At 52.2% G+C, this 56,804-nt stretch carries 54 protein-coding genes, 5 tRNA genes, 5 pseudogenes and 1 riboswitch (1 of these 65 running past the window's edge); of the genes and pseudogenes, 32 read left to right on the forward strand and 32 right to left on the reverse strand.

Annotated elements, in window-relative coordinates; all coding sequences use genetic code 11:
* A pseudogene (locus tag E6072_RS01745) lies at nucleotides 1-200 on the reverse strand (IS3 family transposase); the annotation flags it as partial.
* 61 nt (nucleotides 201-261) lie between these two features.
* On the opposite strand from E6072_RS01745, the pseudogene E6072_RS01750 reads away from it, so the two are divergent.
* The 3 genes and pseudogenes from E6072_RS01750 to E6072_RS01760 all read left to right on the forward strand — a co-directional run.
* Nucleotides 262-1,615, forward strand: a pseudogene (locus E6072_RS01750) (IS256 family transposase).
* 23 nt (nucleotides 1,616-1,638) lie between these two features.
* On the forward strand, nucleotides 1,639-2,622 hold the full coding sequence (locus tag E6072_RS01755; RefSeq protein ID WP_316693343.1) for an IS1249 family transposase: 984 nt from the start codon (nucleotides 1,639-1,641) through the stop codon (nucleotides 2,620-2,622).
* A gap of 109 nt (nucleotides 2,623-2,731) precedes the next feature.
* Nucleotides 2,732-2,842 (forward strand): annotated as a pseudogene (locus E6072_RS01760) (terminase); the annotation flags it as partial.
* Between the two features lie 40 nt (nucleotides 2,843-2,882).
* Here E6072_RS01760 and E6072_RS01765 read toward each other — a convergent pair.
* Together E6072_RS01765 and E6072_RS08840 are read right to left on the reverse strand one after the other, a co-directional pair.
* A complete protein-coding gene (locus E6072_RS01765; RefSeq protein WP_278609484.1) occupies nucleotides 2,883-3,485 on the reverse strand; it encodes a hypothetical protein in 603 nt (200 codons plus the stop codon).
* A gap of 15 nt (nucleotides 3,486-3,500) precedes the next feature.
* Nucleotides 3,501-3,569, reverse strand: a pseudogene (locus E6072_RS08840) (zinc-ribbon domain-containing protein); the annotation flags it as partial.
* Between the two features lie 93 nt (nucleotides 3,570-3,662).
* Between E6072_RS08840 and E6072_RS01770 the strand changes: the two are divergent.
* A pseudogene (locus E6072_RS01770) lies at nucleotides 3,663-4,292 on the forward strand (phage portal protein); the annotation flags it as partial.
* Nucleotides 4,293-4,686: 394 nt separating this feature from the next.
* On the opposite strand, the gene E6072_RS01775 reads toward E6072_RS01770, so the two are convergent.
* Genes E6072_RS01775 through E6072_RS01785 form a run of 3 tightly spaced genes read right to left on the reverse strand, consistent with a single transcriptional unit; the run spans nucleotide 4,687 to nucleotide 6,528 of the window.
* Nucleotides 4,687-5,316 (reverse strand): ABC-2 transporter permease, encoded by a 630-nt coding sequence (locus tag E6072_RS01775; protein WP_278609486.1) that lies wholly within the window; start codon nucleotides 5,314-5,316, stop codon nucleotides 4,687-4,689.
* Nucleotides 5,313-6,158, reverse strand: a complete 846-nt coding sequence (locus E6072_RS01780; RefSeq protein ID WP_278609487.1) for an ABC transporter ATP-binding protein — start codon at nucleotides 6,156-6,158, stop codon at nucleotides 5,313-5,315. Before E6072_RS01780 ends, E6072_RS01775 begins: the two co-directional genes overlap by 4 nt.
* Nucleotides 6,145-6,528, reverse strand: a complete 384-nt coding sequence (locus E6072_RS01785; protein ID WP_026420983.1) for a GntR family transcriptional regulator — start codon at nucleotides 6,526-6,528, stop codon at nucleotides 6,145-6,147. Before E6072_RS01785 ends, E6072_RS01780 begins: the two co-directional genes overlap by 14 nt.
* Nucleotides 6,529-6,798: 270 nt before the next feature.
* Here E6072_RS01785 and E6072_RS01790 point away from each other — a divergent pair, with 270 nt between their 5' ends.
* From E6072_RS01790 to E6072_RS01805, 4 genes are read left to right on the forward strand one after another with little or no spacing between them, the layout of a single operon-like run.
* Nucleotides 6,799-7,146, forward strand: coding sequence for a PadR family transcriptional regulator (locus E6072_RS01790; RefSeq protein ID WP_316693345.1), 348 nt, complete (start codon nucleotides 6,799-6,801; stop codon nucleotides 7,144-7,146).
* On the forward strand, nucleotides 7,146-7,841 hold the full coding sequence (locus tag E6072_RS01795; protein ID WP_316693346.1) for a DUF5808 domain-containing protein: 696 nt from the start codon (nucleotides 7,146-7,148) through the stop codon (nucleotides 7,839-7,841). The genes E6072_RS01790 and E6072_RS01795 overlap by 1 nt, the downstream gene beginning before the upstream one ends.
* Complete coding sequence (locus tag E6072_RS01800; RefSeq protein ID WP_316693347.1) at nucleotides 7,838-8,164, forward strand: PLD nuclease N-terminal domain-containing protein; 327 nt, start codon at nucleotides 7,838-7,840, stop codon at nucleotides 8,162-8,164. The genes E6072_RS01795 and E6072_RS01800 overlap by 4 nt, the downstream gene beginning before the upstream one ends.
* Nucleotides 8,165-8,166: 2 nt before the next feature.
* Nucleotides 8,167-9,000, forward strand: a complete 834-nt coding sequence (locus E6072_RS01805) for an ABC transporter ATP-binding protein (protein WP_316693348.1) — start codon at nucleotides 8,167-8,169, stop codon at nucleotides 8,998-9,000.
* Nucleotides 9,001-10,019: 1,019 nt separating this feature from the next.
* Here the strand turns inward: E6072_RS01805 and E6072_RS01810 are convergent.
* A tRNA-Gly gene (locus E6072_RS01810) sits at nucleotides 10,020-10,093 on the reverse strand.
* A 75-nt stretch (nucleotides 10,094-10,168) separates the two neighbouring features.
* Between E6072_RS01810 and E6072_RS01815 the strand changes: the two genes are divergently transcribed.
* The 4 genes from E6072_RS01815 to E6072_RS01830 all read left to right on the forward strand — a co-directional run bounded on the left by E6072_RS01815 (nucleotide 10,169) and on the right by E6072_RS01830 (nucleotide 12,653).
* Nucleotides 10,169-10,245: transfer RNA gene (locus E6072_RS01815), tRNA-Pro, on the forward strand.
* Between the two features lie 398 nt (nucleotides 10,246-10,643).
* Complete coding sequence (locus tag E6072_RS01820) at nucleotides 10,644-11,015, forward strand: GntR family transcriptional regulator (RefSeq protein WP_316693350.1); 372 nt, start codon at nucleotides 10,644-10,646, stop codon at nucleotides 11,013-11,015.
* Entirely contained in the window at nucleotides 11,008-11,817 is an 810-nt protein-coding gene (locus E6072_RS01825; RefSeq protein WP_316693351.1) for an ABC transporter ATP-binding protein, read from the forward strand. Before E6072_RS01820 ends, E6072_RS01825 begins: the two co-directional genes overlap by 8 nt.
* Nucleotides 11,814-12,653: a hypothetical protein gene (locus tag E6072_RS01830; protein WP_316693352.1), complete on the forward strand. Its 840-nt coding sequence runs from the start codon at nucleotides 11,814-11,816 to the stop codon at nucleotides 12,651-12,653. Before E6072_RS01825 ends, E6072_RS01830 begins: the two co-directional genes overlap by 4 nt.
* Nucleotides 12,654-12,783: 130 nt before the next feature.
* Here E6072_RS01830 and rpmF read toward each other — a convergent pair whose 3' ends face one another.
* Nucleotides 12,784-12,966, reverse strand: a complete 183-nt coding sequence (gene rpmF, locus E6072_RS01835; protein ID WP_022863893.1) for a 50S ribosomal protein L32 — start codon at nucleotides 12,964-12,966, stop codon at nucleotides 12,784-12,786.
* Nucleotides 12,967-13,184: 218 nt separating this feature from the next.
* Between rpmF and E6072_RS01840 the strand changes: the two genes are divergently transcribed.
* From E6072_RS01840 to E6072_RS01860, 5 genes are all read left to right on the forward strand, one after another.
* Nucleotides 13,185-13,814: a YigZ family protein gene (locus tag E6072_RS01840; RefSeq protein ID WP_316693354.1), complete on the forward strand. Its 630-nt coding sequence runs from the start codon at nucleotides 13,185-13,187 to the stop codon at nucleotides 13,812-13,814.
* A 394-nt stretch (nucleotides 13,815-14,208) separates the two neighbouring features.
* Nucleotides 14,209-15,144 carry a cysteine synthase A gene (gene cysK / locus E6072_RS01845; RefSeq protein ID WP_316693355.1) on the forward strand — a complete coding sequence of 312 codons (936 nt, stop codon included), beginning with the start codon at nucleotides 14,209-14,211 and terminating at the stop codon, nucleotides 15,142-15,144.
* 8 nt (nucleotides 15,145-15,152) lie between these two features.
* A complete protein-coding gene (cysE, locus tag E6072_RS01850; RefSeq protein ID WP_316693356.1) occupies nucleotides 15,153-15,737 on the forward strand; it encodes a serine O-acetyltransferase in 585 nt (194 codons plus the stop codon).
* Nucleotides 15,738-15,990: 253 nt separating this feature from the next.
* Nucleotides 15,991-17,055, forward strand: coding sequence for a DUF6308 family protein (locus tag E6072_RS01855; RefSeq protein ID WP_316693357.1), 1,065 nt, complete (start codon nucleotides 15,991-15,993; stop codon nucleotides 17,053-17,055).
* A gap of 87 nt (nucleotides 17,056-17,142) precedes the next feature.
* A complete protein-coding gene (locus E6072_RS01860; protein ID WP_316693359.1) occupies nucleotides 17,143-18,420 on the forward strand; it encodes a M18 family aminopeptidase in 1,278 nt (425 codons plus the stop codon).
* Nucleotides 18,421-18,427: 7 nt separating this feature from the next.
* Here E6072_RS01860 and E6072_RS01865 read toward each other — a convergent pair.
* Nucleotides 18,428-18,502, reverse strand: a tRNA-Val gene (locus E6072_RS01865).
* A 65-nt stretch (nucleotides 18,503-18,567) separates the two neighbouring features.
* Nucleotides 18,568-18,669: riboswitch (TPP riboswitch) on the forward strand.
* 18 nt (nucleotides 18,670-18,687) lie between these two features.
* Here E6072_RS01865 and E6072_RS01870 point away from each other — a divergent pair.
* Genes E6072_RS01870 through E6072_RS01890 form a run of 5 tightly spaced genes read left to right on the forward strand, consistent with a single transcriptional unit; the run spans nucleotide 18,688 to nucleotide 23,294 of the window.
* A complete protein-coding gene (locus E6072_RS01870; RefSeq protein ID WP_316693361.1) occupies nucleotides 18,688-19,821 on the forward strand; it encodes a phosphotransferase in 1,134 nt (377 codons plus the stop codon).
* Nucleotides 19,809-20,840, forward strand: coding sequence for an ABC transporter substrate-binding protein (locus E6072_RS01875; RefSeq protein WP_316693363.1), 1,032 nt, complete (start codon nucleotides 19,809-19,811; stop codon nucleotides 20,838-20,840). Before E6072_RS01870 ends, E6072_RS01875 begins: the two co-directional genes overlap by 13 nt.
* Entirely contained in the window at nucleotides 20,837-21,586 is a 750-nt protein-coding gene (locus E6072_RS01880) for an ABC transporter permease (RefSeq protein ID WP_316693364.1), read from the forward strand. The genes E6072_RS01875 and E6072_RS01880 overlap by 4 nt, the downstream gene beginning before the upstream one ends.
* On the forward strand, nucleotides 21,583-22,389 hold the full coding sequence (locus tag E6072_RS01885) for an ABC transporter ATP-binding protein (protein ID WP_316693365.1): 807 nt from the start codon (nucleotides 21,583-21,585) through the stop codon (nucleotides 22,387-22,389). Before E6072_RS01880 ends, E6072_RS01885 begins: the two co-directional genes overlap by 4 nt.
* Nucleotides 22,380-23,294, forward strand: coding sequence for an ABC transporter substrate-binding protein (locus tag E6072_RS01890; RefSeq protein ID WP_316693366.1), 915 nt, complete (start codon nucleotides 22,380-22,382; stop codon nucleotides 23,292-23,294). The genes E6072_RS01885 and E6072_RS01890 overlap by 10 nt, the downstream gene beginning before the upstream one ends.
* 79 nt (nucleotides 23,295-23,373) lie before the next feature.
* Here the strand turns inward: E6072_RS01890 and E6072_RS01895 are convergent, their stop codons facing one another.
* From E6072_RS01895 to uvrB, 3 genes are all read right to left on the reverse strand, one after another.
* Nucleotides 23,374-24,417, reverse strand: coding sequence for a TerC/Alx family metal homeostasis membrane protein (locus E6072_RS01895; protein ID WP_399334926.1), 1,044 nt, complete (start codon nucleotides 24,415-24,417; stop codon nucleotides 23,374-23,376).
* Nucleotides 24,418-24,544: 127 nt separating this feature from the next.
* Nucleotides 24,545-27,151, reverse strand: coding sequence for an HAD-IC family P-type ATPase (locus E6072_RS01900; protein WP_316693367.1), 2,607 nt, complete (start codon nucleotides 27,149-27,151; stop codon nucleotides 24,545-24,547).
* Nucleotides 27,148-29,241 (reverse strand): excinuclease ABC subunit UvrB, encoded by a 2,094-nt coding sequence (uvrB, locus tag E6072_RS01905; RefSeq protein ID WP_316693368.1) that lies wholly within the window; start codon nucleotides 29,239-29,241, stop codon nucleotides 27,148-27,150. Before uvrB ends, E6072_RS01900 begins: the two co-directional genes overlap by 4 nt.
* 134 nt (nucleotides 29,242-29,375) lie before the next feature.
* Here uvrB and E6072_RS01910 point away from each other — a divergent pair.
* Both E6072_RS01910 and E6072_RS01915 read left to right on the forward strand, forming a co-directional pair.
* Nucleotides 29,376-29,452, forward strand: a tRNA-Pro gene (locus E6072_RS01910).
* Between the two features lie 51 nt (nucleotides 29,453-29,503).
* Nucleotides 29,504-30,025, forward strand: coding sequence for a nitroreductase family protein (locus tag E6072_RS01915; protein WP_316693370.1), 522 nt, complete (start codon nucleotides 29,504-29,506; stop codon nucleotides 30,023-30,025).
* Nucleotides 30,026-30,029: 4 nt separating this feature from the next.
* Here the strand turns inward: E6072_RS01915 and E6072_RS01920 are convergent, their stop codons facing one another.
* The 14 genes from E6072_RS01920 to E6072_RS01985 form a co-directional block, all read right to left on the reverse strand.
* Nucleotides 30,030-30,176 (reverse strand): hypothetical protein, encoded by a 147-nt coding sequence (locus E6072_RS01920; protein ID WP_316693372.1) that lies wholly within the window; start codon nucleotides 30,174-30,176, stop codon nucleotides 30,030-30,032.
* Nucleotides 30,177-30,329: 153 nt separating this feature from the next.
* Nucleotides 30,330-32,204 (reverse strand): Rib/alpha-like domain-containing protein, encoded by a 1,875-nt coding sequence (locus E6072_RS01925; RefSeq protein WP_316693373.1) that lies wholly within the window; start codon nucleotides 32,202-32,204, stop codon nucleotides 30,330-30,332.
* A gap of 307 nt (nucleotides 32,205-32,511) precedes the next feature.
* A complete protein-coding gene (locus E6072_RS01930) occupies nucleotides 32,512-32,718 on the reverse strand; it encodes a hypothetical protein (protein ID WP_022863918.1) in 207 nt (68 codons plus the stop codon).
* A gap of 292 nt (nucleotides 32,719-33,010) precedes the next feature.
* Nucleotides 33,011-34,435: a pyruvate kinase gene (gene pyk / locus E6072_RS01935; RefSeq protein WP_316693374.1), complete on the reverse strand. Its 1,425-nt coding sequence runs from the start codon at nucleotides 34,433-34,435 to the stop codon at nucleotides 33,011-33,013.
* A 75-nt stretch (nucleotides 34,436-34,510) separates the two neighbouring features.
* Nucleotides 34,511-35,383, reverse strand: coding sequence for a prolipoprotein diacylglyceryl transferase (gene lgt / locus E6072_RS01940; protein WP_316693375.1), 873 nt, complete (start codon nucleotides 35,381-35,383; stop codon nucleotides 34,511-34,513).
* Nucleotides 35,384-35,394: 11 nt separating this feature from the next.
* Nucleotides 35,395-36,237, reverse strand: a complete 843-nt coding sequence (trpC, locus tag E6072_RS01945) for an indole-3-glycerol phosphate synthase TrpC (protein WP_316693377.1) — start codon at nucleotides 36,235-36,237, stop codon at nucleotides 35,395-35,397.
* Between the two features lie 53 nt (nucleotides 36,238-36,290).
* Nucleotides 36,291-36,668 (reverse strand): phosphoribosyl-AMP cyclohydrolase, encoded by a 378-nt coding sequence (gene hisI / locus E6072_RS01950; RefSeq protein ID WP_316693379.1) that lies wholly within the window; start codon nucleotides 36,666-36,668, stop codon nucleotides 36,291-36,293.
* The gene (gene hisF, locus E6072_RS01955) at nucleotides 36,665-37,435 is read right to left on the reverse strand and encodes an imidazole glycerol phosphate synthase subunit HisF (protein ID WP_316693381.1); all 771 of its coding nucleotides are present in this window, start codon (nucleotides 37,433-37,435) and stop codon (nucleotides 36,665-36,667) included. The genes hisI and hisF overlap by 4 nt, the downstream gene beginning before the upstream one ends.
* Before the next feature lie 122 nt (nucleotides 37,436-37,557).
* On the reverse strand, nucleotides 37,558-38,601 hold the full coding sequence (locus E6072_RS01960; RefSeq protein ID WP_316693382.1) for a hypothetical protein: 1,044 nt from the start codon (nucleotides 38,599-38,601) through the stop codon (nucleotides 37,558-37,560).
* Between the two features lie 5 nt (nucleotides 38,602-38,606).
* Nucleotides 38,607-39,989: a Pup--protein ligase gene (pafA, locus tag E6072_RS01965; protein ID WP_316693384.1), complete on the reverse strand. Its 1,383-nt coding sequence runs from the start codon at nucleotides 39,987-39,989 to the stop codon at nucleotides 38,607-38,609.
* 3 nt (nucleotides 39,990-39,992) lie between these two features.
* Complete coding sequence (locus E6072_RS01970; protein ID WP_316693386.1) at nucleotides 39,993-40,175, reverse strand: ubiquitin-like protein Pup; 183 nt, start codon at nucleotides 40,173-40,175, stop codon at nucleotides 39,993-39,995.
* 27 nt (nucleotides 40,176-40,202) lie between these two features.
* The gene (gene dop / locus E6072_RS01975; protein ID WP_316693388.1) at nucleotides 40,203-41,804 is read right to left on the reverse strand and encodes a depupylase/deamidase Dop; all 1,602 of its coding nucleotides are present in this window, start codon (nucleotides 41,802-41,804) and stop codon (nucleotides 40,203-40,205) included.
* Between the two features lie 8 nt (nucleotides 41,805-41,812).
* Nucleotides 41,813-43,354: a proteasome ATPase gene (arc, locus tag E6072_RS01980; protein WP_316693390.1), complete on the reverse strand. Its 1,542-nt coding sequence runs from the start codon at nucleotides 43,352-43,354 to the stop codon at nucleotides 41,813-41,815.
* Nucleotides 43,355-43,432: 78 nt separating this feature from the next.
* Nucleotides 43,433-44,539 (reverse strand): tRNA (adenine-N1)-methyltransferase, encoded by a 1,107-nt coding sequence (locus E6072_RS01985; RefSeq protein ID WP_316693391.1) that lies wholly within the window; start codon nucleotides 44,537-44,539, stop codon nucleotides 43,433-43,435.
* Between the two features lie 63 nt (nucleotides 44,540-44,602).
* Here E6072_RS01985 and E6072_RS01990 point away from each other — a divergent pair, with 63 nt between their 5' ends.
* The gene (locus E6072_RS01990) at nucleotides 44,603-45,469 is read left to right on the forward strand and encodes a PD-(D/E)XK nuclease family protein (RefSeq protein ID WP_316693392.1); all 867 of its coding nucleotides are present in this window, start codon (nucleotides 44,603-44,605) and stop codon (nucleotides 45,467-45,469) included.
* On the opposite strand, the gene E6072_RS01995 is transcribed toward E6072_RS01990, so the two are convergent.
* Nucleotides 45,461-46,102, reverse strand: a complete 642-nt coding sequence (locus E6072_RS01995) for an HAD family phosphatase (protein WP_316693393.1) — start codon at nucleotides 46,100-46,102, stop codon at nucleotides 45,461-45,463. The genes E6072_RS01990 and E6072_RS01995 overlap by 9 nt on opposite strands.
* Nucleotides 46,103-46,115: 13 nt before the next feature.
* Nucleotides 46,116-46,946: an undecaprenyl-diphosphate phosphatase gene (locus E6072_RS02000; RefSeq protein WP_316693394.1), complete on the reverse strand. Its 831-nt coding sequence runs from the start codon at nucleotides 46,944-46,946 to the stop codon at nucleotides 46,116-46,118.
* A gap of 244 nt (nucleotides 46,947-47,190) precedes the next feature.
* Between E6072_RS02000 and E6072_RS02005 the strand changes: the two genes are divergently transcribed.
* Nucleotides 47,191-48,126, forward strand: coding sequence for an aldo/keto reductase (locus tag E6072_RS02005; RefSeq protein ID WP_316693395.1), 936 nt, complete (start codon nucleotides 47,191-47,193; stop codon nucleotides 48,124-48,126).
* A 16-nt stretch (nucleotides 48,127-48,142) separates the two neighbouring features.
* On the opposite strand, the gene E6072_RS02010 is transcribed toward E6072_RS02005, so the two are convergent.
* The 4 genes from E6072_RS02010 to E6072_RS02025 form a co-directional block, all read right to left on the reverse strand.
* On the reverse strand, nucleotides 48,143-48,556 hold the full coding sequence (locus E6072_RS02010; RefSeq protein WP_316693396.1) for a DNA primase: 414 nt from the start codon (nucleotides 48,554-48,556) through the stop codon (nucleotides 48,143-48,145).
* 38 nt (nucleotides 48,557-48,594) lie between these two features.
* Entirely contained in the window at nucleotides 48,595-49,689 is a 1,095-nt protein-coding gene (locus E6072_RS02015) for an FAD-dependent oxidoreductase (RefSeq protein ID WP_024059052.1), read from the reverse strand.
* A 179-nt stretch (nucleotides 49,690-49,868) separates the two neighbouring features.
* Complete coding sequence (locus tag E6072_RS02020; protein ID WP_278605945.1) at nucleotides 49,869-50,378, reverse strand: nucleoside triphosphate pyrophosphohydrolase family protein; 510 nt, start codon at nucleotides 50,376-50,378, stop codon at nucleotides 49,869-49,871.
* 16 nt (nucleotides 50,379-50,394) lie between these two features.
* The gene (locus E6072_RS02025; RefSeq protein ID WP_278605944.1) at nucleotides 50,395-51,096 is read right to left on the reverse strand and encodes an HAD family hydrolase; all 702 of its coding nucleotides are present in this window, start codon (nucleotides 51,094-51,096) and stop codon (nucleotides 50,395-50,397) included.
* A 163-nt stretch (nucleotides 51,097-51,259) separates the two neighbouring features.
* Between E6072_RS02025 and E6072_RS02030 the strand changes: the two genes are divergently transcribed.
* The 6 genes from E6072_RS02030 to E6072_RS02055 form a co-directional block, all read left to right on the forward strand.
* Nucleotides 51,260-51,350, forward strand: a tRNA-Leu gene (locus E6072_RS02030).
* Nucleotides 51,351-51,518: 168 nt separating this feature from the next.
* Entirely contained in the window at nucleotides 51,519-52,214 is a 696-nt protein-coding gene (locus tag E6072_RS02035) for an FCD domain-containing protein (protein WP_316693397.1), read from the forward strand.
* A gap of 107 nt (nucleotides 52,215-52,321) precedes the next feature.
* On the forward strand, nucleotides 52,322-53,758 hold the full coding sequence (locus E6072_RS02040; RefSeq protein ID WP_278605942.1) for a four-carbon acid sugar kinase family protein: 1,437 nt from the start codon (nucleotides 52,322-52,324) through the stop codon (nucleotides 53,756-53,758).
* 48 nt (nucleotides 53,759-53,806) lie between these two features.
* Nucleotides 53,807-54,688 (forward strand): NAD(P)-dependent oxidoreductase, encoded by an 882-nt coding sequence (locus E6072_RS02045; RefSeq protein WP_278605941.1) that lies wholly within the window; start codon nucleotides 53,807-53,809, stop codon nucleotides 54,686-54,688.
* A gap of 2 nt (nucleotides 54,689-54,690) precedes the next feature.
* Nucleotides 54,691-56,097 (forward strand): GntP family transporter, encoded by a 1,407-nt coding sequence (locus E6072_RS02050; RefSeq protein ID WP_278605940.1) that lies wholly within the window; start codon nucleotides 54,691-54,693, stop codon nucleotides 56,095-56,097.
* Between the two features lie 410 nt (nucleotides 56,098-56,507).
* Nucleotides 56,508-56,804: the start of a DMSO/selenate family reductase complex A subunit gene (locus E6072_RS02055; protein WP_278605939.1), read on the forward strand. Its footprint extends 2,274 nt past the window's final position; the window shows 297 of its 2,571 coding nt (coding positions 1-297); its start codon is at nucleotides 56,508-56,510; its stop codon lies off the right edge, out of view.

Consider the following 56,804-nt stretch of genomic DNA (forward strand, 5'->3'; position numbering starts at 1 on the left):
GCCTTGTATAGGCCGTTGATAGCCTCGGCTAGCGCGTTATCGTAGGAATCACCCACCCTCCCCGTGGAGGACCTGATCCCGTAATCAGCCAGTTTCTCGTTATAGGCAATACTCGTGTACTGCGAGCCATGATCGCAGTGATGCGTAAGATTCACGAGAGTTTCTTTCGCTGCCTGGATGACTTGCCCGAGTGCCTCCAGCGGTGAGGGTGTCAAATAGTTTGTGTAAATGGTCGGTTCAGTAATGAAATGAGGATTTACTATGACTATGTCTATGATTGATGTTCCTGCTGAGGATTCTGCTGCTGGCGCGTTGCGCCGTGAGTTTATTGATGATGATTTACTTGATCGCTTGGTGGCGTGTTCTGGTGAGCGTGGCGTGGAGTTGACTGGTGAAGGCGGGTTTTTGCCGGAGTTGATTAAAGCTGTTCTTGAACGCGGTATGAAGGCTGAGCTGAGGGATCATCTGGGTTACGACAAGTATGATCGGGTCGGGTATGGTAGCGGTAATTCGCGTAATGGCACCATGGCTAAAACGGTTCATACCGAGGTTGGTCCGGTTAAGATTGATCAGCCAAGGGATCGGGCTGGCAGCTTCAAATCGTGTCTGTTGCCGCCGGGTCAGCGGCGCTTGGCGGGTCTTGATGACATGATTATTTCTTTGTATGCCGGTGGCATGACGGTCCGGGAAATTGGTCATCACCTGGAGGCCACTTTCGGCACCCAGATTTCTCACGAGACGATCTCGAATATCACCGAAGCTGTCCAAGACGAGGTGGCTGCTTGGCAGACCCGCCCGTTAGAGGCGTTTTATCCGGTCATGTTTCTAGATGCGATCCAAGTTAAAATTAAAGATCAAAACAGGGTCACTTCCCGGGCCTCATATCGCTATCGGCGTGGATCTTGATGGCATAAAGCACGTGCTTGGCATTTGGGTGCAAGCAGCCGAGGGCGCTAAATTTTGGGCTGGTGTGTGCGCTGAACTGGCCAACCGTGGCGTCAAAGATGTGTTAATAGTCGCCTGCGACGGGCTAAGTGGTTTCCCCGAGGCTATCGCGGCGACTTGGCCAGGGGCGATCGTGCAAACCTGTGTGGTTCACCTAATACGGTCCCCAATGCGATTCGTGGCCTACCAAGACCGCAAAGCCGTCGCGGCGGCTCTAAGGCCTATCTACACAACGGTTAACGAAGACAGCGCACTGGAGGCGCTGGATGCCTTCGAGAAAAGCCAGTGGGGCCAAAAATATCCGGCCACACTAGCGGCTTGGCAGCGAGCCTGGGACAGGTTCATCCCGTTCCTTGCTTTCGGCCCGGCTACCCGTAATGCAATCTACACCACCAACAGTATCGAGTCACTGAATTACCAGCTACGTAAAATCATCAAAACCAAAGGCCATTTCCCCTCCGATGCAGCCGCTGTCAAACTCATGTGGCTAGCGATAACAAATATCGAAGACAAACGAGCCAGGCAACGAGCTAAAGAAACCGGCCTACCCAAAGGCAACCCCCGAAAAGCACCAGGCAAACTAATCGAAGGACTACCAATCCAAGGATGGCAGAAAGTACTTGGCGAACTAGCCCTACACTACCCAGACCGATTCCCAACCACTATTTAATAAAAACCGTTTACACAAAAAACTTGACAAGCCCGCTAGAAGGCTATTCGGTTAGCCAACTCGGGGTAGGCAAAACCTCTTTTGCCAATAAAACGGCTTGGTGTTGGAAGGCTCGAGTACCTAAGCCACAAGTTACCGGCGAGATATATGACCAGATCCTTCTTGACGGGATCTACCTTCCCTATAACTGGTGCCTAATCACCGCTACCAACGGCAAACAGGTCATTGACTGGCAATGGTGTCAAAGAGAAAACGCGCCCGCCTACCAGGCATTAATGAACCGGCTACCGGCCCCGACGGTAGTGGTAACCGATGGCGGGGCGGGAATCGCCAAAGCCTTAAAAATCTGCTGGCCACAAAGCCGCATCCAGCGCTGTCTTTTCCACATTCGGGCTAACACCATCACTGATCTAACCCGCAACCCACAAAGCGAGGCTGGCAAGACGCTACTAGCCCTTACCAACCAGTTAACGAGGGTCAAAACACCCGAAGACGCCGGAAAGTGGCTTAGCCTGTTACAAGACTGGCATCAGGTATATCGCGATTACATTAACGAGAAAACCTATAGTCTTGAACCAGGAACAAGGAAATGGTGGTGGACACACCAGCGAGTCCGAAAAGCCTATAAACGCTTAGAACGCCTAGCCCGATCCGGTTACCTATTTACCTGGCTCAACCCAAAATTCACCGGGCTTGACATTCAGCGCACTACCAGCAGCCTTGAAGGCGGCGTCAACGCCGCGATCCGTCGCCTACTTAACGCACATCGCGGCCTATCCGAACCCCACATGAAAACAGCGATCGAATGGGGGTCAAACCAAAAATCCATAGATCCCATCAACCCTATAAAATATCTCACCAACCAGCGCAAACACCTAGATAAAGAAAAGCCGGGCCGAACGCAACCAAACCCGACCGGCCCACCCCAATACGACAACGCCATCGACTACAACCCCGCCTATCAAGACGGATCCCTACACATCCGCAAAGGTCGGGCAGGACACTAAACCACCCCAACACGCCCAGAAAAAACACACAAAATGTTACCTAGCCCGGAACAGACGATAAAACAAGCCACGACACGCCGAGACCATACACACATCTGGGTATTAACCCAAGATCGACGGGGTCGTCGCAACCATCATGGCACTCGACCGCGCCATCCGAAACGGCACCGACCACGTGAACGGCAGCGTTTATGACGAGCGCGGACTACTCGTGCTGTGATCTAACTTTCGTACTAACAAGTGGAAAACTGAGTAGACTTCTACACCTGTTCCTCCGCTGGGTCTACTTTCCACCAATGTTCGGAGTTGCGCCTACATTCCAGTACGGGAGTCCGCTCGGTGACTTCCTTTCTGGTACCGCCACCCGATATTGGGATGTTTCTCCATTTGGTTGCCTTATTGTAGTACCTCAATTTTCCGTTGCATTTGGGGCAATTATTGCCCTTGATGCGTTCGAGAGTGATCCGATGACCGCGACCATTTAATGCCCAGCCTGGGATTAGGGGCACCCTTAATTGTTGCTTGGTTATTCTTCGCAATCCGAATGCGGCACTCGCTACAACAAGGAGAACACTGAACGCCGCTATTGCGATGATGCTCTTTGTCGTATTAGGAGCATCGGAGGAGCCAGAGCGTAGAAGATGGATGACCGGAGAGAGAATCGTGCTGAGGGGTAACAGGCTCGCGATGCCGGTGAAGAATCCGATCCAGGTCAGGATTGCCTGCGTAAATGGGCTGCGCCATTTGGGGACAGCATCGTAAGTTGCAACCTCCTTGGCTGGAGTATCACTGGATGATACATAGATATCCCGACCTGCTTGATATTGGCTCCCGTAATTGTGTCCGCCAATGCTGCTTGTCATGTTTGCCTGGGGCTCTAAGGCAGACCCGCACTTTGGACAAAAACTATCGCCAGGTTGAACTGGCCTCCCGCAATCACACCGCATTCAACTTCTTCCTGGCAAGAGCGACCCCTGAAGTTCTTGGTCAAAGTAACGAACTGAATTTTACCTTATAAGGAGCTGAACAGAGATATGAAAATGAGATTCTTCGACTGGCTGCGTAGCCATGCCACTCGCACCGCTACTGATCACGCCATCGGCTCTGTTTATAGCTTCTTTTTCGGGGCTACGTCGTCTGGGCGGTCAGTGACGGAACGCTCTGCGATGCAGATGACTGCCGTTTACAGTTGCGTGCGCATTCTGGCCGAGGCGATCGCGGGTTTGCCTTTGCACGTCTACCAGCAGAGTCCTGATGAGGCGAAGGTGAAGGCGCTGGATCATCCGTTGTATCGGCTTCTTCATGATGAGCCGAACCCGGAGATGACGAGCTTCTTTTTCCGAGAAACCCTCATGACGCACCTGTTGTTGTGGGGGAACGCGTTTGCTCAGGTAGTGCGTAACGGGCTCGGCGAAGTGATCGGGCTGTATCCGCTGCAACCGAATCGGATGAGCGTAGGCAGGGATCTGGACAGCAAGGCTTTGTATTACGAGTACCAAACTAGCTGGGACGAACCCGCAGGAGAGTACAAGACGATCCGGCTTACCCCTAACGATGTGCTTCATGTTCCAGGTCTTGGTTTTGATGGGTTGGTTGGTTATTCCCCGATCGCGATGGCAAAAAATGCTATCGGGCTCGCGCAGGCCACGGAAGATTACGGTGCTTCATTTTTGGGTTAATACCCAAAATTTACACTAATCAATAGTCGCGGCTGGTTTCACCTGCTTGGTCAATACGCCTACCCTTAAGCAGCATTAGAAAGAGATCCAGCCCACTCCCGACCGGAGTCGAGGCGGGCTGAACGATTAAAATCAGGATATCAAAAGCAATCTACGGGCATCTAGGCGCGAATGTTAAAACGTTGGATTACCCGCCAATCAATCCCAGCTGGCTGGCACTCCCATCGAATATTTCCAGACCGGCAGATGGAAGGCCTCGATAGACCATGCCATCATTGGCGCAAACCAGATCCGGTTCATCTTTAGAACCGGGAAAGAAATAACGGTGGGGCTTTGAAAAGAACGCAGGGCGCTAACATTGGATGCAAAATCGGGCTCTAATAACTTAGAATTCTTTACCTGCCATGATCTTTCGACTTATCCATAGGGATGCTGCGGTCAGTACGATCGTCACGGTCAGCAGTATTCCTGCGTTTGTGAGTGGGGGTAGGGTTAAGGCTTTTGCTACCCATTCGAAGATTGCTTGTTTGTTGGAACCAACAAAGGATGATCCGGCGAATACCACGATGAATACGGCGACCAGAAAAAGCTTGGCTTTTTCTGGACCAAATTTGTAAAACAGCGGTAGCTGAATAATGGTCAACAGCACAGTGACCGCAAAGGCGAAACTGGCCACCAAAACAGTATTTTTCCAAGACATATCAACCATTAAATAGGCAAGAACACCTGTAACCGCGAAAGCCACTACCCCAAGAGCGAGTGTAATCAGAAAATTTAAATTAACGAGCTCGTTTCTACTGATAGGTCCGGCAAGAATCGTTCGGTGCACCTTGGATTCAGCATCACGAGCAAAGGTGGCCGTAAAATAAAGCATCCCAATCATGCCAAAAATAAACGGAAAGATAATCAACTGGTTTGCATAAATCCCCACAGCGCTGATCGAAACGAGCACCAAACCTAAAACAGCTATATATGTACGATTGGCAATAAGGTCTTTATAAAATGCAGCTCTCACCGATCTTCTCCTTTAATCGTGTAGACCATGATGTCCTCAATCGTCGGTCTACCAGCTTGCACACCAGCAGGAACTGCCCCGGTGCGGACGATTACTTCTTGACCAAAATCATGACGGCGACGCCCCAACACTTGCGTGGAATCAAGCTGGTTTGCCTGCTCATTGCTCAACGCTACGATTCGCCAAGAATCTAAGAGCTCATCTTTTTGTTTCATGGACTTCAACTTGCCCTCACGGATGAAAGCCACGTAGTCAGCGGCTTTTTCAATATCGGAAACGATATGAGACGAAAACAGAATCGAATGAGTCGGATCCTCGATGAATTCGAGCATAATATCAAGCACCTCATCACGAATCACCGGATCCAAACCACTGGTAGCCTCATCAAAAATCAGCAAATCCGCTGCATGGGAAAGAGCCATCGCTAACCCCAGCTTCATCCGCATACCTCTAGAGAGTTCACCAACTCGCTTAGACGAAGCAAGACGAAAACGCTGCTGATAACTAACGTATGTTTGCGCATCCCAACTCTTGTACAGGCGCTTGCCGAACTCGCCAGCATTCTTAACAGTAAAACTATCTGGCAGGCTAATATCGTCAAATACTACCCCCACTCGCTCATGCGCTCGTGGGTGATCTGCACCTGCAGGCTGCCCCAAAAGGTTTATTATCCCAGCATCGGGGTGAGCAAGACCTAAAATCAAACGCAGCGTAGTGGATTTACCGGCACCGTTCTCGCCCACGAAACCCACAATCGCCCCCTGGGGAACTTCAAGGTTAAGCGGGCCGAGCGTGAATCCCGGATACTTTTTCACTAGTCCGTTGATTTCAATCACATTCATCGGATCCTCCTAATAAATCAATCAGCTCTTTCAGATCAGAAACAGACAAGCCAGCAACCCGAGCCGAGGCGAGGGCGGATTTCAAATAGTCTTCGACTTTTTTACGCTGCTCTTCCTTAAGCAATTCAGTGTTTTTAGAAGCAACAAAGCTACCTCGCCCCTGTACGGAATCAATGAAACCCTCTAGCTCTAGCTCGTCATAGGCGCGCTTGGTAGTAATCACCGACACGCGAAGCTGTGATGCCAAACGCCGGATCGACGGCAGCTTGTCGCCGGGCGCTACCTGATCGTTGATTATTGCCGCCTTGAGTTGATTCTTAATCTGAGCGTAAATCGGATCAGAACTTGCATTACTAACAATGATATCCACGAACACCTCCTAGTGTTCATAGTGTACATGAACACTAGGATTAATTAGGTAGAACAGCCCACATTCAGAGAAACATTTCGAAAGCTATAACGCTCAACAGGCCAAATAGAAGAAAAATAAGTAAGCCATAACACTCGCTAGCGCAAGCGATTTTTCACACCCCCCTAAGCGATACTCGCTAACGCAAAAGGGTACTTATCCGACCTGACGTCCTAGCGAAAAAGTAGTTGCTAGACTTTTAGACACGCGGTAGTATGTTATGCAAGGAACATGGTTAAGCAAGGAGGGGTTGTGTCTGAGTCCCAGTTACGCAAGGGCGCGGTTGAACTGGTTGTCCTTGGATTGCTTTCGTCTCGTCCTTCTTACGGGGGGCAGCTTGTAGAGCGTTTTCGCGAAGAAGCGGGATTGGAGATTTCGACAGGTACGTTATATCCACTGCTCGCGCGGCTACGTAAATCAGGGTTGGTAGTTACAGCTTGGCAGGAGTCTCCGGTAGGACCACCGAGGAAGATTTATAAGCTCGCAAAATCTGGGAAGAATCGCTTATTGCAGATGCGCGGCGAGTGGGAGGCGCTTGATTGTGCTGTGAAGCGAACAACGCAGAAAGGAATACGGTAATGAAGTGGTTCGGTAAGGACGCAGAAGGGCAGGCGCGAGTTTTGGGGATGCCTGTCTCCGGGCTGTGGTTAGGGCGCTCCGATGCTGCGTTGGATGGTTTTGAACCAGAGAATCCGCGCTTGTTCATTCCTCGAAAATACGGACTGGGTTGGGACATTAATCTGGGTGCTGTTGGTGTGCGTTTAGGGCTAATTCGACCCGATGATTCTCTACCGGACTTGGCCAGCTATGTCCCCACACATCTAAAGCGAGGCATTAAGCTCACCACTATTGCCGGTGGGATTGGGGTTGCGTTCTTGGCGGTACTCGTTAGTCGCAAGGGGCAGGTTCTCCTCCAGCGCTCAATACGCGGAGGGTCCCAAAGATTTATTACCGGCAAGCAGGCTGCGCTAGCTCCAGTGGTTTTAACGACCGTTGCAGCACTAGCGCCACAGGTCTTCCGACGCGATGACCCAGAATCCGAAGATGCCGTGCATTTGGCTAATCAGGCTGATCTGCTGGGCATTGAAGCCATGTCCATAGCCTGGCTTGCAGCAATGCTCCGGGCTGGCGACAAGCGGAAAATGACCCGCCGGTCGATGGTGCCCATTGTTGCTTTATGGCCCCTCGTTGCTGGAGCTTGCCAACTCGCTTATGTAAAAACCGCGTTAGCCAGGGTAAAAACCCGGCTACATAATTCAGGAGACAAGCAATGAACCCTATAGATAAACTGTTGGATCTGCCGACCCCAGCATTAATAGGAGTTTGCATCCTTATAGGAGTGCAACTGATAGCGGTGGTCTGGTCTTTGATTTGCTTGCTGCGCGATAAGCGAACTCACATTGCCGGTTTAAATCGCCTAGTGTGGCTCTTGGTTATCCTCTTTGGCCAACTGATTGGGCCAATCGTCTTTTTGGTTATGTACTTTCACGAACAAAGACAGCTTAAGGTGCAGCGTGGATATGAACAGAAGGCTACAGCCAAGCATCACCAGGTTGATGCGAATTCAGTGGTAAGCAAGCTGTATCCGAAGGAATGAACATGGATTTAGCAGTCTGTACTAAAGATTTGTCCAAAACCTTCGGTAAGCACCAAGTACTAAACAACATAAACATTCGAGTTCCTACCGGCTCCTGTTATGGGTTTGTGGGAGCTAACGGGGCTGGCAAAACCACTACCATGAGGATCCTTGCAGGACTGGCCGGAGCCAGTAGTGGCAGCGCCACCGTGCTGGGAGTTAGTCGAGGCAAACTTCCGGTCAAACCGATCCCTGGCGTGTCTTACCTGACTGATGTCCCCCAGATTAGCCCCTGGCTTAGAGCCAAGGATGCGCTCATCACTCTCGCCCGCCTTGGTGGAATCTCTCCAGACCTTGCAGCCGAAAGAAGCGACGAACTACTCAATCTGGTTAACCTCGACAAAGCCCCCGGAAGAATCGGCTCCTTTTCTAGAGGCATGAAGCAACGGATGGGAATAGCAGCAGCACTCGTTACTGCCCCGAAACTACTACTGATAGACGAACCAACCAGCGCTCTTGACCCGATCGGGCGAGCAGATGTTCTGGGGCTACTACGCGAGTTAACCGGGCAGGTAACGATAGTATTTTCCTCCCACATCCTCAGCGATGTTGCTAAAGTCTCTACCCACGTGGGGATCTTGCATCGCGGTAGCCTGCTAGCTCAAGGACAGTTAGGCGAGCTAGTCAATCAGCAAACTAAACACGTTACCCTTGATGTCACGGTGCGTTCAGACGTTGCCAGCGCCGTGGCGGAGGCTATCTATAGCCTCGATTCTGCCGCAAAGATTCACCCCACCTTTACCGGCTTAGATGAACTTTTCACCAAACTAACTAAGGACGGCGGTAAAAAATCGTGAATACCTCGAGTTTCAGATTGATCTGGCACTATCAAGCTGTCTGGCTCCTACGCTCCTATGGGACATGGATTATAGGTGGGCTATTCGTTATCCTTGCTCTCACCCAAGGATTGTTTACCCAATACACGCCGCGAATCATCAGATTTCTTGCCGGATCAGAAGTAACCACGCTAATAGAGTCGCTACCTGAACCTTCCTGGCAGCAAGCCTACGCGGGATGGATAAAGAACCTTACCCAAATTCTTACCGTAATCCTCGTTGCAATGAACTCTTTTCGTTGCAGTGTGCTTACCGGCAATGGTGACATTCCTTTTATCTTCCCTGGTAGCGTGCAGCGATCACACTACCTCATCAGCTTTGCTATCTGCAGCTGGCTATCTACCCTATTCCTTGCCGTCTTCAGCGCTACCCTAGCCTGGGCAGGAACATCACTGTTATTCCCAGGCGCCAATCCCGCCCCGATCATATTGGCTAGTTTGGTATGGGCGCTACAAATCATTCTCATTCACGTAATACAGACTGCCGCAGCCACTGTTAAACCAGGCATCGGCATACCCCTTGCAGCCGGATTCGGAGCCTACCTACTAATAACGATGTCAGCGATATTTATCCAGGAGGGCGACAAAACTCCCCTTGGCCTCGCCCCCATAATAAACAACCTCGCTCAAGACACACTCGAGGCACCTTGGATCTGGCCAATCACCAGCAGCCTACTGCTAATCATTGCGCTACTTTTCACTGCCACTTACATATACAACAGAGTAGAACTTGACTAAGAGCCAAGCATGGGCGACGCAAATAGCTCCAATTAAAAATAGAAATAGAACCACCATCGCAAGCACTACAGCGAACGCCACCTGCCATCCGTTAGCGAGTTAAACCCCAAAACCCTATTCGAACAGGGAAAACACGATACTGGGTAACGCAAAACCCAAACCCGCTAACGCAAGCGATTTTTCACACCCCCCTAAGCGATACTCGCTAACGCAAAAGGGTACTTATCAAATCCGACGTCTAAGTGGAGCGAGTGACGGGAATCGAACCCGCATGACCAGCTTGGAAGGCTGGGGCTCTACCATTGAGCTACACTCGCAACTGACTTTCGCTTCGAGTTAACGGAAGCCGCGAAAAACAGTGTAACCTATTAGAGGTTGAAACAAAAAACCAACGGGGCGTGGCGCAGCTTGGTAGCGCACCTGCTTTGGGAGCAGGGAGTCGCAGGTTCAAATCCTGTCGCCCCGACCATGTGATGTCCCGCGACATATGTCCGCATAGGCCGCGGATTTTTCTCTTTCTATCCTGAACTTTAGCTACCTGATCTGCCAGGACGCACGGGAAAGAGGTTTTTCCTCCCATTTTAGATTCCACTACCGCAACACAGACAGGCGAGTAGCTACCCAACAGCGGGGGCATTGGTTTTATCCGAGTAGGCGCGGTGGGCATAAAGTTCGGGAAATACGTAAGTATTTGTCGAGCTTTGGGCAGGAGGAAAAACCAATACCCCCGCTTGCACTCCAGGTAGAGTGACTATGCTGCCCGCCACCTCAAAACCACGAAAGAAATCTGTATTAAGCGTTTGACACAGCCTCCCCAACAGAGTTACTGTATTACTACACTAATACAGCAATCGAAAGGAGGAACCCATGGAGCTAAACTCAGCGATTCCTATATGGAGTCAGCTGCGCGACGAGTTTTCTCGCCGCATCACTTCTGGAAGCTGGCCGCCGGGAAGCAAAATCCCTAGCGTGCGCGACCTCGCGCAAATGGTTGGCGCCAACCCGAATACGGTGCAACGCGCCCTATCGGAGTTAGAACGCGAAGGACTGGCAGTATCAGAGCGCACCGCCGGACGGTTCGTAACCCAAGACCAGGACAAGATCTGGCTGACTCGCCAAAAAATATTCCTAGAGCACACCGACCAGTATGCCGCCACCATGAAAAAAGCTGGCGCTACCCTACCCCAGACACTTGACTTAGTAGAAAAACAATGGAAGAAGGGAAAATCTCATGACTGAAAATCAGTTTAACCAGTTCCCAACGCCTCCGGCTTCTAGCCCCGGCGCAAACCCCGAACAATTCACTAGGACACCCCCTACAAGCGAGCCTACTCAAGCGCAGACGTCTGCTCCCGCTATTGAAATAAAAGGAGTATCGAAGTTCTACGGCTCTCAGATCGGACTAGTTAACGCCAACCTAACTTTACCTAGCGGGGGCATAGTCGGCCTGATGGGGCCAAACGGGTGCGGAAAAACCACCCTGATGAAAATCTTGGCTGGGGTAATGCAGGATTACGAGGGCGAGGTTCGGCTTTTCGGGAAAACCCCGGGAGCGGAAACCAAAGCTTTTACCTCCTACTTACCCGATAGTTCACTGCTGGCAGATAATCTCACTCCGCGTTCAGCAATCGGCCAATACCGGGACTTCTTCACCGATTTCGATTCGGCGAAAGCCTACGAAATGATAGATTTTTTCCGCCTCCCAGCTGACAGAAAACTATCTGCCATGTCCAAGGGGATGCGTGAAAAACTACAAGTAGCCTTGATAATGTCGCGGAATGCGCGAGTTTATTTGCTTGATGAGCCCATTAGCGGGGTGGATCCGGCGGCGCGGGACGTAATCTTGCGAGCCGTTATTTCCCGTTTCAATCCCCAGGCAGTAATGCTGCTATCGACCCACTTGATTAACGATGTGGAACCCGTGGTTTCTACCGCCGTATTCATGTCGGCGGGACAAGTATTTTTAACCGGAGATGCTGACCAGCTCCGCAGCACCTATCAAACCAGTCTGGACGGACTCTTTAGGGGGATGTACCGATGATTACTAAAATAATGAAACACGATTTCCTGGCGCTACGTAAACCACTAGGAATCACCATTGGTTTGACCTTGCTGACCGCAATCTTGAGCGCGATAGCCGTCTCAATTTTACGTGGCTCCGTAGCCGTAGGGTCTACCATATTCTTATTGGCATTCTTAGGAATGCTAGCCGCTTACCTGGTTTATTCGATAATCCTTTTAGTTCACTATTACCGTTCCATGTACGGCAAAACTGGGTATTTCACCATGTCGATCCCGGCAAGGCCTACCGAGCTATTTTGGGCAAAAAGCCTTTTTAACCTCTTAGCTCTCTGCCTTTGCACGCTAGTGGTTTTTTGCGGAGGGTTTTTATTGGTCACAGCCTTGTTTTTTCAAGATGCCTCTGGCAATACTCTGACATACTTCTTTACAACCGTTCAGACCTGGCAAGTAGCTTTTCTGATTATGATGGCCATGCTACTATCTTCGATTTCCAGTGTTTTCTTCTGCCAGTTCATAGTTACCGCCGGAAACCGGCGACCTTTCCTGGATCGTTTCGGAAAAGTTGGCGGCCCGATATTAGTAGCAGTGCTGGTCTATGTGGGAATGCAAATTATTAGCTTCCTGCTGATGCTTCTCCCTGGGCAGCTGGTATTTTTCGCCCCCGACGCCCCCTTTATTTCTCTGGATTGGGATGGAATTCTCTTCACTATATTTGGACCGATTGACCCCAGTGAGTCTAATCCTGTGAAACCCCCGTCGATTTCAATCTGGTGGCTGCTCGGCACCGGCGTGCTCACGGTGGTCGCAGGTTATCTCACAAGTGTCTTCCTAAAGAAAGGTACTTCCCTGCGCTAAGGAAAGTGAATGACACAGGAACCCTCGGTATCCTCCGACGGATCCTTCATTCGGGAAGCATAAAAAGAAAAAACCCTAAACGAAAGCCCCTAGCAGGAAACTGCTAGGGGCTTTTTCTTAACTTCGAGCTTTACTCGAAATCGTCTGCCGGGCTGTACAGCCCCAGCTTTACCGCTTTGGCCAGGTGACGAGGTGCCACATAGGAACGTCCATCATTGCCCTTGACCGAAGTAAGCTGGGGTGCCTTGGCTTTCCAAGCAGACCGCCGAGTGCGGGTATTCGCACGAGACATTTTGCGCTTTGGTACTGCCATCACGGACTCCTCTAACTATTGCAAATAGAAAAATAACCTCTACAACTGTGCCATTTATAGCGCTAAGTTTCCAGTTTCAACCATGTGATTTGCACCGCGAGCACTCTTTGTATCGCGCGGGAAAAACAGAAAACTACCCTTTTTCATTTCTGAGGACGCCCTCGCCCTAAACCTAAATGATCCCCCTCCCCCAGCTAACTAATAGATAGGATCAAGCTATGCGCACTATCTATGCCCCTGCCCGCAGCGAAATCGAGATTAAGCGCTCCCGTTTTATCGCTTCCTGCGCGCGCACCGACTGCGAGGAGGCTGCCCGCGAGTTTATCGCCCAGATTCGCCGCGAATTTCCCGATGCCCGCCACCACTGCACCGCTTTTATCATTCACCAAGATACTGGACCCGATACTGCCCGCAGTAGCGATGATGGGGAGCCGGCCGGAACTGCTGGCAACCCGATGCTAAAGGTATTAACCGAATCGAACTTAACCAATGTAACCTGCGTAGTTACCCGTTATTTTGGGGGTACCAAACTTGGTACGGGCGGGTTAGTGCGCGCCTATTCCGGGGCGGTACAGCAAGTGCTGGAGGACGCCCAAACCGTGCGATTAGTTACCCAACCTTCCTACCAGCTGCAGCTACCGATCAGCGAAGCCGGAAAAGTCGAGGCAAAACTTACCCAAAGCGGTTACCAGATCCTGGCGCGCGACTTTGCCCAGGATGCCACCTTGCGTTTTTCTGCCCCGCTAGAAACTACCCAATCGCAGATCGAAAGCTACTTATCCAGCATCAGCGGGCGGGAAATCAGCATAGAGACCGCGTCCGATATTACTCGCGAAGTGCGAGAATAATCCTCGCCCTGCCGAGCGGGGTTATTAGATATTGACGCCACCTCGGTTAGACCGGATATTACCGCCAGTAGCGGGCATATGCCTGCGACTGTTTGCACCCTGTAGGAGCGCCCTGGCGGCCAGCAGTTATCCCCAAATTTTACTGAGCGCATAAAAGTTGCACCCCTAAAAGTTAAGATGTTAGAACTTGAAGTAACCAAGTTTTCACGACAGATTGGAGAGGCAAATGTTGTTCCTTGCCCCCTCTCGCTGTCGTCTATGTATCTAGGGGCATCTCGCCGACCGCTAAGGCGCGGGCTGTCCCTCGGGGCAACAAAGTATTTTTCTGCCCCGATTTCTAACTTTTATAACTGGATATCTCCAGTTTGTCACCGCAAATTTTTTAAGGAAAAGCATGAATATCGCAAAAGACGTAACTGAATTAGTAGGCCGCACTCCCCTAGTAAAAATCAATCATCTACTGCCAACCGATTTTGACGGCGAAGTGGTAGCTAAAGTTGAATCTTTCAACCCTGCATCTTCGGTTAAAGACCGGGTAGCTCTGGCGATGATAAACGCCGCGGAAGCCTCCGGAAAACTAAAGCCTGGCGGCACTATTGTGGAATCTACCTCTGGAAATACCGGGGTGGCGCTAGCGATGGTAGGAGCTGCCCGCGGCTACAAAGTGGTAATCACTATGCCCGAATCTATGTCCAAAGAGCGCCGCGCCCTCATGCGTGCTTTTGGAGCCGAGTTAGTACTAACCCCGGCGGCGAAGGGAATGCAAGGCACCGTAGATGCCGCACAAAAAGTGGTAGCTGAACGCGAAGGCGCCATTTTGGCTTCCCAATTCACTAACCCTGCAAACCCCCAGACTCACTATGAAAACACCGCCGAAGAAATCTGGGCAGATACCGACGGTCAGGTTGACGTTTTCGTTGCCGGGATCGGAACTGGCGGCACCGTCACCGGAGTAGGCAGACGCCTGAAGGAGCTAAATCCTGATATCAAAGTCTTCGGGATTGAACCGGAAGAGTCCGCCCTGCTAACTACCGGTAAGGCTGGGGCACACGGGATTCAAGGTATCGGGGCAAACTTTGTGCCGGATATTTTGGATTCTAAAGTGCTGACTAAAGTACTTACGGTTGAAACTGAGGACGCCATCGCCATGGCACGCAAAGCTGCCGCTAAAGAAGGGCTGCTGGTAGGAATTTCTGCTGGTTCCGCTTTGGCAGGAGCATTGCGTTTAGCGCAAAGCCCTGATATGAAAGGTAAACGTATCGTAGCTTTGCTGCCCGATACTGGCGAGCGTTACCTAACTACCCCGCTGTTTAAAGATTTCATGGACTAGGAGCGAAAATGGCGAAGCCGGAACCGACTTTAATCCAACTGTGCAAAGAAGACCTAGCAGCAGCTATTAACTCGGATCCGGCTGCCCGCAACGCCCTAGAGGTGGCACTAACCTATCCGGGAGTACATGCGGTTTGGGCATATCGCCTGGCTCATATGTTGTTTAAGAAAAATTTCAAACTTTTGGCCAGGATAGTTTCTTCAATTTCCCGCAGCTATACCGGGGTGGATATTCACCCGGGAGCCCGCCTAGGTCGCCGCCTCTTTATTGACCACGCCAACGGGGTAGTAATCGGGGAAACCACCAAGATCGGTACCGATTGTGTACTGTTTCACCAAGTCACCTTGGGTGGGGTCTCAATGTCGAAAGGCAAGCGGCACCCCACCCTCGGAGATCGGGTGATGGTGGGTGCCGGTGCCAAAGTACTCGGCCCCATCCACGTGGGCTCGGATGCGCGTATCGCCGCCAATGCGGTAGTGGTACGCGACGTACCTGCCGGATGCTCCGCCATTGGAGTCCCCGCGCGGGTATCTCCCGGCTGCAAACAGCAAAAGACCGCGGAACTGATTATTGACCCCACCTTGTTTATCTAAGGGCTAACGGTGACTAAAACCGGGAAACTGCCCGTTGTTTGCGGAGCCGTCCCCGAAAACTTGAGTCTGCATGTGAGAGCGCAGCCAGGTAATCCGGTGGCACGCACTTCGTTTTCCCCTAGAGCATAAGGATAGGCACACCGGGTGTAACCAGTTTAACAGTGGATTAGAAAGTTCTTCTTGGTGAACGTATCGCCCCGCCTCCCTAAGTCTTCGACTACAATTTAGGAAACTAGCTACTTGCGGAGGAAAAATGATTAACAAAGTTCCGGAAATAGTCGCCGGAATAACTCGCGGAGACGCCGATACCTGGGAACAGGCACGCGTTTTACTTACTGACTACTACTGTCAAAGAGACAATCCCCGGATTACTTTATTTTCTTTAACCTCCAAGTTTCCTCCCAGTTTCCCCCTGCAACCACAATTAGAGGCCGACTCTTGGGAAGGCGCCTGCAACCTGCGAGATTGCGATCTGCTAGCGCTGGCAAATCTAGATCTGGAGGTGGACAGTAAAGGCTTAGATCAGCTTTTTGCTTCCGAGCCTTTACCGGAATTAATGGCTCAGCTCCCAACCGACACCCAATTAGTAGATCTTGCCGATCAGGTTTTAGAAACTGAGACCGGGCCGCTTGCACAGATTTGGACGGCACTAACGAAAGATCCGCTGGTGTTAAAACCCAAGGCGGCAGCGGCGCTCCTTGCTCGGCTACGCCCGGCGGCGCTCCCCCTCTTTACTAAGGATGACCGCCGCCCCTGGGGAGAAGTTACAGATTATGTGCAGTTTTGCCAAGATCTTCATGGTTTGCTGCTAACCGAACGTGGCCGCCTGGCTCACCAGCTTTATTATCTGCGAGAATCTTTGGAACTGCCCGAATGGGTCTCCCAGGTACAGCTATTACAGGCGTTAGTGTTCGCAGATTCTCAGGCGCATCGGGCAGCCGAAAAAGAACGGCTCCGCCAAGAGAAAGCTACTCGCCGCCAAGAAAAAGCGGAAGAAAAACTGCGTAAAAAACTGGCTAAGCGCACCAAGAAGCAGCGCAAGAAAATCGCGAAACAGCAGGATGCCCGCAGCAAAGCCCAAAAGCTGGCTGAAGAAAAAGCCCAGCAGGCGTGGAGCGAAGAGGATGAAAAAAACGAGAAGAAACGCCAAGGTCTGCAGTCTGGCTCAGATCCTAGACACTTGGGTTCGGAAGAACCTGCAGATCTGGGGAATTCCCGCGCGGCTCGGAGCCGACGGGGACGCCATGTGCGCGGCGAGGACGGCGAGGACGGAGAGGACGGTTTCATCTCCACTGACCCGGTCTCCTTACCGCGTTAAACAATCTAGCTAGTTTTTCCTGCCCCTTAGCTAACAGCTGCAGCTAAGGGGCAGGAACTTTTTTACCCTCCCCTCTAAAATGAAACTATGACGAGTTTTGATCTGGAAACCTACTCCCAAGGTTTAACTGACTTTATTACTGCTTCTCCTTGCGCCAGTTTTACCGCGCAGACCCTGGCCGATATATACCGCTCCCAGGGATTTCAACCAGTAGATGCCACTAAACCCTGGCCACGCGGCGTCGGACGCTACTTTTTACGCCGCAAAGGCGCCCTCATTGCCTGGATTGTACCTACCGGTTCCCCCAAAGGATTCCGCATTATTGGTAGCCACACCGACTCCCCCGCCTTCAAACTAAAACCCACCCCCGATAGTTTTAGCGGCGATGGTTGCGGACAGCTCAACGTAGAGGTTTATGGGGGAATGCTCCCTAACTCTTGGTTAAACCGGGAACTCGGGATCGCCGGAATCGTCTATGACCGAACCGGAAACTCCCACCAAGTGCGTACCAATCCAATCGCTACTATTCCCCAACTAGCTCCCCACCTGGATCGAGAATCCGCGAATAAACTGGAATTAGACCGCCAGCAACACTTGCGTCCCCTCTGGCAGGTAGACGGATCCTCGCGCAAAATTTTGGAGGTACTAGCTGAGCAAGCGGGACTGGGCAGCGCCGAGGAAATCTCTAGTCACGAGCTCTATACTTTCGACACTCATGCCCCGCAGCGGCTGGGAACTGCTGGAGAGTTCTTGGCATCGGCGCGTCAAGACAATCTGCTCTCGGTCTATAGCGCCACGAAGGCACTATTAAGCCTGGCTGACGCGGATTATCCGGGAGAGAATATTCTAGTTAGCGCCGCCTTTGACCATGAGGAAGTCGGTTCTCACACCGAGACTGGGGCCGCCGGACCGCTACTGGAACAGGTGCTGCGACGCTGTGCCCGCGCCAGCGGTGAAGAGGAGGCTTTTGAACGGATGCTGGCCGCGTCCTCGTGCCTATCGGCTGATGTTGCCCACTCGGTAAACCCCAACTACCCCGAAAAACACGACCCCGATACCCGACCAGTGATGGGAGCTGGCCCGGTACTAAAACTCAACGCCTCCCAGCGTTATGCCACTGATGCTGCCGGCTGGCATATTTGGGAGGACGCAGCTGGGCGCAGCGGGGTTAACACTCAACGCTTTGTGTCGAAAAATACAGTCACCTGCGGGTCAACTATCGCGCCGATGACCGCTACTCGATTAGGAATCACCACTATTGATGTGGGAGTCCCGATTTTGTCGATGCATGCTGCCCGGGAACTGTGTGCCCTTAGTGATCAGGTAGAGATGACGAAAATAATGCGCGCTTACCTGCAGAAATAACTGCTAATGGTGGGCCATACTGGTTTCGAACCAGTGACCTCTTCCGTGTGAAGGAAGCGCGCTACCCCTGCGCCAATGGCCCTTGAACTCAAACCACGTTACCGGATTTTGAGGGCGCAATCCAAATTCTCCGCCCCTCTGGTACGCTACTTGTAGCACGGGAGCTTTCGAGCTGAGAGGAAGCAAAACGCTTCGACCGTTACACCTGATCCAGGTAATGCTGGCGCAGGAAGCTGGTTCACCTGTGCACGAATCTAGGAGGCACAGATGGATCGAGAACAGCAGCTGGAAGTGGTAAACAACCAGTGGCCACCCCTTACCAGTGCTCAGGTAAGCGCGGTACTGGCTGAACTTCCGGAGTTTCGCGAGGAACGAATCGCAGAACTTACCCCTTCTTCCCGTCCTATGGCAGCGGCTTGCCTAGTGACTACCGTTAGCGGCAAGCAAGTATTTTTAAAGCGCTACCACAAAGATCTGGTGAGCGCGTCCGAGCTGGAAGCTAAGCACTCCTTTGCCAATCAACTGGCAGATGAGGGTTTTCCCACCCCGCGTTTTTTCTGCTTTAATCAGGGAGCCAGCGCCCTGGCCGCTGGAGAATGGATTATTGAGGCCTCCGCAGGTGCGGCTGGCCAAGATCGCTATCGCGATCTGCGCTCCTGGTTACCTCCAAAAACCAGGGAAGAAGCTGTGGAACTGGGCAGAGTTGCCGCCCGACTCCGTATCGCTAGCCAAAAAATTCAGGCGCCGTCCCTGGAACCTGGCCCCTATCAAAACCGGATAGAGCTCCTGCTGGGAGATCCATTACCAAAGCTAGCAGGATTTTTAGATGCCCATCCGGTGCTTGCTAACTATCTGCAAGACAGTGACCACGATCTAGTGGCAGCGCTAGAGCCTTTGCGTGCTTTTGCCCGCTCTCTTGCCCCCTTAGCCGATGCTCCCCGCTATTTCACTCACGGAGACCTACATGTTTCTAACACATTTTGGGAAGGAAACAGCATATCTTCCCTAATTGATTTCGGTCTCACCTGCCCGAATCCCCCGCTTTTTGACCTGGCAGTACTGCTGGAGAGACACAGTATCGACTGGATCAGTATTACCGAAGGGAAAACCGATAGTTACTGGCCGCAAGTCGCTTCCGACTTGCTAACCGGATACGGGCAGATACTCTCCCTCTCCCCGGAGGAAATCGAGATGCTCGGCGCTATGATCGCCCTTTGTAACGTGGAGTTTTCCCTTTCGACAATCGAATACGATCTGCTGGCACCGATTGATCCAAAGATTAAAGACTGGGCCTGGGATATCGGATTCCAAGGTCATAGCCAGTGGTTCCTGACCGCACCTGGCCAAAAATATTTATCCCTTATCAACCAACTAGCGAAAGAAAAAGCATGCGAAGAATAGCTACCGCTTTAGCCTGCACCCTGGCCCTAACTTTGGCGGGGTGTGCCACGGGATCTAGTTCAGCATCTAAAGACTCCGAGGTGAAGAACACTTCGGTAATTTTGGACTGGACCCCTAACACTAACCACACCGGAATCTATGTTGCCCAAGAAAAAGGGTTTTACCGCGAAGTCGGACTAAACGTAAAGGTAATGGGTTTTTCTAAGAGTGGCGTGGAATCGGTAATGGCCGCCAAAGGCGCGGATTTTGGCTTCTCCGGCACCGACTCGATTGCCTCGGCGAAGGCCTCCGACTTGGGGATCAAGATGGTGTTCAACCTGCAACCAAAATCTTCCTATATGGTGGGATTTTTGGATAAGGCGGATATTCAGCGTCCTCGAGATTTAGATGGCAAGACCCTCGCTGATTTTGGCGGCGGGTTTCAACACATTGCCACCAAAATGCTGATCCAAAAGGACGGTGGCAAAGGTGATTTCAAAAAAGTGGTCGCCGGTGCTGGGACCCTGCAAGCAGTAGAACAAGAACGCGCCGACTTTGCGGAACTCCTGTCTACCTGGGAAGGCATCGAGGCCGAACAGAGCGGTTATAAACTACGCTACTTTGACTACGAAAAATACGGAGTACCTACTACCCCGGCACTGTTAGGGATTTCTACCCGCGCGGACCTAATAAAAGAAGATCCGCAGCTGGTGCGCTCCTTTGTGCAAGCCACTCAGAAAGGCTACCAGTGGGCCATTGATCATCCCCAAGAAGCCGCTAAGATCCTAGTAGCGGCGAACCCGCAGGCTAAGCTAGATTCCAAGCTGGTAGCGGCCTCACAGGCCTTACTGTCTAAAAAGTATTGGCCCGATGCTACTGGCGGGGTGGGGCATGCCGATATGGATAAGTGGCAAAGCTATTTAGACTTCATTATTGAACAAAAGTTGGTTACTGACGGTGATGGAAAACCCTATACGCAAAAAATTTCCGCGCCCGAGGTAGTCACCAACGAATTCCTCGCTAAGGCCACCAGTAAATGAAATCTAGCTCGCGACTAGTGGCCGCCGGACTGGTTCTGTTAACCCTGGTTCTATGGGAGGGAGTTTGCCGCCTGGGGGAAGTTAACCCCAAGTTGCTGCCTGCCCCCAGTGTGATCATTAAAGCCGGGTTTGCGGACTGGCCGGCGGCCTGGCTAGCCACCCAAGTAACCCTCATAGAGGTACTGTTAGGTACCTTGCTGGCAATTATTTGCGGAGTAGCAATTTCCTTTGCGCTGTGGAGAGCCAAAACTTTCGGTAAAGCAGTAATGCCCCTCCTGGTGATCTCCCAAACCATTCCGGTAGTAGCTATTGCTCCCCTGCTAATAATATGGTTCGGCTTTGGAATGACCTCAAAAATCCTGCTGGTGGCATTATTTGGAGTTTTCCCGATCATTGTCGCTTTTACTAAAGGTCTGGCGGCTCCCTCACGCGACCAGATTGATGTAGCGCGCTCTTTAGGCGCCTCCCCCGCCTGGATTTTCGCCCACTTGCGAATGCCGGCCGCTCTGGGAGATTTCATGACTGGACTGCGTATCGCAGTCACCTACGGACCGGCCACTGCTGCTACCGCCGAATTCGTGGGGGCGGAAAACGGTTTAGGGATTTACCTACTGACTGCCCAAGGATCTTTTCGGACGGAACTGGTGTTTTTTGGAGCCGGGATTCTAACCCTCATGACTTTGGCAGCCTATCTGCTAGTAGTACTGGCAGAGCGGGTCTTGATTCCCTGGAAGAAGGCAAAATGAACCTACTGCAACTATCAGGGGTAAGAAAAAGCTTTAATGACCCACCCCTGACCGCTTTAGACAACGTGAAGATGACTATAGCTAAGGGGACGGTGACTGCTCTGGTGGGACCTTCAGGTTGCGGAAAATCTACCCTCCTGCGAATAATAGCTGGTCTTAGTGCTCCCTCACGAGGTAGCTTGGCTTGGTCAGTGGATAGTCCCCTAGTCGCCCTCATGCCCCAACGCGATGGACTATTTTCTTGGAACACTATTGAAGACAATGTGGCACTGCCCTTACGGATCCGGGGAGTCTCCCGCCAAAAAGCGCGCGAGCGGGCTCGCGCCCTCCTCGGCCAGTTCGACCTGCAACAGTTTTCTGGAGCCTATCCCGCGCAGCTTTCGGGAGGAATGCGTTCGCGAGTAGCCTTTTTGCGCACCATGTTGGCCAAACCGACTTTAATCGCCCTAGATGAGCCTTTCGGGGCTCTTGACCAGATAACCCGTAGCCACATGCAACGTTGGCTCTGGCAAGCCGCGCGCAGCCGCGATTTAACTCTTTTGTTGGTCACCCACGATATTGCCGAAGCGGTAACCCTGGCTGACCGAGTGTTGATGATGTCGCAGCGACCAGGGAGTATTATTACTGAAATTCCGATTGATATTCCAGAACGGGAGCAGTTTTTATCAGCAAATTCAGTGGGAGCTACCGGCAGTTTTAGTCACGGAACAGGGCTGCGCACCACCCCAAATTTTGTGAAAGCCTATCAAGAAATCGAAAACGCCCTCTGGGGCATTGAAAATAGGGAGGAAAAATGGATTTAACCCGAATCCGCTTGGAATATGTAGTTACTTGGCCTAATCACGCTGGCTTATTCGTCGCTCGTAAAAAAGGCTGGTATGAACAGGCGGGATTAGATGTTGATATTTCCTGGGACGGTTTCGACCGTGGGACTCCGGCAGCGCTAGCCGCCAAAGGCGAGTTTCAATTTGCCTCTATTCGGCTCGGAGAGCTGTTGGAAACCCGCCACAGCGACCACCCCTTCGTAGCGGTAGCTACCTTTAATCAAAACCAGTTAGGTGGGGTGATTACCCTCAAAGAGAAAGGGATTAGCCGTTTTCGAGATTTAGAAGGAAAAACCGTCTCGATTCCGCCGGTTCAGCGGCTTATCCAGATGGTAATTGAAGCCGTCGAGAAAGATGGCGGCGATTTCTCTAAGGTAAAAGTCATGGATCCGGGAGTATTCGAACCCGATATCCGCGCAGTTGAAAAAGGCAAATATGACGCGATTTTCAATGTCTTAGGCTGGGAAGCCTATCAGGGCAGTAAACCGTTCTCCGAGGTAGTGCAGCTATCCTTCGACGAGGTAGCGGTCACTCCCCACCACGCCTATTTCCTGTGCGTAGAGGAAAACTATCTGCGTAGCCACGAAGATCAAGTGCGGGCGTTCCTGGCGGCTACCAGTCGCGGCTATGATTTTGCCCGCGATAACCAGGCAGAAACTGTAGATATTCTAGCCTCCACTATGTGCGCTAGTGAAGAGGACGTATTAGCGGCCTCTCTTAAGTTCATGGCGCCCTCTTGGCATGCGCCTTCGGGACGCTGGGGTGAAATGGATGCAGAATTAGTAAGTTCCTACACCACATGGATGAGCGAACATGGCTTTACCACCGCGAGCTTAGCGGACGTGGAGGGTGCCTACACTAACGATTACCTACCCGAAAGGTAGAATCCCTACAGATAGATTTCGGCTCGGGTACCTAAGGTTTTTAATACCCTAGCAGGTATCCGAGCCGATTATCTTTGTCTTAATCCTTTTTAGGATTTGCTGCCTGGTGTCGCTTAGAGTACCAGATCGAGAGCAGCGCGGTTCCTACTAGGACAACTAGGATATAGCCCATTGAAAAGCCGATAGAGGGCTCCGGAATGGCCGCTGCCCATTTCTCTATCCCCCAGAAGGGCGCCTCGTGAGCGGCATGGATAATCAGTTTGACCCCGATGAATCCTAGGATCAAAGCCAGCCCGTAATGCAGGAATGCCAGGCGCTCTAAAAGTCCATCTATGAGGAAGAAAAGTTGCCGCAATCCCATCAAAGAGAAAGCGGTAGCGGCGAAAACAATAAAGGGGTGTTTCGTCAGACCAAAGATCGCGGGAATAGAGTCAAAGGCGAACATCAAATCCGCAGATCCAATTGCGATAATCACCAAGAACATGGGGGTGACGTAGGTTTTTCCGCGGTGGCGATAGAGCAGTTTAGCTTCCCGAAAACCTTCAGAAACCGGAAGCACCCGGCGTACCAGAGTAGTGAATTTATTTTCCTGGTATCCCTCGCTAGATTCATTTGCGTCCTCTTTGGTGATACCTTCTCTAGCTTGACTGATCGCGGTGTAGATCAAGAATAGTCCGAACAGGTAGAAGATCCAGGCGAATTGATTAATTAGTGCTGCGCCAATCAGGATAAACGCTAGTCGTAACACCATTGAGATTATGATTCCCAGCATGATCACTTTTTGCTGGTAGACCCGCGGAACCTTAAATCCATTCAAGATGATGATGAAAACAAATAAGTTATCCAAGGATAGCGACCATTCGGTGATCCAACCGGCCCAGTACTCTACCGCCAGATTCAGATCCCATTGCAACCACACCACCAACCCAAAGGCGGCCGCAATCGCCATATAGATACCTGACCAGATGGCGGCCTCTTTAATCGTGGGTTCGTGGGCTTTACGGACATGTCCGCGAAAATCAAGCACCAGTAGAGCGAGAATAATGATTGCTAGCAGTAACCAGTTCCACCAGTGAATTACTTCTTGGCCGGGGACGGCATTAAGCGTAGGCATCAGACCCATGCAGCGTTCTCCATTTCGTTGGCGTTGTCTATGCTCAGGTCTTCTTCCGCCTTTTCAGGCCCAACCAGCCGGGCATAATTGCCGTGATGACGACTGGCCTGTTAATGGAAGTACTCCCCTTCCGGATTTACTTTCTTAGTCTAACGTGTTTTAGCCGCAACCCCGAACCGTGATCCGGCCAGTGACGCCGCTCCCAAAAAGTGCCGATAAGCGCCAATCCCGACAGAGAGATTATGCTACAAAACCCTACTACCAGCCATTGCGTAAAGCTTAAGACCTGCAAAGCAAAGAAGTCGCGAACCACGGGCACTGTAATTGCCACCAAAACCAAGGCAATCATGGCTGTGAGCAATCCCCCACGCCAGCTAGGCAGTGGCTGAGACAGGATCGCCAGCAGTCCCAGTGCCCCAATTGCCAGGACAATAGTGGCAGCCGAAGTGGCAACCTCCGTCCTACCTAACCAAAGGTAGGCTGCAATCGAGGTGAACCCACACAATAATCCTGCCGGCAAGGCTAGCTGACCTACCCGGCGCAAAAACCCGGGACGATAACGCCGGTTAGAGGGCGCCAGCGCCAAGAAAAACGCGGGGATTCCGATAGTACTAGAAGAGATAAGAGTCAGGTGGCGAGGTAGATACGGGTAACGTATCCCTAATACCCCCACTATCAGTGCCAAAAGGGCAGCATAGGTAGTTTTAGACAGGAACAAGGTAGATACCCGTTCCATGTTTCCCAGCACGCGCCGCCCTTCTCCCAGCACCTGTGGCAGAGCCGAAAACTTTGAATCTAGCAGTACTGCTTTCGCCGCCGACTTGGTGGCCTGCGCGGCATTACCCATCGCGATCCCCAAATCCGCGTCTTTTAACGCCAGGGCATCATTTACCCCATCCCCGGTCATCGCCACGCATTTCCCGCTAGCCTGTAAGGCGTGCACCAGGGCTCGTTTCTGTTCCGGAGTTACCCGGCCAAATACCCGGTGTTCTTTAAGGATCTGGGCAATCCCTTCCTCGTCCTCGGGAAGCTTCCGCGCGTCAAACCCGGTAGTTTCAACCCCGATCCTACCGGCTAAAGCCGCAACCGTCTGCGGGTTATCTCCGGAAATAATCAGAACCTCTACCCCTTCTTGGCGGAAAAAGTCCAGAGTTTGCGCCGCATCTTCGCGCAAGCGTTCGGTCAGCACTATGAGGGCGACTAGTTCTAACTTTTTAGGAAGGACAGGATTTTGCGGGGAAATCTCTCGATTCTCGCCTCGTGCCAAAGCCAAAACCCGCGCCCCTTTCTGAGCCCAAGTAGCGGTTTGTTCTTGGCAGGAGCGGTCTTGACCCAAAACAATTTCGGGAGCACCCAGCACCCAGGTATCACCCGCGCTCACCACCGCTGACCATTTACGAGCCGAATCAAACGGCACTAGCTGCGGATTGTCAATATTTGGTGTCAGCTGTTCTAGATCGCTATCGAGACGGTAATAGATGGCAGCGGAGGTGTCGTTTTCCCGATCTTTAGTCAAAACTGCCAAGGCAGCCTGCGCGGTTCCCCCAAGCGCGCTCGCAGGAACTAGCTCCTGTTGTCCGGGTAGTACGAAACCGCGCGCCGCAATCTCACCGGTAGTGAGAGTACCGGTTTTATCTAAGCAAAGAGTGTCTACCCGGGCTAGTACTTCTACCGCGGGCAGCTCTTGAATGAGCACTCCTTGTCGCGCTAGTTTTAAGGAAGCTGCCGCAAAGTTAACCGAGGTGAGCAGCACCAGGCCTTGTGGAATCATCCCCACGATACCGGCAACTACCGCTACCACCACCGGGCCAATATTTCTCCAAGTGACTTCACTAAGCCCTCCCAAGTTACGTACCTGCGCCACCGCCAGCAGCACAATCACCAGGGGGAGGCAGTAGGTGATTACCGTCAGAATCTTGTTGATTCCCTCTTCTAGCTCCGAATGCGCCATTTTAAACTTCTTTACCTGGATAGCCATCGCATTAGCCCAAGAGCGGCTGCCCACCGCACTGACCTGTACGTAGCCATCCCCGGAGACTACGGCAGCACCGGAATAAACTTTCTCTCCTACCGCGCGCGGACGGGGAACTGATTCCCCAGTTAGGTTGGATTCATCTAGGTAAAGCCCGCGAGTACTAACAACTTCTCCGTCGGCAGGTACCTGGTCACCGCGCCGCAACAATAAGAGGTCTCCCTGCACAATTTCGCGGGGTGAAATTGCTTGTTGTTTTCCCTCCCTGATCACTTGAATCGGATTTTCCTGGAGAATACTGATTCTTTCTAAAACCCGTTTTGCCCGCAGTTCCGAGACAATACCGGTGAGCGCATTGACTACCATCACGATCCCAAAGACGGCGTCCGCCCAATGCCCAAAAATCAAAGTAACCACAATGCAGGCGCTAAGAATGGCGTTAAACAAGGTAAACACATTGGCGCGCAGAATCTGGCGGACGGTGCGGGTGGCGCGGGGAGTGAACTGGTTGGAAAGCCCTTTTTTCGTTAGAGCCGCAACTTCCTTCTGGCTAAGCCCGTGCAGCCTCTGCACAGTATCTACGCCCTGGCTCCCGGTTCCAGAGCGGTCTGAGGCGTTGAAGGCATTAGTATCGGCAAATTCAGTTACGGCCTGGCTGCTGCTTGCCCGGGGATCACCTTCGGAAACCGCACTTTTCGCAGCGGTTATTTTCGAGGAGCCACTTACCTCGTCCTCGCCTATCGGTGCTTCTGGCTTGTCCGGTACGCTCAATTCGCCTCCCGCATTTGTCGCAGTTCTTTCTTTAAGTCTCGTACTTCATCGCGCAACCGCGCCGCTACCTCGAACTGTAACTGCCGGGCTGCCTCTTGCATTTGCGCGGTGAGCTCCGCGATTAGCTCCGCTACGCTAGATTCGTTTTGATTCGCCAGCCGTTCTCGCACGTCCTGCCCGGTTTCCCGGCGGGTGCGTGCATCAGGGCCGCTCCCTGCGCCCCGATATCCGGTGCCCAGCAAAGATTCGGTATCGATTTCTTCGCGCGCCAACATATCGGTAACATCCGCGATTTTCTTGCGTAGCGGTTGGGGATCAATCCCGTGCTCGCGGTTATAGGCCAGCTGCTTTTCCCGCCGCCGCTCGGTTTCCTCAATCGCTGCCCGCATCGAATCAGTGACCTGGTCGGCATACATATGGACTTCCCCGGATACGTTACGAGCAGCGCGCCCTATGGTTTGAATCAGGGAGGTAGTCGAGCGCAGGAAGCCTTCCTTGTCCGCGTCAAGAATCGAAACTAGGGACACTTCTGGCAGGTCTAGACCTTCGCGCAGCAGGTTAATCCCCACTAGTACATTGAACCGCCCCATCCGCAGTTCTCGTAGTAGTTCCACCCGTCGCAGCGTATCCACATCGGAATGCAGATATTCGACTAGCACGCCCCGCTCCGCGAGGTATTCGGTGAGGTCTTCTGCCATTTTCTTAGTCAAGGTAGTGACCAACACCCGCTCGTTCTTTTCGCTGCGTACCAGGATTTCTTCCATCAAGTCATCGATTTGCCCATCGGTAGGTTTAACCACGATCTTGGGGTCAATCAGTCCGGTGGGCCGAATAATCTGTTCTACTACCCCATCGGAGCGCTCCAATTCATAGGTTCCGGGGGTGGCAGAAAGATAAACGGTTTGCCCAATGCGTTCTTGGAATTCTTCCCATTTCAAAGGACGGTTATCCATAGCCGAGGGCAGACGGAAACCGTAATCAACCAGGGTGCGTTTGCGGGACATATCCCCATGGAACATGGCTCCTATCTGCGGCACTGTCACATGGGATTCATCAATGATTAACAGAAAATCCTCGGGGAAATAGTCAAGGAGGGTGTTTGGGGGCGTTCCCGGCCCGCGCCCATCAATATGGCGGGAATAGTTTTCGATGCCGGCACAGGTGCCGATTTCGCGCATCATTTCCAGGTCATAGGTAGTCCGCATCTGCAGGCGCTGCTCTTCTAAAAGTTTGCCTTGTTCCCGGAAGTATTTCAGCCGCGCCCCTAGTTCGTCCTCGATACTATCGAGGGCGCGTTGCATCCGCTCTGGACCAGCTACGTAGTGAGAGGCAGGGAAAAGGAAAACTGATTCTTCTTCCGAGATAACCTCGCCGGTTATCGGGTGCAAGGTGGCCAGGGAATCAATCTCATCACCGAACATTTCGATCCGGATTGCCATTTCCTCGTACATGGGAATGATGTCGATAGTGTCTCCGCGCACCCGGAAAGTTCCCCGCGTAAACGCCATATCGTTGCGAGTGTATTGCATGGTGATAAAACGTTTAAGTAGTTCATTACGCTCTATTTGCATTCCCACTTCTAGCGGCACCATCCGCGCCACGTATTCTTGGGGAGTTCCCAGACCGTAGATGCAGGAAACCGAAGACACCACGATTACGTCCCGGCGAGTAAGCAAGGAGTTAGTGGCAGAGTGCCGCAGCCGCTCTACCTCGTCATTTATAGAGGAATCTTTTTCGATATAGGTATCGGACTGGGGCACATAGGCTTCTGGCTGATAGTAGTCATAGTAGGAAACGAAGTATTCCACCGCATTATCGGGGAAAAGCTCGCGCAGTTCCGCCGCCATTTGGGCAGCCAGCGTTTTGTTGGGTTCCATTATTAAGGTAGGACGCTGCACCTGTTCTACCAGCCAGGCGGAGGTGGCGGATTTGCCAGTCCCGGTAGCCCCCAGGAGGACAATATCCTTTTCACCGTCGTTAATCCGCTGGGTGAGCTGCGCGATAGCCTGGGGTTGATCCCCGGAAGGCTCATAGGGCGCTTTCACTTTGAAAGGTTTTTTAGCCCGGCGCAGGTCTAGTTGCTCACTCACCTTTCCAGTCTACTAGGGACGCTATCCGAGGGCGTTTTTAGGCTAGTTTTTTCGGCTTGGTATTTTAAGCGTTAAGAATCACGTCTGGGTGATTTGCTGGGATAGCGGCGGGACAGATAAGATTTTGGAGGTAACGGGCTGTGGCGCAGTTTGGTAGCGCACTTGACTGGGGGTCAAGGGGTCGCAGGTTCAAATCCTGTCAGCCCGACCATTTATTTTTACTGCCAGTACCGTTTTCAGAGTGGCTGGTTATGATAGAAACATGACTGAAATTTCTAAAATCATTAGCGGACGCTGGAGTCCGCGCGAATACGACCCGGATTTTTCGATTAGTAACGAGCAAATGAATCAGCTGTTAGAGGCAGCGCGTTGGGCGCCCTCGGCAATGAACGCCCAGGAATGGTGGTTTGTGCCGGGAATTCGCGGCGATAATAACTATGAAGTGTTACGCCGGGCGGTAGCCGGTTTTTCCGATTGGGCGCTTGATGCTTCCGGGCTGATTCTAAATATCCATCGGGAGTATCCCTCTCGTCACGGTCTAGATTTTGGCCCCTATGATTTGGGTAGTGCAGTACAAAATATGTTGTTACAAGCAGAGGTCATGGGGCTACATATGCGTCCCTTTGCCACTTTTGACCGGGGGCTGCTATGCAGGCAGTTCCAGATTTCCGCTCCCTACGTGGCGTTTACTATGTGCAGCGTGGGTAAAGAACCAGCTGGACTGACTAAAGAGCGAGAACGCAAACCCTTAGAACAGTTACTGTGGGAAAACCACCAGGATTAAGCCTTTAGAGCGAGGCCTCACACTCATCAAATACCGAGTTGTAGTCCCGTCGCGCACCAGATAAGGACTGCAAATAGCTGCGCGCAAGTTTAGCATTCAGTTCATCTGCGGTCATTTCATCGGCAGTTCTAAAATCTTCTGAAAGCTCCATACTTAGAGGATTACCACGATTTACTGAGCGTTGCCCAATTCAGCGGGAACATCTTTTATAAATAGTTACGGGTTGGTCGGGGATTATTATCCCCGACCAACCCGTGTGGATTAAACAGTATTATTTATCCAAGAATTCGAAGGATAAATACTGCTATTTGGCGTACCGCCGCGCAACAATGCCCACGCCCGCCACGGTTACTAGCAGCGATAGCGCAGCCAAAGAACCGGCAACGCCACCAGTTATTGGCAGTGGCTTAGCGGTTTGTTTTCCGCCAGTCTTAGATTTTGCGTTATCAGCAGGTGCTATCGGGCATCCTTTAGCATCTACTTTGACTCCAGCAGCCGTATTGGGGCACTTATCGTTGGCATCAATAATGCCATCTTTATCGGAATCAGTCTGCGCAGGATTAGTTCCCGGCTTCATCGGGTTATCAGTATCTGGCTTCTCCGGATTAGGGTTACCCGGGTCTTTAGCAGTCACCGTAATTTTCATATCCAAAGTCAAAGTAGACTGGTCTGGGAAAGTCACGGTTACCTGCGGATGGTATTCACCGGCGGGCACTGCCTCGTCGGGATTCAAATTCCATCCGCCGAGATTATCGGCATCTTCACTAATCCAGGGGAATTTGGTTTTACTGTCTGCCGTCAGCTGGAAAGTAGATTTCTCCGGCAATTTACCTGCCTTTGCCGTAGGGGAAGCTACCTTACCGCTGTCCCCGGCCATAACCACTGCATCAGCGTAAGCCAAGTCCTGGTAGGTTTCGTTATCTTTCGGGGTTACTACCGGTTTTTCGGCAATGTTTAGGGTCAGCTCAGCGCTGACCATTTCTTCAGTTCCCTTGTCGCTGGTGTACTTCAAGGTAACCGGAACGGTTTTATCACTGGCAGCTTTCGGAGTGCCAGAGACTATACAAGCGTTCTGGTCTTGATTCAAAGCTAGCGACAACCCTTCCGGCAAGGTGCCAGTGCATTCCACCAAGTTCAAATTACCTAAGTTCGTGATTGGTAAAGAAGTCGGGTCAATCTCGGTACCAGCGGTTCCGGTAACCGTAGCATTTTCCATACTGGGAGGATAGGCGCAGCCTTTATTATCGGTAGTTGCGCCTTGCGGAGTATTGGGACATTCATCTTCCGCATCTAGTTTCCCGTCCCCATCACTGTCTTTATCCGCGATATCGAGAGTTGCTTTAGCAGTAACCGACACAATAGCGTTCTTGCCATCTGCGTAGCTTAGCTTAACCTCTACCTCGCTTTGTCCGGCTTTAGTAGGGGTACCACTAATCACGCAAGCATCATCATCAACCCCGAGTCCCACACTTAGACCAGCGCTTTTATCAGCATCAACAAAATCGCAAGCCTTCAAGGCTAGTTTTCCCTCGTTAGTAATTGCCATCTTGGTGTTGGTGATTTGCGTTCCCACCTTGCCAGTTACGGTTGCAGCTTTCAGGGTAGGCGGAACCGGGCAACCGTTAGCCTCATCAATTTTGACTCCCGCCGGAGTATTGGCGCACTGATCTTTAACAGCCCCGGTTTCGTCTCTGTCCGGAACGCCATCTTTATCGCTATCTTGCAAAACCGTTACTTTACCGGCGTCAATAGTTTCAAAAGAGGGATTAGGGTTCAGATGATCGGGATAAATAACGTCCAAACGAATACTGGTGTATTCGGCTTTCCCATTGGTGAACGTATGAACTTTCTTCGAGCTATCAATAGAGAATTTGCCAGTGGCGGCGTCAATAGTAACCCATGAACCGTAGGCATTTGCAGAATTTCTTACATGCTTAAAAGTCATGCCTGCGGGGTATGGCTTGTTAGCCCGCTCTTTTACCTGGGTTTGTCCAATTTTACCCTCTACAATAACTACCTCTGGAACGTAGGAACTGTATCCGGCATATTTTGCACTGGGATCGGCATAAGCCAAGTTAGCAGCCGGAATTAGCGCCAGAGCTAAAGCCAAACCGAACAGGAGGCTAACGCCGCGAAGCAACGCTGCTCCTGAGCGGCAAATAGAGCTATTTCGGGTCATGTCAACCTTTCGGATTAAGAAAACTCATCATAGTTTTGCGTAAACAGTTACTGGCTCATTTTAGCAAACACTCTCTAGGCGAAACCAGCAGGTATTCACCATGAGACGTGAGCAGTAAGCCGCAGTTCCTTGGTGCTGGAAACTAGAAAACAGAAAAACCCTAAAAAGAAATAGAATCAGGCATTAGCCCATAGATTCAGTTAAAAGTAAAAGCAGGTTTCCTACAAGCATAAACACCTTGCAGGAAACCTGCTGTTCGAAAAAATCAGGCGACCTGGATACTGACCTTATTTAGCCAGCCCTGTCCTTAGGCAGCCGGGCGTAGCTGTAGACCCAGATACTGGGCAGCACGAGCGCGCAACGTTTCATCTGCGAGAGCCGCGATTGCTTCCCGTACCCGGCGATCTTGGCTAACGTCCGCAAACCAGGGGCTGATCGCATCCGAAATCGTGTTAATCAGCAAATTGTTTGCTTGACGGCCAGTGCCGGCCTCAACAATATTGAATTTTTCCATTTTGATACTCCATTCACTTCTTCATCTCACGGGGTTGGCACATGGTTCGTACCGGTAACCCCGGGGTTCCAAAAGAACCCTGCCTGTTATGGCCAACTTCAGCACACCATAAAGGTGGCAGGCAGTCAACCAAATTTCCGAGAAATCCCGAAAACTTCAACAAGCGTTCAACTATATTTAACCATCCAGATATTGTCAACCCGGGATCGTCAATGTACTGCGCAATCCCAGGCAGGATAGCTGGAGACAGCGCAAAAACACTTTCCCGTCCTAGGCAATGAGCGGTAAAGCACTAACGATAGTCGGTTTCTAACCCTACCGTATGAATCCGCATCGAGTTAGTAGAACCCGTCACCCCCGGAGGCATACCGGCGAGGATAATTACTTGATCCCCCCGCTTAGCTAATCCCTGTGCTTGTAGCACCTGATCAACTTGCCAAATCATGTCATCAGTGTGAGTTACATAGGGAACCCGGTAAGTACGAATTCCCCACGAAACCGCCAGCTGATTACGCGTGGACTCTAAGGGAGTAAACGCCACCATGGGGATGGGGGAACGCAAACGGGACATGGTGCGCGCGGTCGCACCTCCCTGCGTGAATGCGATCATAAATTTCAGATCCAGCATTTCTGCTGCTCTAGCAGCCGCGATTGAAAGCACTCCAGCGCGGTCATGATCATAGGTAGTGAGAGGAGATATCCGGTCTCCCCCGTTTTCCTCCACATTAGTAATAACCGATGCCATCAGGCGCACCGCGTCAATTGGGTATGCCCCCACCGAGGTTTCCCCAGATAGCATTACTGCATCGGCGCCATCCAAGATCGCGTTAGCACAGTCAGATGCTTCAGCGCGGGTGGGACGCGGGTTGTGAATCATAGAGTCAAAGACCTGAGTAGCCACGATGACCGGCTTAGCGTACCTTCTGGCCAGCTCGATCGCTCGCTTTTGCACCAAGGGAACCGCTTCTAGCGGCATTTCTACCCCCAGGTCACCGCGCGCCACCATGATGCCGTCAAAAGCCTGCACAATTTCCACTATGCGTTCGACTGCCTGCGGTTTTTCAATCTTGGCGATAACTGGGACGTGGACTTCCTCTTCGTCCATAATCCGCTTCACATCAGCAAAATCATCAGCGCTGCGTACAAACGACAGCGCAATGATATCGGCTCCTTGCTGCAGCGCCCAACGTAGATCGTCCTCATCCTTTTCTGAAAGTGCCGGTACAGAAACTGCTACCCCCGGCAAGTTAAGTCCCTTATGGTCGGACACCACCCCGGGGACTTCCACCTCGGTAACTACATCGGTAGCGGTAACTTCCTTTACCCGCACCTGCACGTTTCCGTCATCAATCAAGAGGGCATCTCCGGTAGTGCAATCCCCCGGCAAACCTTTGAAGGTAGTCCCCACGATTTCTTTATCCCCGGGAACATCGCGAGTAGTAATCGTGAAAGTGTCGCCCTTTTCTAAAGTCTGCGGGCCAGCAGCGAAAGTCTCCAAACGAATCTTGGGGCCTTGCAAATCCACCAACACCGCAATAGCTTTGCCAGTTTGCAGTGCCACCCGCCGAATATTACCAATCGTAACCTCAGCTTCTTCTTGGCTGCCGTGTGAGCGGTTAATCCGCGCCACGTTCATCCCAGCCTCGGCGAGTTTTTCAATTTGGGACGGGGAATTTGTTGCCGGCCCTAACGTACATACAATTTTCGCTCTGCGCATACCTCTATCCTAACGAGTTCTTCAGTTCTTTCCACTTAGTCGAGGGATAGTTGGATCCCGCTCAATCCAACATAACTAAACAGAAGTTGTTTTATCGCTGTCCTCAGGAGATATTTCCCCATCCGGTTGCGGATTATCTTCCTGCTGGCGGGGCAAGTTCTGGCGATAACACCAAACTGCCAAGGCTACCCCCAAGATGAACATCAGCAGACAAGTCCAAGCATTTATTCGTAGACCGAGGAACTGATTTGCCTGATCCATCCGCAGGTTCTCTACCCAGAAACGCCCCAGGCTATAGGCACACAGATAGAATCCCATCATCATGCCGCCCCGCGGACGAAAACGTCGCTCTATCCACAGCAGCACCCCGATTGCTGCTAGGTTCCACAACATTTCGTAGAGAAACGTGGGATGGAAAGTCGCATATTGTTCAAAGCCTAGCGGGCGATGTTGCAGGTCAATTTGCAGCCCCCACGGCAAAGTAGTCGGCCTACCAAAAAGCTCTTGATTAAAGTAGTTTCCTAAACGACCAAAGATTTGCCCTACCAAGATCGTAGGCGCAATCGCATCGGCTACCGGAGCAATTTTTAACTGCCGATGCCGCAATACCAGACAGGCAGTGATGGTGCCAGCAATTACCCCTCCCCAGATGGCCAGTCCGCCATGCCAGATCAGCGGGATTTCTTTAGGATTGCCCGTGGGACCGAAATAGTCTTGCCACTTACTAAACACATGATAGATCCGGGCTCCAATAATGCCGATGGGAACTACCCAAATAGCCAAATCCACGATTAGCTCCGGGTCACCTCCCCGGGCTTTATAACGCCGTGAAGCCCACAGGCAAGCCAAGAAAATACCGGTAAGAATCGCTAAAGCATAGGCACGCAGGGGAAACGGCCCTAAATACCAGACACCTTGCGAGGGAGAGGGAATAAAAAACGGGTTCATCCCTTATCTTTCTAGTCGTGGTGCTTATCGCGGCTGATCCGGCACTTGCGGGAAGTTGCCAAAGCTGGATGTGCTCCCGCTGCCACCATTTCAGCCACTAAAGACTGCGGATTATTTGACTGTACCAAAGCCGAACCAATCAGTACCGCATCCGCTCCCTGTTGAGCATAGTTAAACACATCATGCGGACCGGCCACCCCGGATTCGGCCACCGCCACCACCTGCTCGGGAATAACGTCAACGATTTGGGCAAAAGTATCCATATTGAAATCGAGGGTGCGCAAATCTTGGGCATTTACCCCGATTACCCTGGCACCCGCTTCCAGCGCCCGAAAGGCTTCTAGCCGCGAATGTACTTCCACAATCGCAGTCAAACCGAGCGAGTGCGCCCGCTCTACCAAAGAGGTGACTACCATTGGTTCTGCCGAAGTTTGCAAGATTAAAATTAGGTCAGCGCCTAATGCTCGAGCTTCATGAACCTGATAGGGGGTGATCACGAAATCTTTATAGAGTACCGGCACCTCTACTGCTGCCCGCACCTGTCGCAGGTCTTCGATGGAGCCACAAAAAAAGTTTTTTTCGGTAGAAACCGAAATTACGGAAGCTCCCCCCGCCTCATAAGATTTAGCCAGCGCCGCCACATCGGGGACTTCTCGCAAAAAACCCTTACCGGGGGTGGCGCGTTTTATTTCCGCGATTACCGAAACCGCGCCCTCGCTGCGTAAGGCACGGACTCCATCTTGAGGACGAGGACGCCGGGCAGCGATCCGTTTGATTTCTTCCAGGCTTACCTCAGATTCCCGTCGCGCCGCTTCTTGCCGCACGCCAGCCAGTAACCGTTCGAGAGCATTCATCTGAGTATCACCTCCAAAACTATATTATGATTTTGTCACCTTCAGTAATAATTCTAGTTGTTGGCAGGGCGATGCCCGACGCGGACTGGCAGTTCACCACCGCTTTCAAAGCAGCTACGCTTGCCGGTGTGACAGGCAGCCCCTACCTGATCCACCTGTACCAACAGGGCATCCCCGTCACAATCAATCTGAACTTGCTTCACATATTGTGCGTGCCCAGAGGTATCACCTTTGCGCCAATACTCGCGTCGAGAACGCGACCAGAAAGTGACCCTCCCCGTAGTTAGCGTGCGCCGCAAGGCCTCGTCATCCATATATCCGACCATTAGCACTTGTCCACTTTTCCAATCTTGGATAACCGCACATACCAGTCCCGCCCCGTCTCGTTTCAAACGGCTAGCAACCTGCGAATCTAAAGCTTGTGTACTCACCGAACCTCAAACCCCGCTTCCTTGAGCCCTGCTTTCACCGCCGAAATCGCGACCTCTCCGAAATGGAAAACGCTGGCTGCTAACACCGCATCTGCTCCGGCTCGCACTGCCTCGACAAAATGCTCAACCTTGCCCGCACCCCCAGAGGCAATCAAAGGAACGGATACCCGCGAGCGCACCTGCGTTAACATTTCCAGATCAAAGCCAGTTTTCACTCCGTCAGCATCCATCGAATTGAGCAGAATCTCTCCGGCACCGCGGGCGGTGACTTCGCTACACCACTGCAAGGCATCGATGCCGGTAGAACGGGTTCCCCCATGGGTAGTAAGCTCAAATCCACTGGCAGTTTCCACCCCGTCAGGGCAACGACGGGCATCAACCGAGATTACCAAGACTTGATTACCGAAACGCTGAGCTATCTGATCGATTAGTTCTGGGTTAGCGATAGCAGCAGTATTTACTCCCACCTTATCTGCGCCTGCTCCCAGTAGTTGTTCTACGTCCGTAACCGAACGTACTCCCCCGCCTACGGTCAGCGGTACAAATACTTGCTCGGCGCAGCGCTGCACGGTTTGCACCATAGTGGCGCGCCCCTCTTTAGAGGCTGACACATCCAGGAAAGTGATTTCATCTGCACCTTCCTGGCTGTAGCGTTCCGCCAGTTCCACGGGATCTCCCGCATCTTTTAGGTGTTGGAAGTTAACCCCTTTAACCACGCGCCCTTGATCAACGTCTAGGCACGGAATCACCCTAATCGCTACTGCCATTTTGCCCTCCTCAATAGGTTCTCTACCCTCAGTGTAAAAAACTAATGAGAATGGGGAGCGCCGCTGCCGTTAGATGGACTGGATTCGCCAGAGCTACCGCTAGCTTCGAAATAGCCGCTACCTTATTTTGCGCAGGCCAAAACGTCCATAACTACTGCTAAGGCGCTATCTCCAGTGGCTTGATCAGCGGGGATAATCGCCAAGATGCGCGAGTTGGCACGCAGAGCAGTTAACTGTTGGGATAAGGACTGGAAAGTACTTTCGCCCACTATCTGTTGCGGACCTACATTCCCCCAGGTGTAGGCACGTTTCTTACCAGAGTCTAGTTCCCAGACTCCATATTGCGCCAGGATCTTCTTACGCGGGTCTAGTTGTTCGCCTTTGCCAGGCACCAAGACGAAAGTAGCAGCCTCTTGGGGTTGAGTATTCGATGCCGACTCGAAATGCGGTAATCCCTGCGGGAAAGAAAAATTGACCCCCGCCGCCTCCGGAATCTGCAACTGCGACTGATAAACCGCAGTAGGTAGCACATCGATAACGTCTACTTCCATGGAAGTTTTCCCGTCACTGGCAGTAGCCGGGCGGTGCACGATCAGGCGCGACCCCTCGTTCCTGCCGATAACTTCGGTAAGCAACCCACTGGGCAACGTAGAGGCGTTAGCTTTGCCCACGAAAATCTGTGGCTTTCCTCCCTGGGAAACCAGTTTCCCGGTATCGCCCTCGTAAACACTCACCATCACCCGTACGTCTTGATTTTCCCGTATCTGCGGCCCGAAACCGCGTATAGCTACCCGCGAGTTAGGCAACGTAATAGGCATTCGCCCTTGAAATTCGACTACTGGCTGTTCTCCCAACTGGCCGCTGACTTTCACCTGGGTAGATAACCCATTCATTTCTTGTCCGCGACCGGCTTGCCACAGATAAAACCCTAAAACTACCGTAGCGGCCACCGCGAGCACGGCAGCTGCGGCCAGCCACCAGCGCAAAATACGCCAGACGGAAGGCTTTTTCTTCGCCGGAACTGCTGCCTTTCGCGGAGGAAAGCGTCGCTTTAAATCGCTAGATATGCCTTCCTGGTTTTCTCCGGAAACGGTTTGCGGCTCAGGAGTTGAAATGGGGACAGCATTCTTCGTATCATCGCCGTGACTTCCCGCGTTAGCGTCCATCTAGTTCACGACCTCTCTCGCAACTCTGCCAGTAGTTTATCTAGGATTTCTCCCTCATAAGCAAAAGGATCCCCCAGCATCACCGTCGGCATTTTCGATTCATCGATGCGCACGTGTATCCAGTCTACCGAAACATCTCTGCGCAGCTGCTCGGCTTCCCGCAATATCCTGCCCCGCATATTTGCCCGGGTAGTGCGGGGCGGATAGGTTTTTGCGGCCTCGATTTGTTCTGAGGTTAGCAGTTGACGCATCAGCCCGGCCTGTCTCAGTGCCGGAGCTAGACCCGCGGAAGTGATGTCGTGATATGCCAAATCTAGGCGCGCTATTAGGGGAGAATTCATAGAAACTTGATGCCGCTGGGCGCTTTGTTCTAGAAGATTCTGCTTAATCACCCAATCTATTTCGCTTTCCACCGCCTGGAAATTTTCGTTCTCGAAACACTTGAGGGTCCTCCCCCACAGTTCTAGGGGATCAAAATCGCCGACTGTTACCCGCTCCCGAGTAGCTTCTAGCTCCCCCGCATCGCTTAGAGTGTTCATCACCCGCTGGTAGATGCGTTTTTGGATTTCTACCGCATCTAGGTGACCGCCCGTTTTTAGCTTTAATGGCGCCCGCCCGGTTAGATCGGCGTTGATTTCGCGGATCGCGCTCATAGGGTCAGTTATCGCCAAGTCGCTCACGCTTAAAGAACAGTCAATCGCATCTAGCAGAGCAATGGTCATCCCCACTTTTAGAGCGGTAGTGGCTTCACAAATATTGGAATCCCCTACGATTACGTGCATACGGCGATACTGACTAGAGTCTGCCAGCGGCTCATCCCGAGTATTAATAATGGGACGCGCCCGGGTAGTAGCCGCCGAAATCGGGTCATACATTTTGTCGGCACGTTGAGAAAAATGATAGCCGCCCTCTTCATCTACCATCCCCGCTCCCACCAAGATTTGCCGGGTAATGAAGAAGGTAATCAGCGCGTCAGCCATACCCATAAAATCCGCGGAGCGATGCAAAAGATAGTTTTCGTGACAGCCGCACGAATTCCCCTGGGAGTCGCGATTATTCTTTAGCAGGTGAATCTGTCCGTTGATACCGTCAGCAGGTAGTTGTTGATTAGTGGTGGTTACTAGATCGGAAAAAATTTCTTGCCCAGCAACGTCTTGAGCCAATAAATCCGCTAAATAGTCACATTCGGCAGTCGCGTATTCGGGATGCGACCCTACATCCAGGTAGAGCCGTCCCCCGTTACCTAAAAACACATTAGAAGAGCGATGACGGTTGACTACCGGCATAAAGAGACGGCGAGCGGCCTGTTCTGCATCCAGGGGCGGCTTTCCTTCGGTAGCGGCACAAGTAATCCCGTACTCGGTTTCGATCCCGAAAATCCTCCGCAAGGACTATTCCCCACCTTTTTGTACGAAACCTTCAACAAAGGCTTGCGCATCGGTTTCCATTACCGTGTCTATCTGCTCTAAGAGGGCATCAATCGCGGGAGCATTGATTTGTGCCTGTGCGGTTTCTATCCCTTCGTCAAGACTAGTATTTTTCCCGCCGGGCGCGTTTATTTGTTCTTGTACCACTGTTGTTTCCTCCTAATAAAGACAAGCCTAAAATTTTTCTGTCGGTTTTTCCTTTTTAGCGCTCAGGGCGCGGGCAAACCCGGCGGCATCCCCATTTTCGAGGGCGCGCGCTTCAGCTGGCGAGGCAGCGCAATCCGGATCCCCCAAACTGAAGCGTAATAGCTGCTCCCCGCCTAAATCTAAGAGCAGCGACTGCCAGGATCCTTTCTTAACTTCCGGCAGTTTCGCTACCGCCATCCCCCGCACCCAGGATCTGCCCCCACGAGGAGGCCGAGAAACCGCTTGCGATACTTCTTCCGGTGAAAACAGTTGCTCTACCATTCCGGCAGCACAAAGATTTTCGAATATTCCTGGCCGCAGCGCCGCCCATTGTAAATCTAACGCCTGAATTTTGGGGTGGTTCCAATCGGAGCCTAGACGCTGCCGCATTCGTGCTAAAAGTTGATATTTCCCTACCCATTCCACTCGACGGGCGGCCAGCTCGCGATCTGTGGCCAAAGAATCTAGCACTTGTTGCCAGTCTTTAAGCAGCTCCGCGCTAGCCTGGTCTGCCCCGCCGCGCTCTTCTAAGGCCTCGGCAATGGCAGCTCGGATTGCGTTTTGAATCTGGAGGGCAGTCAGCGGTCCCGATACCGTTTCTACGCGGTGAGTTAGCGAAAGATCATGCGATACCGCCCAGGTTTCTTCTACCGGATCGGAAGTAATCCGCAGCTCTTCCAGCTGTTTTACCTGGGGACAATCGGGGTTTTCTAGGAGCCACAGCAAAGCAGCAGTAGAGCCTAGACGCAGGTAAGTAGAGTATTGGAAACGGTTTGCATCCCCACCAATAACGTGGAGGCGCCGCCACCGGCTAGCATCCGCATGTGGTTCGTCGCGGGTATTAATTATCGGCCGGTTAAAGGTAGTTTCCAGTCCGATATCGTTTTCTACATAGTCCGCGCGTTGCGAAATTTGGAAACCAGCTTTTTCGGAGCGCTGTCCGATACCTACGCGTCCGGCTCCGCAAATAATTGGCCGGGTTACCAGGAAGGGAATCAGGGTTTGGGCAAGACCGTAAAAATCTAGGTCACGCCGCAGTAAATAGTTCTCATGACTGCCATAGGCCGCGCCTTTACCATCCACATTGTTCTTGTAAAGCTCAATCTGGTTGCCATTTTCTGCTGCCAGCTCCATGGCACGGCGAGCAATCAGATCTCCTGCCGCATCATAGAGTGCCCCTTGTTTGGGATCCAGAGTTTCCGGAGAGGAATATTCCGGGTGAGCATGATCCACGTACAGGCGCGCGCCATTAGTCAGTACACAGGCACTTGGCTTAGGCATTGCGGCTTCTTGAGCACTGGGGCGGGCAACCGCCTGTACTCCCGGGCCGGCAGGTGCCAGCTGCTCGGGATTATTGGTTAGCTGCGAGGGATCCGCCTGGCGGGGATTAAGCGAAAACCCGCGCATATCCTGCAAGGGGTTTTCACCCTCATAATCCCAGGTAACCGCTGCTGACGGGCGCGAGTGATCCCGGTAAGCCGTCACTACTTGGGTAGACAGCGCCACCGGGTTAGCGTAGGCGTTTCCTACCTGGATAATCCCGAACTCGGTTTCAGTTCCCAACGGTCGACTAATAGCGCTTTGAGCCACGGTTCCTCCTATTGCAGGCTACGCACATCGACAATTCGCGCGCCCCTAACTCCCAGGGTACGCGCCCACTCTCCCGGATCGGCAGAAGCCCCCAGAGCTGCAGTTTCGCGAATTTCTTCCACCGCGGCTACTTCTACGTGTCTCCAACTAAGTCCATTTATGTTCGCCGAATCCTGTAGTGAGTCTTTAATCGCCGCTTTTTTCGCCCGCTCTACAATCGAGGCAATCATCGCCCCTGAAAGCAACGAATGGGCATAGACTATTTCTTTTTCCCCGTTCTCATAGGCAACTTCATAAATCTGAGTGCGATCTGATTCTTCCGCCAGTAGCGTCACCAGTTTTTCGCGCAGCCTCGTCTTGCCATCTGCCGGGGAAGTTCCTTCCTCTGATTCTACCGGTACATTTTTTCCCAGGTGGATATCAAAGATCTGTCCGGCCTGTTCCAAATTAGGCCGCTCAATACGTACCCGCACATCTAGCCGTCCCGGCCGCAGCACCGCTGGGTCTATCATGTCTTCGCGGTTAGAAGCCCCAATCACGATCACATTTGAAAGCGCTTCTACCCCATCGATCTCAGCGAGTAGCTGGGGGACGATCATCGTTTCCACATCGGAAGAGATTCCGGATCCTCGGGTACGGAAAAGTGCTTCCATTTCGTCAAAGAAAATCACTACCGGGTGCTCGCTGCTGGCTAGTTGTCGCGCCCTAGAAAAAATAGCCCGGATTTGCCGTTCGGTTTCTCCCACGAATTTCGAAAGTAATTCCGGTCCTTTTATCGACAAGAAATAGGAGGATTTCCCGTGGGCATTAGCCCCTAAAGAAGTAGCAACCGCCTTGGCTATCAGCGTTTTCCCACATCCGGGCGGGCCGTATAACAGTATCCCTTTCGGTGCGGAAAGACCGTAGCGCCGATAAAGATCAGGGTGAATAAAGGGCAGTTCCACCGCGTCCCGGATAGTTTCAATCTGTTTTTTGAGTCCCCCGATCTGTTTATAAGAAACATTGGGGACTTGGGGAGCCAGTAGCTGTTCTACCTCTCCTCTTTGCACCTTCTGCACTGCAATCCCACTACGACCTTCCAGCAGCAGCGAGTCCCCCACCTCAATTTTTCCAACAAGAGGGGCAGCTAGGGACACGATTTCACTATCGGTATTCGATAGCCGCACCAGGACGCGACCATGGGGCATAACTTCCCCTACCTGCACTAAAGTTCCGGTGCGGGGATAGGACAGAATCTTCGAGACCACCATTTCTTCGTTAACTAAAACTTCGATCCCGACCTGTAAATATTCAGGTTTAATATCCGGATGTACCCGAAGCATCATCGGTTTCCCATTTAAAAACAGCCGCACGTTACCGGGGCTTTGGGGAGTTTCCGCGATTACGGCCACGGTTGCCGGCGGTTTAGCTAAATCGGCAAGCTGCTGATGAATCGCTACCACTTGTTCGCGAGCGGCTCCCAAAGCTGCAGACAGACGCTTGTTCTTCCCTTTCAAGGAGGTCACTTCCCTCTGAAGGGCTTGCAGCTGCTCTTCGCTAGGATCTGACATCAGTTTCCTTTCCGTACACCTCTTTCAGCCTATTAGTTTTGCCTGCCACCTGCTCTAAATGTCCAGGATTACTAACATTTACGAGGGCGTACCCAGGCTGGTTTCTGGCTCTGGCGGCGGCGTGCTTTCAGCAGCAGCGTTTCCTCGCGCCCAGTACTCGGCGCGCCTAACTACGTCGCGGCGCACCCGGCGTGTCTTTCTCTGCGCGGGATTGCGCTGCCCGAGTCGCACTTGCTCCCAATCATCTTCCGGGCTCCACTGCCCGCCGTTTATCTTGGCCGCTTTAGGGGTATTTCCCAGTTTTTTCGGTCGCCGCGCCCCCCTTGCCAGCACTCGGCAGGTAACCAAAAACCCGGTATGTCCTACCATCTGATGTTCGGGTCGCAGCGCTAACCCCTCGGTATGCCACTGTCTTTGGATAGTTTCTTCGCTGCAGGTAAAACCAAAATGTCCATCACTTCGAAGCGCTTCTACCAGCGTAGACACTTGAGTTACGGTCGTTACGTAGCAACAGAGCACCCCGCCGGGAACCAACAGGTTATAGAGATCGTCTAGATAGTTCCAGGGGTCGAGCAGGTCAATAACCGCGCGATCAAAATAGTGGGAACCGTAAATGCTATCCAGGTCTATTTCCCCCAGGCGTCCGCGTTGCAGCTGCCAGGCCGGATGAGGGCGTCCGAACCATAAATCTACATTCGCCTGGGCGATATCGGCGAAGTCTTCGCGTTCTTCCACCGAGACCAACTGGCCACCTTCTCCCATCATCTCCAGGAGTGAAACCGTCAGCGCCCCCGAACCTGCCCCACATTCAAAAACCCGGGCACCCGTAAAAATATCGGCAGATTGCAGGATTTGCGCCGCGTCCTTGGGATAGATAATCGCCGCTCCCCGCGGCATGGATAGGGTATAGTCCAAGCGGCGGGGACGAAAAGCCAAGAATTCTCGCCCCTCCCGGGAACGAATCAGGCTGCCCTCTTCCCTGCCCAATAACTCGGAAAGCGGGAAAGAAGCTTTCGCAGTATTAAACCAGCCGTTTTCGGTAATAGTTACCGTATGTAGATCCCCGGAAGCCCCCTGGAGCTGCACCCGGTCTCCGAGTCTAAACGCCCCGCGCGCACGCGCCGAACATCCGGGGACATCTGGGGGGACACATCCGCCTGATTTTTCTGGTTCAATCTGAGTCATCTCCCTAATCCTAGCTTTATCTTGCCCGCTTCCCGGTATCAGGTAGCGTCTTACAATACTCTTATGAGTATTTCTAAGCGCACCTCTGCCCTCTCCCCTTCCCGGATAGGCACTTTCCGGAATTGTCCCTTGCAGTTCCGTTTCCAAGTGATAGATAAGATCCCCACCAAAGAATCTCCAGTACGCCAGCGGGGAACTTTGGTACACGCAGCGCTAGAGAATTTATTTGACCTTCCAGCTCAGGAACGAACTTTTGCCGCCGCCAGCCGGAAAATGGAGGAAGCCTGGGAAAAGACACTTAGCGAAAAACCAGATTTGCTCGCCGAACTTTTCGGGGAAGATAGCAGAGGCGAAAACCAGTTCTTAGAAACCGCCCGCCAGTTGCTCGCTAACTATTTCCAAATGGAGAACCCCGATCGTCTCGCCCCTGCCCATCGGGAAAAATATCTACGCGTAACCGATAAAAACCGCCTACACCTGCATGGCTATATTGATCGGGTAGATATTTCTCCCACTGGATTGGTACGGATTGTGGATTACAAGACTGGCAAAGCCCCCGCCGAACGCTATATCGGCCCCTACCAGTTCCAAATTCGCTTTTATGCGCTGCTATGGTACTTGACTCAAGGCCAGCTACCCGCCCGCCTGCAGCTACTGTTTCTAAAAGACCGCCAGGTCTATACCTATACCCCCACTCCCGTGGATATTGACGCCACCACCGAAGAAATATTCGCGGTTTGGGAACAAATCTTAGCCCAGGCTCGTTCGGGTCATTTTCCCCCGCGTCGCTCCCCACTGTGCAATTGGTGTGACTATCGCGCCTACTGCCCCTTGATGGAAGGAATCGCCCCGGAAATATCTAATGAGGGCGTGCAGCGGTTACTTTCCACCCAAGAAGACAGCGCTCAGGAAAACCAGGTTTTAAGCTAAAAGTTCCCGGATATCACTCAGATGTAGATGTCCCACCGAGTCAAACCTTGCCGCTGGAATGCCAGGTACTTCCGTGCTCCTGACCAGCGCCAGCCGTGCTCCCGCGTCCTGTCCAGCAGCTAGCCCAGGAGCAGAATCCTCTACCACCAGGCAATTTTCTATCGGTACGTTTAATCTGCGTGCCGCCAGGCGATAGGGATCACCCGAGGGTTTTTGCCGCATATTGGGTTCCGAACCGGTCACCATCACCTCTAAGGATCCCTCTGGAGCGCTAGTACAAACATCGCGCACCAAGATTTCATAGGAAGCGGAGACTAAAGCAGTGGGGATCCGGTTGCTGGTCAACTCGCTGAGCAGTTCGCGCGCTCCCGGTATCCAGGGAACTCCTTCAAGGGCGTAGAGCTCATGCATATTCGCTACCATCATCTCCACGGCTTTTTCTGGCGCCAGTGGCAAATTCTTGAGCTTGATCATCAGGGAGGCACTATCAAAAAGCGAGTTTCCAGTTAGAGTCTCCCCGTCCTCTTCAGTCCACACTTTTCCGAAGCTGGCAACTATTTTCGCTTCTGTGCGTTGCCAGAGCGGTTCGGAATCAATTAAGGTTCCGTCCATATCGAAAAGAACCGCTCCCATATTTTTCTCCTTCTTAAGCGAAAGCTGATAGGGCTCCTACGGCCAGCGCGATTCCTACCGCAGACCCTAAGAGCAATCGATAGATCACGAATGGCGTGAAAGTCTTGGTTTCTAGCAGGCGCATAAACCACACGATTACCGCGTAGCCTACGGCGAAAGCCACGAGGGTTGCCAGGATTGTTGGCCCCCAGCCGGCAGGATTATTACCTACCGATTTAGCGGCTTCGTAAAACCCGGAAGCAAAAACTGCCGGCATTGCCAGCAGGAAGGAGTAGCGAGCGGCAGCTACCCTGGTGAAACCCATGAGCCGACCGGCGGTAATAGTTCCGCCTGAACGAGAAACCCCGGGAACCAGTGCTAGAGCCTGCGCGAATCCAAAGATGATTGCTTGTACCCAGGAAAGCTGATCAAGGGTTTTGTCTTTCTTGCCAAAGCGGTCTGCCGCCCCTAAGAACAAGGCAAAGACGATTAGCATCACCACGGTGATCCACATATTACGGAATTCTTTTTCAATCCAATCCTGGCCGAGCAGACCCAGGATTCCGATCGGTAAAGAACCTACAATAATCATCCACCCCATCCGCACATCCGGGTCGCTTTGGGAAACGCCACTACGAGCGGGCGCAAAGGCTTGGAACCATTTGCACACAATCCGCGAGATATCTTTCCAAAAGTAGATGAGGACGGCGCTTTCGGTTCCTATCTGGGTGATCGCAGTAAAGGCGGCACCGGGGTCATCTCCAAAGATTGCTCCTAGAATCCGCAGATGGGCAGAGGAGGAAATCGGTAAAAACTCGGTCAGTCCCTGCACAAGACCCATAATGATGGCTTCAATGGTGTTCACGACCTCCAAGCCTATCGTCTTAGTGACCACTACTCGTCTTTCGTTTAGGTGTTTTCTCTCACCTCACCCCCACTTCCTCTCTGCTCACGTACTACCGTCCTCCTAGCTGTAGTGCACTTTCTTCGGCTATCAACCCGAGATTTTAAATAGGTCTTCCCTGGGAACTGTCAATCTCAGCCCCCTATTTTCTGCTCTCGCGCCGTGCCTGAAAACTTCTCCCCTCCCTCCCCTTTAACCTGGGAGTATGGAGAAAAGAAGATTAGGCCGCAGCGGACTCATGGTTTCCAGCTTGGGGTTGGGGACTCTCACCTGGGGGCGAGATACCGATCTAGAACAGGCGAGCGAGCAGCTGCGAATGTTCCTAGATGCCGGGGGTAATCTGCTTGACACAGCCGCTACCTATGGGGAGGGCGAGTCTGAAAAACTTATCGGCACCCTTTTGGACGAGGAGTTTTCTCGCGATGACCTAGTAATTTGTTCAAAGGCAGGAGTTAGAGCAGGCGATCCCCCTTCGGTTGATGCTTCCCGGGCGAATCTATTACGCGGTCTGGATCAAACTCTGGAACGGCTGGGAACCGCCTATATTGATGTGTGGTTTGTTCACCATTACGACCCATTTGTACGGGTAGAAGAGACTTTAACCGCTTTAGAGATGGCACTGCGTTCTGGGCGCGCCCGCTACGTGGGGGTATCGAACTACCCGGCTTGGGCAATGGCGGAGCTAGCGGTATTGCTGGGGCAAGATCGCTACGAGGTAGCCGCCGTACAAGGGGAATATTCTTTAGTCAACCGCCAGGTTGAAGAGGAAGTACTGGGAGCAGCCGAGCATTTTGACTCCAGCTTTATCGCCTGGTCTCCCCTGGGACGCGGGGTTTTAACCGGGAAATACCAAACTAGTATCCCGCCGGATTCCCGGGCAGCTTCCCCACATTTACAGGGTTTTGTATCCCCCTATCTATCTGCCGAATATCAGCCGATTATCGAGGCAGTGTTAGCAGGAGCCGAAGGCTTAGAGTGGGATCCTTTGAAACTGGCATTAGCTTGGGTGAAGGATGCTCCCGGAGTCACCAGCGCTTTAACCGGGGCGCGCAGCGCTGGGCAGTTTGCCGCGATACTAAAAGCAGCGGATGCACATGTGCCCCATCAGATAAGAGTAGCTTTAAACGAGGCCAGCGAGTAAGAAAACTGAAGAAGACTTAATCGTCTTCGTCGTCCTCATCGTCCTCGTCAAAGTCGTATTCTTCGTCAAGGATCTCTTCTGGTTCGTCTAGGAGATCGTCACCGTCTTCTTCGTCCTCTTCGTCCGCGTCGAAATCGTAGTCTTCGTCCTCGTCCTGATAGCCAGATTCGTCTGCTTGTAGCACCTGATCTACATGGTCGAACAGACTTTCCGAATCGATATCTTCATCCTCGAAAATATCTAGCGGTAGGTCGCAGCCCAATTGGGAATAGAGAGCTTCGTCGTAAGCCGAAAAAGCGGCTTCAAGTTTTTCTCCTGCCCGCGCTACCTGCGGATCACAGTCAGGATCTTCAGCACCCCGCGCAGCCTCTAAATGTGCTTGCAGCGCACCTACAAAGTTATCGAATGTTATTTGCAAACGGTCAGCCACGATACACCACCCCCTGGGCGCCGAATCAACCAGGATGCTTAGGGCAGGTGAAGTTGTCCGCGAATCATGGTCACCATCAAGTCGGTTCCCTTGATTTCTGCGGTTTCTTCCGATCCGACGATCCGCGTCGTACCGTCAGGGTCAACCAGCTGCGAGGCACCACCATCAGGGCCTAACGGCAAAATGACCCATTCCTTACCCGGAGCATAGGTTGTCGAAGGAGGCCGACCGGAAAGCTGATCACGAATATTCGCGATCACCACCCGGGCGTGAGCGCGAGCAGCGTCTGCGCGCTTTGATTCCGGCACGTCGGTAATGTCGCCCACTGCGTAAACATTTTCCATGTCCTTTACGCGCAGGTGCTCGTCAACCATAACTGTGCCGTTAGCATGCATAACCTGGGAATATGATCCGTGGAGGTAGCCGGAAGAGGTTTGAGCCCCGTAGCACAGGAACCACATATCGGCTTCTACCGGTACCCCGGCCAGGGTTTCTACCTGGAAAGTGGAAAGCATTCCCACGTCGGTAGGTGGCATATAGGCTAGAGGAGCTCCCAATACCAATTCGATACCGCGTTCTTCCATCTGGGTGGTGATGGTTTCGCGCAGGGAATCCAGGTAACCCGGAGTGCCCAGGATATAGGGTTCCTTGTCAACCATGATGATTTTCATATCCGGATAAGTGGAGGTGAGCTCACCGGCGAATTCCACGCCGACGGTGCCAGCACCAACCAGCATTACCCGCTTAGCACGAGCCAAGTTTTCGCGAGTTTGATCCAAACGCGCCTTCGCAACCGAGGCTTGAGAAACCATGTGCTTTGCCGGGAATGGGTAGGTAGTTCCCGTTGCTAGCACTAGAAAATCTGCCTCAATGGGATCGTGGCCGGCAACATAAACAGTGCGACCATCCACCCGCATACAAGTTCCATGGACGACCTTGCCGCGGTCAAGCAGGCGACTGTAAGGCATAAACACGGTATGTCCCCACACGGAATCCACCGCCGCCCTAAGCGCTGCCGCGTGATGCACGAACTGGTCTTTTTGTTCGACCAGCGTGACATCAGCCACGTCATCTAGGCCACCCGCCACGGTTATACCACCGTAACCGCCGCCAATGACAACTACTTTAGCCACGCTACCTCCCCTTTTATCTATCCTGGTATATGCCCAAAACAGATGCGAGCTAAATCAGACCGGCAGCTGCCATCGGTCACCCTTTTGGGCGACGAGATGAAGACTTACCAACCCAACGATCATTTTTCAGTTCTACTGTATCTTACGCTATCAAAAAGAATACGTCTTTAGTAACTATCCTACTCAGGAATGCGGATTTTTAACGCGGATTTGACATTGGGAGGGAAAAAATTATCTCCTTTGAGAACTTTTCCGTCTTCGCGATATATCGGCTTGCCTTCACCATCCAGTTTAGAAAGGTTTGAGGCCTGCACTTCCCGCAGTACGGCCGGCAACGAAATCCCGCATTCCAATGCCATTCCGTAAATGACATAAATCAAATCGGCGAGGGCATCAGCGGTTTCTATGGTGTCCCGAGTGCCATCATCGGGCAGAGAGGAAATAGTCTCTTCTAGCATCCGGCGTGCTTTATCTCCATAAACCGCGCCGGTAAGCTCACTAACTTCCTCGTATATTAGACGCATGCGCATATGTACCCGTTCACGATCTACCTCTGGCTCATCGTGTTGAATTGGTAGTCCGTAGACTTCATGAAATTGGCGAACTAAATCTTCGGGGCGATGCGGATCCGGCATCTGCTGTTCGGATTGCTCCCCGGTAATTTGCTGGGTTGGTGCGGCCTCATTCATTAAATTATTCCCTTTCCTATTTCGAAGTTGAAAGCAGCATATTTTGCAGTTCTGCTACTGATGTTACCCAGGGGGCTCCGGGAAATTCCTCCCGGCTACCCGCTCCCCAAGAAACCCCGATGACATCGATACCGATATTGCAAGCCGCCTGGTAATCATCCGCTCGATCCCCCACCATCACTACTCGCCCGGGCGGAGCGACGGCAGCTAACTGGTCGAGGGCGTAGCGAATTACCCCTTCTTTGCCACGTCTTATTTGCGGATTAGCCACATCAGAAGGATTCTCAGCGCTGGTTCCCGCCTTTTCTTGGGTTCCCGCCACACAATCCAAATAGGGGCTCATCCCAGTTGCCTCCGCGATATCGCGTACCAGTTCTTCCAGTTTGGAAGAAGCAACCGCAGTTTTCAGACCGCCACAGTTTAAGCGGCGGAGCAGGTTTTCTATTCCTGAAAACAGCGGTACTTCAGTCATGCGGGGGCGATAATAGCGCCGGTAAACTTCCACTGCCTCATCTAGTAGAGCTTCAGGCAAATCCAGATACTGTTTAAATCCGATACGTAGCGGTGGCCCTACAAAACGTTTAAGCTGCTGGGGAGATTGCGCAGGCAAGCGATAGTAAGAGATCACTTCCGCAACCGCCTCGGTAATCAAGGGAACCGAATCGGTCAAGGTACCATCCATGTCGAAAACCACGGTGTCAAAATAACGCTGCCCCACAAACCCTCGTTTCTGCTCAGTAGCTTCCGATTCTTTAGGGCGCTAGACCCCGCCCTCATTGTAGGCAACTTTCTTCCTCGGTAAATCAACCCGCTTTACCTGCCCAATTTTCCTTCGCTTTTCCGCCAGTACCAAGATGTGCTAATCTCTCTGTTGTCCTCGAGCGCGGGTGGCGGAATTGGTAGACGCGCTAGCTTGAGGTGCTAGTGGCCAACTTAACGGCCGTGAGGGTTCAAGTCCCTTCCCGCGCACCAGTGATTTCTCTATCTCCCCCGTCAAGAAGTTTTGCTTTTATCGCGAGTGTAAGTACGCGGTTTAGCGGACAGATTGTGCTATCTATTCTAGGGTTAGCGGGTTTTTCTAGTTGAAATGCACAGTCGCTAAGCTAGGATTATCCAAACCAAAAGAGCTAGGAGAATACCTTGAGCAAGGATTTAGCAATGCGTGCTATGAATGGCATCCTTGAGCGTATTTCCAGCGGAGAGTTCACTACTTCTATCCCACTTCCTCCTGAGTCAAAGCTTGCCGAAATACTGGGAGTGTCCCGCTTAACCCTGCGAGAAGCGGTACGCGTCCTCAAAGATCGCAACGTACTACAAGTAGTGCATGGTAACGGGACTTTCGTGTTACCCCTGGCGCAGTGGACAGACTTGGGAACCATCGCTGCCTTTCTTTCCCGTACCGAAGATCCCCTGGATTTAGGGGTCAGCCTACTAGAGATCCGCCGTATGATTGAGGTGGGTACCAGCGGCCTAGCTGCCGCCCGGCGCTCAACTGCAGATTTGGAAAACATGGCAAGTGAGCTTGAAAAATATGATCAGGCTTTGGAACGGGGCGATGTTTCCGCTGCCGCTACCGCAGACCTGAACTTCCACCAACAGATTCAAAACGCCAGCGGAAATCCCTTTATCAGCGCATTAATGCAGCCTCTGGAGGTAGCGCTGGAACGTTCGCGTCAGGCAACCGCAGCGGATCAGCGGGTTGCGATGCGTGCCCAATCACATCACCGCCGGATTTACCAGGCAATTAAGAACACAGACGTGGATGGCGCTAAAGAAGCTATGAGGGCACATATGACGCAAACTGCCGAGGATTTACATACCCTAAGAGCTCGCTAGTGAGCTAAATCACTCCTATTTTTCCACCCTGGGACCTTCGTCTTTGCTAGCCTTTAAAAGACATCAGACCTCAGATGACTATTTAAATACTACAAAGGAGTAGGCAGATGGCCATATCGCTTTCCGAAATACTAAAAGGAATGCCCGACAACCCGAAAACCAGCGCCCAGCAGGTACGAGCTGCCCGCGAAGATGCTGGGGATCGCCGGATTTATGTGGTTTTAGATGATGACCCTACCGGTACCCAGTCAGTCTGTGACCTACCGATTCTAACCCGTTGGGAAGTTGAAGACTTTATATGGGCGTTCGAAAGTGGCAAGACCGCGGTTTATGTGATGACTAATTCCCGCTCGCTCTCCCCCACTGATGCCGAAAAAGTCAACCGGGAAGTAGTTTCGTCTGCACTTGCAGCTGCTAAAGAATGCCAGGCGGAACTAGCGTTTGTTTCCCGGTCGGACTCTACCTTGCGTGGACATTTCCCTTTAGAGCCGCAAACCATCATGGACGAAATGGAAAAAACGGGAGCTGCGCCGGCAGATGGAATCATCCTGGTTCCAGCGTTTGGAGACGCTGGGCGAATCACGGTTGACGGAGTGCACTACGCCGGTTCCGAAAGCGAGGGTTTCGTTCCCGTGGGAGAAACCGAATTCGCCAAAGATGCTACCTTCGGATACCGCGAATCCTCCCTGCCCCGCTGGGTAGCAGAAAAAACCGCCGGCAAAGTTAAAGCTGAAGAAGTACAGGTGCTAAAACTTCAAGATCTGCGAGAAAACCTAGCTCAAATCAGCCAGCAGCTGGAGCAGGCACAAAACGGGCAAGTCCTGGCAGCCGATACCGTAACTGAAGAAGATTTACGTCAGCTCGCCCTCGCCCTGATTAAGGCAGAAGCCAGCGGGAAGAACTTTGTTTATCGGGTAGGTCCGCCTTTCGTGCGCGCCCGCATTGGTCAAGAGGTGCACCGTCCACTTACCCGCGAAGAAATTGCCACTGCCCGGGGGGAGCGCGAGTTAGCTGCCGGGGGGCTAATCGTGGTGGGATCCCATGTTGATTTAACCACCCGCCAGCTAAATAGACTGCGGGAGGAGGAAAAACCCGCTGAGCTGGAAATCGAAGTGCAGCAGATTATCGATCCTGAGCGCCGCGACAAGCATCTGAAAGCAGTAACCGACCAGGCTATCTCGGCAATCAAAAATGGAAACGTGATAGTTAGGACTTCCCGCAAACTGGTTACCGGAGTTGATGGTGACGCCTCTTTAGAGATTTCCCGGCAAGTATCTGCAGCCGTAGTCAAAGTTACTAGAGAGATTTTGCGGGCTACTCCCCCACGTTTCGTAGTCGCCAAGGGGGGTATCACCTCTTCAGATACGGCTTCAAAGGGGCTAGAAATCCGCCGCGCTCTGGTGATCGGTTCCATGCTGGAGGGAATTGTTTCCCTCTGGACTGCATCTTCTGGGCCTGCCGCTGGAATCCCCTATATCGTTTTTGCCGGGAACGTGGGCAACGAAGAGTCTTTGGCACAAGTAGTACGCAAACTTTCGCGTTAACAAAAGGTGTATTTAAAGGTTTAAGAACTTCACTCAAAGGAGAGAATCATGAAAATTGCAGTAATCGGTCTCGGAGCAATGGGCTACCAAATCTGCTCCTGGCTCAACAATGACTTCACCGTCACCGGCTATGACATTGCCACGGAAAAAATGGCAATGGCTGCTAAAGACGGAATTGCGACCGCCCCTTCAGCCCAGGAAGCCGTAAAAGATACTGACATTGTACTGGTAGCAATACGTAACAGCGCTCAGTTAAAAGATTTGCTCTACGGCGAAGACGGGATTGCCAGCGCGATGCGCACCGGCTCTTGTCTGCTCCTCACCTCCACGATTGGGATTGACGCAGTAGAATCTGTCGCCACTCAGCTCAAGGCAGATGGAATTGGCCTGATAGATGCCCCGGTATCCGGAGGACCGGCACGCGCCGGCAAGGGTGACCTGTTAGTAGTAGTAGGCGCAGTTGAGGAGGAATACAACTTCGCGAAACCGGTACTGGATGCCATGTCCTCCACCCTAGTTTGGGTAGGAAAAGCCCCCGGTAAAGGACAGGCAATGAAAACTGTAAACCAGCTGCTGTGCGGAGTTCATATCGCGGCTGCCGGCGAGGCTCTAGCACTGGCAGGACAATTGGATTTAGATCAAGAAGTTGTTCTTGAAGCCCTAATGGCGGGAGCCGCAGAGTCCTTCATGCTAGGTGACCGCGGCCCGCGAGCAATCTTAGCTTCGCGCGGCGAAGAACCCGAAGTAAAGTCACGTCTGGATATTTTCGTTAAAGACATGGGAATCGTGACTGCAGCAGCTAAGGCTGCGGGGATGGCCGTGCCAGTGGCCGCTGCCGCCGAACAAGAATACCTGTTAGGTTACGCCAACGGGCAAGGAGCTATGGATGACTCTTCGGTAATTAACGTAGTAAAGCCGGAGGTGAAATAACAGTGAGTACTGGAGCGTTGCTAGGAATAGCACTGGGAGCGATTATCGTCCTGCTGCTACTAGTTATTAAAATACAGCTTTCCGCTTTTGTCTCTTTGCTTTTAGTAGCAGCCGGCACCGCCCTGGCAACTGGAATATCAGTGGGCGATATCGTTCCGGTGTTGCAAAAGGGGATGGGCAATACCTTATCTTCGGTGATGATTATCGTTGGGCTAGGTGCCATGTTGGGACGCACCATTGAAGTTGGCGGCGGAGCCGATGCGTTAGCCCGTAGATTTACCAAGGTTCTGGGGCAAAAACGAGTAATCGCCGCGGTAACTGCCGCCGCTTTCGTATTAAGCATCCCGGTATTTTTCGATGTGGGTTTCATTATTCTCGCTCCTATAGTCTTCGGATTTGCCAGGGTAGCTAAGATCAACCCCTTAAAAATTGCGCTGCCAGTAGCTGGGGCACTGCTTACGGTACACGTCACGCTACCCCCTCATCCCGGCCCGGTAGCAGCAGCCGGAATTACCAACGCTGACGTTGGAACCATGCTGATGGTGGGGCTGCCCATCACCGCCATTACTGCGGTTATAGGGTTCTTTGCCGCGAAGCTGGTGAAAGTTGAGGGAATCGAATTACTGGAATCTCCTGCTGACCAGCCTATTGAAGTCGAAGTAGCCGAGGGCGCTGGCTCTACCAGCGGAAAAGTAGTTAAAGAAAGCGTTGAGGCAGTAAAAGAACGCATCGAAAATATCGGCGCTGGCACCGTGGTACTGCTGATTTTGCTACCTATTTTGCAAATTATGTTGGGAACCGTGGGAAATACCGTACTCGAGGAAGGCTCTACAGCCCAACAATGGCTAGGTTTCTTAGGTTCTTCCTCCATTGCGTTACTAACTGGAGTAATCGTGGCTTATCTAGTGGTGGGTCACAAACTTGGTTGGAGCCTGCAAAAACGCGGCTCGGTATTGGATTCCGCCTTGCCCGATGTAGCGGTCATTGTGTTCGTAACCGGAGCGGGTGGGGTCTTCGCAAATGTGCTCGTGGAATCCGGAATCGGAAAGGCTCTATCGGATGCTTTGATCAGTCTAAATATGCCGATTATTTTAGCTGGATTCCTAATCTCAGCGGCACTCCGAGCCTCGCAAGGCTCAGCTACGGTGGCGATTCTAACAAGCGCTGGATTACTGGCAGAACCCATTGCGGCAGCGGGATACACCGATCTACAAACTGTTTTGGTAACTATTGCCATTGGTTTTGGAGGTCTGGGACTATCCCATATCAACGATTCCGGATTCTGGATCGTTACCAAATATTTAGGACTGACAGTTAAAGACGGTCTGAAAACTTGGACTGTATTATCCACGGTGTTCGGCATAACCGGATTCTTACTAACCAGTGGAGTTTTCCTTCTGGTTTCTTAAAGCTAGTTTTCACCTCGATAGGTTCACTGAAGAGCCAACTTGAGGTCGCAGGTATTGCCCTGCGGCCTCAAGTGTTGCTCGCATGAACAGTCCCTCAGCCTACGCTGGCCGAAAGTTCCTTCCCGAAAAACACTCAAACCCTTAGTCTGGCTTTCTATCCGACAGCTTTCAAGGCGCCGATATCAATTATGAAAGGCCTCCCTTGCCTATATCTCGACATTCCCCACCCAGGACTTACGTCCCTAGGAAAATTTTGATCTATTTTGTGCGGACAATTTATCGATTAATCCTCGATTTTTCGGGGAAATAATAAAAAAAGTAATACTCCTAATTTTTCAGCTTTACAGGCTTAGAATGAGTGCAAGTTCACCAGCGCGGGTGGAATAGTCAGATGCGACAAGGAGAAAATAATGCTAGCGAAGCAACCGGCGAATATCCGTCCTTCTCGACGTACCTTCTTAAAATGGTCGGCGATAGCTGGCAGCACTACCGGACTGGTGGCGTGTGCTGCCCCCTCGTCCTACTCCCCCGACAAGAATGGAAAGCTAGTTCCCAATGGCACCGGTCGCACTGACGTGGATAAAACAGTCTGGTCGGCTTGCACCGTAAACTGTGGTTCTCGCTGCCCGGTACGGCTACAGGTTAAAGATGGCCGTGTTGTACGGGTACTACCCGATAACACTGGTAATGATGAGCTCGGCAGTCAG

The sequence above is a fragment of the Varibaculum cambriense genome (assembly GCF_032557235.1).
Classification (GTDB): Bacteria; Actinomycetota; Actinomycetes; order Actinomycetales; family Actinomycetaceae; genus Varibaculum; species Varibaculum cambriense_C.

Bases quoted from the DNA above. Each gene is read 5' to 3' on its own strand.
- rpmF (WP_022863893.1), bottom strand. From the start codon at position 12,966: ATGGCAGTACCAAAGCGCAAAATGTCTCGTGCGAATACCCGCACTCGG.
- E6072_RS01805 (WP_316693348.1), top strand. From the start codon at position 8,167: ATGGATTTAGCAGTCTGTACTAAAGATTTGTCCAAAACCTTCGGTAAG.
- E6072_RS02040 (WP_278605942.1), top strand. From the start codon at position 52,322: ATGGCCATATCGCTTTCCGAAATACTAAAAGGAATGCCCGACAACCCG.
- E6072_RS01885 (WP_316693365.1), top strand. From the start codon at position 21,583: ATGAACCTACTGCAACTATCAGGGGTAAGAAAAAGCTTTAATGACCCA.
- E6072_RS01855 (WP_316693357.1), top strand. From the start codon at position 15,991: ATGATTAACAAAGTTCCGGAAATAGTCGCCGGAATAACTCGCGGAGAC.
- E6072_RS01990 (WP_316693392.1), top strand. From the start codon at position 44,603: ATGAGTATTTCTAAGCGCACCTCTGCCCTCTCCCCTTCCCGGATAGGC.
- E6072_RS01930 (WP_022863918.1), bottom strand. From the start codon at position 32,718: ATGGAAAAATTCAATATTGTTGAGGCCGGCACTGGCCGTCAAGCAAAC.
- E6072_RS01765 (WP_278609484.1), bottom strand. From the start codon at position 3,485: ATGACAAGCAGCATTGGCGGACACAATTACGGGAGCCAATATCAAGCA.
- E6072_RS01995 (WP_316693393.1), bottom strand. From the start codon at position 46,102: ATGGGAGCGGTTCTTTTCGATATGGACGGAACCTTAATTGATTCCGAA.
- E6072_RS01870 (WP_316693361.1), top strand. From the start codon at position 18,688: ATGGATCGAGAACAGCAGCTGGAAGTGGTAAACAACCAGTGGCCACCC.
- E6072_RS01985 (WP_316693391.1), bottom strand. From the start codon at position 44,539: ATGACTCAGATTGAACCAGAAAAATCAGGCGGATGTGTCCCCCCAGAT.
- E6072_RS01920 (WP_316693372.1), bottom strand. From the start codon at position 30,176: ATGGAGCTTTCAGAAGATTTTAGAACTGCCGATGAAATGACCGCAGAT.
- E6072_RS01820 (WP_316693350.1), top strand. From the start codon at position 10,644: ATGGAGCTAAACTCAGCGATTCCTATATGGAGTCAGCTGCGCGACGAG.
- E6072_RS01795 (WP_316693346.1), top strand. From the start codon at position 7,146: ATGAAGTGGTTCGGTAAGGACGCAGAAGGGCAGGCGCGAGTTTTGGGG.
- arc (WP_316693390.1), bottom strand. From the start codon at position 43,354: ATGTCAGATCCTAGCGAAGAGCAGCTGCAAGCCCTTCAGAGGGAAGTG.
- pyk (WP_316693374.1), bottom strand. From the start codon at position 34,435: ATGCGCAGAGCGAAAATTGTATGTACGTTAGGGCCGGCAACAAATTCC.
- E6072_RS02045 (WP_278605941.1), top strand. From the start codon at position 53,807: ATGAAAATTGCAGTAATCGGTCTCGGAGCAATGGGCTACCAAATCTGC.
- E6072_RS01825 (WP_316693351.1), top strand. From the start codon at position 11,008: ATGACTGAAAATCAGTTTAACCAGTTCCCAACGCCTCCGGCTTCTAGC.
- cysK (WP_316693355.1), top strand. From the start codon at position 14,209: ATGAATATCGCAAAAGACGTAACTGAATTAGTAGGCCGCACTCCCCTA.
- E6072_RS01790 (WP_316693345.1), top strand. From the start codon at position 6,799: ATGGTTAAGCAAGGAGGGGTTGTGTCTGAGTCCCAGTTACGCAAGGGC.
- E6072_RS01875 (WP_316693363.1), top strand. From the start codon at position 19,809: ATGCGAAGAATAGCTACCGCTTTAGCCTGCACCCTGGCCCTAACTTTG.
- E6072_RS01880 (WP_316693364.1), top strand. From the start codon at position 20,837: ATGAAATCTAGCTCGCGACTAGTGGCCGCCGGACTGGTTCTGTTAACC.
- trpC (WP_316693377.1), bottom strand. From the start codon at position 36,237: ATGAATGCTCTCGAACGGTTACTGGCTGGCGTGCGGCAAGAAGCGGCG.
- E6072_RS01915 (WP_316693370.1), top strand. From the start codon at position 29,504: ATGACTGAAATTTCTAAAATCATTAGCGGACGCTGGAGTCCGCGCGAA.
- E6072_RS01780 (WP_278609487.1), bottom strand. From the start codon at position 6,158: ATGAATGTGATTGAAATCAACGGACTAGTGAAAAAGTATCCGGGATTC.
- E6072_RS01925 (WP_316693373.1), bottom strand. From the start codon at position 32,204: ATGACCCGAAATAGCTCTATTTGCCGCTCAGGAGCAGCGTTGCTTCGC.
- E6072_RS01960 (WP_316693382.1), bottom strand. From the start codon at position 38,601: ATGGACGCTAACGCGGGAAGTCACGGCGATGATACGAAGAATGCTGTC.
- E6072_RS01800 (WP_316693347.1), top strand. From the start codon at position 7,838: ATGAACCCTATAGATAAACTGTTGGATCTGCCGACCCCAGCATTAATA.
- E6072_RS01840 (WP_316693354.1), top strand. From the start codon at position 13,185: ATGCGCACTATCTATGCCCCTGCCCGCAGCGAAATCGAGATTAAGCGC.
- lgt (WP_316693375.1), bottom strand. From the start codon at position 35,383: ATGAACCCGTTTTTTATTCCCTCTCCCTCGCAAGGTGTCTGGTATTTA.
- cysE (WP_316693356.1), top strand. From the start codon at position 15,153: ATGGCGAAGCCGGAACCGACTTTAATCCAACTGTGCAAAGAAGACCTA.
- E6072_RS01830 (WP_316693352.1), top strand. From the start codon at position 11,814: ATGATTACTAAAATAATGAAACACGATTTCCTGGCGCTACGTAAACCA.
- E6072_RS02020 (WP_278605945.1), bottom strand. From the start codon at position 50,378: ATGAATGAGGCCGCACCAACCCAGCAAATTACCGGGGAGCAATCCGAA.
- E6072_RS02005 (WP_316693395.1), top strand. From the start codon at position 47,191: ATGGAGAAAAGAAGATTAGGCCGCAGCGGACTCATGGTTTCCAGCTTG.
- E6072_RS01895 (WP_399334926.1), bottom strand. From the start codon at position 24,417: ATGGGTCTGATGCCTACGCTTAATGCCGTCCCCGGCCAAGAAGTAATT.
- E6072_RS01860 (WP_316693359.1), top strand. From the start codon at position 17,143: ATGACGAGTTTTGATCTGGAAACCTACTCCCAAGGTTTAACTGACTTT.
- hisF (WP_316693381.1), bottom strand. From the start codon at position 37,435: ATGGCAGTAGCGATTAGGGTGATTCCGTGCCTAGACGTTGATCAAGGG.
- E6072_RS01890 (WP_316693366.1), top strand. From the start codon at position 22,380: ATGGATTTAACCCGAATCCGCTTGGAATATGTAGTTACTTGGCCTAAT.